At 55.8% G+C, this 57,671-nt stretch carries 47 protein-coding genes, 6 pseudogenes and 1 other annotated feature (1 of these 54 running past the window's edge); of the genes and pseudogenes, 28 read left to right on the top strand and 25 right to left on the bottom strand.

Annotated elements, in window-relative coordinates; all coding sequences use genetic code 11:
* Positions 1-1,191: 1,191 nt before the first annotated feature.
* Positions 1,192-1,577: pseudogene (locus tag R0J92_RS15640) on the bottom strand (hypothetical protein); the annotation flags it as partial.
* A 16-nt stretch (positions 1,578-1,593) separates the two neighbouring features.
* On the opposite strand from R0J92_RS15640, the pseudogene R0J92_RS15645 reads away from it, so the two are divergent.
* A pseudogene (locus tag R0J92_RS15645) lies at positions 1,594-3,003 on the top strand (IS30 family transposase).
* A 7-nt stretch (positions 3,004-3,010) separates the two neighbouring features.
* Here R0J92_RS15645 and R0J92_RS15650 read toward each other — a convergent pair.
* A pseudogene (locus R0J92_RS15650) lies at positions 3,011-3,930 on the bottom strand (DDE-type integrase/transposase/recombinase); the annotation flags it as partial.
* Positions 3,480-3,596, bottom strand: a sequence feature (AL1L pseudoknot). (Overlaps the previous pseudogene by 117 nt.)
* Positions 3,931-3,946: 16 nt before the next feature.
* A complete protein-coding gene (locus tag R0J92_RS15655) occupies positions 3,947-4,150 on the bottom strand; it encodes a hypothetical protein (RefSeq protein WP_411052313.1) in 204 nt (67 codons plus the stop codon).
* A 561-nt stretch (positions 4,151-4,711) separates the two neighbouring features.
* On the opposite strand from R0J92_RS15655, the gene R0J92_RS15660 reads away from it, so the two are divergent.
* The 4 genes and pseudogenes from R0J92_RS15660 (at position 4,712) to R0J92_RS15675 (ending at position 9,211) form a co-directional block, all read left to right on the top strand.
* Entirely contained in the window at positions 4,712-5,230 is a 519-nt protein-coding gene (locus tag R0J92_RS15660; RefSeq protein ID WP_411052314.1) for an SMI1/KNR4 family protein, read from the top strand.
* A gap of 170 nt (positions 5,231-5,400) precedes the next feature.
* Complete coding sequence (locus R0J92_RS15665; protein WP_411052315.1) at positions 5,401-5,751, top strand: hypothetical protein; 351 nt, start codon at positions 5,401-5,403, stop codon at positions 5,749-5,751.
* Between the two features lie 155 nt (positions 5,752-5,906).
* Positions 5,907-6,534, top strand: a pseudogene (locus R0J92_RS15670) (transposase); the annotation flags it as partial.
* Between the two features lie 298 nt (positions 6,535-6,832).
* Positions 6,833-9,211, top strand: coding sequence for a methyl-accepting chemotaxis protein (locus R0J92_RS15675; RefSeq protein ID WP_411052316.1), 2,379 nt, complete (start codon positions 6,833-6,835; stop codon positions 9,209-9,211).
* Positions 9,212-9,948: 737 nt separating this feature from the next.
* Here R0J92_RS15675 and R0J92_RS15680 read toward each other — a convergent pair.
* Positions 9,949-11,024 (bottom strand): IS3 family transposase gene (locus R0J92_RS15680; RefSeq protein WP_411052317.1). Its coding sequence is split into 2 segments (ribosomal slippage): positions 9,949-10,799 and positions 10,799-11,024, totalling 1,077 coding nucleotides; the frame shifts between segments, so codons are not numbered across the junction.
* Between R0J92_RS15680 and R0J92_RS15685 the strand changes: the two genes are divergently transcribed.
* On the top strand, positions 11,008-12,024 hold the full coding sequence (locus R0J92_RS15685) for an IS110 family transposase (RefSeq protein WP_411052318.1): 1,017 nt from the start codon (positions 11,008-11,010) through the stop codon (positions 12,022-12,024). The genes R0J92_RS15680 and R0J92_RS15685 overlap by 17 nt on opposite strands.
* A 237-nt stretch (positions 12,025-12,261) precedes the next feature.
* Here R0J92_RS15685 and R0J92_RS15690 read toward each other — a convergent pair.
* Both R0J92_RS15690 and R0J92_RS15695 read right to left on the bottom strand, forming a co-directional pair.
* Positions 12,262-12,378 (bottom strand): annotated as a pseudogene (locus R0J92_RS15690) (transposase); the annotation flags it as partial.
* A gap of 295 nt (positions 12,379-12,673) precedes the next feature.
* On the bottom strand, positions 12,674-14,671 hold the full coding sequence (locus R0J92_RS15695) for an ATP-binding protein (protein WP_317387128.1): 1,998 nt from the start codon (positions 14,669-14,671) through the stop codon (positions 12,674-12,676).
* 220 nt (positions 14,672-14,891) lie between these two features.
* Here R0J92_RS15695 and R0J92_RS15700 point away from each other — a divergent pair.
* A pseudogene (locus R0J92_RS15700) lies at positions 14,892-15,098 on the top strand (transposase); the annotation flags it as partial.
* Between the two features lie 439 nt (positions 15,099-15,537).
* Positions 15,538-15,897 carry an ASCH domain-containing protein gene (locus R0J92_RS15705; RefSeq protein WP_411052319.1) on the top strand — a complete coding sequence of 120 codons (360 nt, stop codon included), beginning with the start codon at positions 15,538-15,540 and terminating at the stop codon, positions 15,895-15,897.
* A gap of 436 nt (positions 15,898-16,333) precedes the next feature.
* Here the strand turns inward: R0J92_RS15705 and R0J92_RS15710 are convergent, their stop codons facing one another.
* Positions 16,334-17,521, bottom strand: coding sequence for a glycoside hydrolase family 5 protein (locus tag R0J92_RS15710; protein ID WP_411052320.1), 1,188 nt, complete (start codon positions 17,519-17,521; stop codon positions 16,334-16,336).
* A gap of 234 nt (positions 17,522-17,755) precedes the next feature.
* Between R0J92_RS15710 and R0J92_RS15715 the strand changes: the two genes are divergently transcribed.
* Together R0J92_RS15715 and R0J92_RS15720 are read left to right on the top strand one after the other, a co-directional pair.
* Complete coding sequence (locus R0J92_RS15715) at positions 17,756-18,265, top strand: ClbS/DfsB family four-helix bundle protein (RefSeq protein WP_317387148.1); 510 nt, start codon at positions 17,756-17,758, stop codon at positions 18,263-18,265.
* A 27-nt stretch (positions 18,266-18,292) separates the two neighbouring features.
* Positions 18,293-18,685 carry a hypothetical protein gene (locus R0J92_RS15720; protein ID WP_411052321.1) on the top strand — a complete coding sequence of 131 codons (393 nt, stop codon included), beginning with the start codon at positions 18,293-18,295 and terminating at the stop codon, positions 18,683-18,685.
* Between the two features lie 37 nt (positions 18,686-18,722).
* Here the strand turns inward: R0J92_RS15720 and R0J92_RS15725 are convergent, their stop codons facing one another.
* Positions 18,723-19,742 carry a GTP pyrophosphokinase family protein gene (locus tag R0J92_RS15725; protein ID WP_411052322.1) on the bottom strand — a complete coding sequence of 340 codons (1,020 nt, stop codon included), beginning with the start codon at positions 19,740-19,742 and terminating at the stop codon, positions 18,723-18,725.
* A gap of 1,306 nt (positions 19,743-21,048) precedes the next feature.
* On the opposite strand from R0J92_RS15725, the gene R0J92_RS15730 reads away from it, so the two are divergent.
* The 7 genes from R0J92_RS15730 to R0J92_RS15760 all read left to right on the top strand — a co-directional run bounded on the left by R0J92_RS15730 (position 21,049) and on the right by R0J92_RS15760 (position 28,500).
* Positions 21,049-22,083 (top strand): hypothetical protein, encoded by a 1,035-nt coding sequence (locus R0J92_RS15730; protein ID WP_411052323.1) that lies wholly within the window; start codon positions 21,049-21,051, stop codon positions 22,081-22,083.
* Between the two features lie 99 nt (positions 22,084-22,182).
* Positions 22,183-23,085: an Abi family protein gene (locus R0J92_RS15735; RefSeq protein WP_411052324.1), complete on the top strand. Its 903-nt coding sequence runs from the start codon at positions 22,183-22,185 to the stop codon at positions 23,083-23,085.
* A gap of 533 nt (positions 23,086-23,618) precedes the next feature.
* Positions 23,619-23,927 (top strand): hypothetical protein, encoded by a 309-nt coding sequence (locus R0J92_RS15740; protein WP_411052325.1) that lies wholly within the window; start codon positions 23,619-23,621, stop codon positions 23,925-23,927.
* Between the two features lie 887 nt (positions 23,928-24,814).
* Positions 24,815-25,213 (top strand): DUF3768 domain-containing protein, encoded by a 399-nt coding sequence (locus R0J92_RS15745; protein WP_411052326.1) that lies wholly within the window; start codon positions 24,815-24,817, stop codon positions 25,211-25,213.
* Positions 25,214-25,516: 303 nt separating this feature from the next.
* On the top strand, positions 25,517-27,382 hold the full coding sequence (locus R0J92_RS15750; protein WP_411052327.1) for a ParB/RepB/Spo0J family partition protein: 1,866 nt from the start codon (positions 25,517-25,519) through the stop codon (positions 27,380-27,382).
* 150 nt (positions 27,383-27,532) lie between these two features.
* The gene (locus R0J92_RS15755; protein WP_411052328.1) at positions 27,533-27,964 is read left to right on the top strand and encodes a hypothetical protein; all 432 of its coding nucleotides are present in this window, start codon (positions 27,533-27,535) and stop codon (positions 27,962-27,964) included.
* Entirely contained in the window at positions 27,961-28,500 is a 540-nt protein-coding gene (locus R0J92_RS15760; protein WP_106165533.1) for a hypothetical protein, read from the top strand. The genes R0J92_RS15755 and R0J92_RS15760 overlap by 4 nt, the downstream gene beginning before the upstream one ends.
* A gap of 198 nt (positions 28,501-28,698) precedes the next feature.
* On the opposite strand, the gene R0J92_RS15765 is transcribed toward R0J92_RS15760, so the two are convergent.
* Positions 28,699-29,034 carry a hypothetical protein gene (locus R0J92_RS15765; RefSeq protein ID WP_411052329.1) on the bottom strand — a complete coding sequence of 112 codons (336 nt, stop codon included), beginning with the start codon at positions 29,032-29,034 and terminating at the stop codon, positions 28,699-28,701.
* A gap of 474 nt (positions 29,035-29,508) precedes the next feature.
* On the opposite strand from R0J92_RS15765, the gene R0J92_RS15770 reads away from it, so the two are divergent.
* The 4 genes from R0J92_RS15770 (at position 29,509) to R0J92_RS15785 (ending at position 31,572) form a co-directional block, all read left to right on the top strand.
* Positions 29,509-29,772 (top strand): hypothetical protein, encoded by a 264-nt coding sequence (locus tag R0J92_RS15770; protein ID WP_411052330.1) that lies wholly within the window; start codon positions 29,509-29,511, stop codon positions 29,770-29,772.
* An 84-nt stretch (positions 29,773-29,856) separates the two neighbouring features.
* The gene (locus R0J92_RS15775) at positions 29,857-30,108 is read left to right on the top strand and encodes a hypothetical protein (RefSeq protein WP_411052331.1); all 252 of its coding nucleotides are present in this window, start codon (positions 29,857-29,859) and stop codon (positions 30,106-30,108) included.
* A gap of 288 nt (positions 30,109-30,396) precedes the next feature.
* Entirely contained in the window at positions 30,397-30,759 is a 363-nt protein-coding gene (locus R0J92_RS15780; protein ID WP_106165696.1) for a Rid family hydrolase, read from the top strand.
* A 36-nt stretch (positions 30,760-30,795) separates the two neighbouring features.
* Positions 30,796-31,572 (top strand): methyltransferase domain-containing protein, encoded by a 777-nt coding sequence (locus R0J92_RS15785; protein ID WP_411052332.1) that lies wholly within the window; start codon positions 30,796-30,798, stop codon positions 31,570-31,572.
* Between the two features lie 305 nt (positions 31,573-31,877).
* On the opposite strand, the gene R0J92_RS15790 is transcribed toward R0J92_RS15785, so the two are convergent.
* Together R0J92_RS15790 and R0J92_RS15795 are read right to left on the bottom strand one after the other, a co-directional pair.
* Positions 31,878-32,972 carry an IS110 family transposase gene (locus tag R0J92_RS15790; RefSeq protein ID WP_411052333.1) on the bottom strand — a complete coding sequence of 365 codons (1,095 nt, stop codon included), beginning with the start codon at positions 32,970-32,972 and terminating at the stop codon, positions 31,878-31,880.
* Positions 32,973-33,463: 491 nt separating this feature from the next.
* Entirely contained in the window at positions 33,464-34,126 is a 663-nt protein-coding gene (locus R0J92_RS15795; RefSeq protein WP_411052334.1) for an AAA family ATPase, read from the bottom strand.
* A gap of 932 nt (positions 34,127-35,058) precedes the next feature.
* Between R0J92_RS15795 and R0J92_RS15800 the strand changes: the two genes are divergently transcribed.
* The 6 genes from R0J92_RS15800 (at position 35,059) to R0J92_RS15825 (ending at position 37,267) form a co-directional block, all read left to right on the top strand.
* Positions 35,059-35,250 (top strand): hypothetical protein, encoded by a 192-nt coding sequence (locus R0J92_RS15800; RefSeq protein WP_106165047.1) that lies wholly within the window; start codon positions 35,059-35,061, stop codon positions 35,248-35,250.
* 379 nt (positions 35,251-35,629) lie between these two features.
* Positions 35,630-35,857, top strand: coding sequence for a hypothetical protein (locus R0J92_RS15805; RefSeq protein WP_411052335.1), 228 nt, complete (start codon positions 35,630-35,632; stop codon positions 35,855-35,857).
* A complete protein-coding gene (locus R0J92_RS15810) occupies positions 35,854-36,045 on the top strand; it encodes a hypothetical protein (protein ID WP_411052336.1) in 192 nt (63 codons plus the stop codon). The genes R0J92_RS15805 and R0J92_RS15810 overlap by 4 nt, the downstream gene beginning before the upstream one ends.
* Complete coding sequence (locus R0J92_RS15815; protein ID WP_411052337.1) at positions 36,042-36,335, top strand: hypothetical protein; 294 nt, start codon at positions 36,042-36,044, stop codon at positions 36,333-36,335. The genes R0J92_RS15810 and R0J92_RS15815 overlap by 4 nt, the downstream gene beginning before the upstream one ends.
* Before the next feature lie 135 nt (positions 36,336-36,470).
* Positions 36,471-36,800, top strand: coding sequence for an H-NS family nucleoid-associated regulatory protein (locus R0J92_RS15820; RefSeq protein ID WP_411052338.1), 330 nt, complete (start codon positions 36,471-36,473; stop codon positions 36,798-36,800).
* Between the two features lie 80 nt (positions 36,801-36,880).
* A complete protein-coding gene (locus tag R0J92_RS15825) occupies positions 36,881-37,267 on the top strand; it encodes a thermonuclease family protein (RefSeq protein WP_411052339.1) in 387 nt (128 codons plus the stop codon).
* Between the two features lie 586 nt (positions 37,268-37,853).
* On the opposite strand, the gene R0J92_RS15830 is transcribed toward R0J92_RS15825, so the two are convergent.
* The 10 genes from R0J92_RS15830 to R0J92_RS15875 form a co-directional block, all read right to left on the bottom strand.
* A complete protein-coding gene (locus tag R0J92_RS15830) occupies positions 37,854-39,032 on the bottom strand; it encodes a hypothetical protein (RefSeq protein WP_411052340.1) in 1,179 nt (392 codons plus the stop codon).
* Positions 39,029-39,499: a hypothetical protein gene (locus R0J92_RS15835; protein ID WP_411052341.1), complete on the bottom strand. Its 471-nt coding sequence runs from the start codon at positions 39,497-39,499 to the stop codon at positions 39,029-39,031. Before R0J92_RS15835 ends, R0J92_RS15830 begins: the two co-directional genes overlap by 4 nt.
* Entirely contained in the window at positions 39,496-44,283 is a 4,788-nt protein-coding gene (gene mobF / locus R0J92_RS15840; protein WP_411052342.1) for a MobF family relaxase, read from the bottom strand. Before mobF ends, R0J92_RS15835 begins: the two co-directional genes overlap by 4 nt.
* 1 nt (position 44,284) lies before the next feature.
* Complete coding sequence (locus R0J92_RS15845; protein WP_411052343.1) at positions 44,285-46,585, bottom strand: type IV secretion system DNA-binding domain-containing protein; 2,301 nt, start codon at positions 46,583-46,585, stop codon at positions 44,285-44,287.
* Between the two features lie 566 nt (positions 46,586-47,151).
* A complete protein-coding gene (locus R0J92_RS15850) occupies positions 47,152-48,090 on the bottom strand; it encodes a hypothetical protein (protein WP_411052344.1) in 939 nt (312 codons plus the stop codon).
* A complete protein-coding gene (locus tag R0J92_RS15855; RefSeq protein ID WP_411052345.1) occupies positions 48,023-48,541 on the bottom strand; it encodes a hypothetical protein in 519 nt (172 codons plus the stop codon). The genes R0J92_RS15850 and R0J92_RS15855 overlap by 68 nt, the downstream gene beginning before the upstream one ends.
* A gap of 27 nt (positions 48,542-48,568) precedes the next feature.
* Positions 48,569-49,003 carry a hypothetical protein gene (locus R0J92_RS15860; RefSeq protein ID WP_411052346.1) on the bottom strand — a complete coding sequence of 145 codons (435 nt, stop codon included), beginning with the start codon at positions 49,001-49,003 and terminating at the stop codon, positions 48,569-48,571.
* Between the two features lie 30 nt (positions 49,004-49,033).
* The gene (locus R0J92_RS15865; protein ID WP_411052347.1) at positions 49,034-49,519 is read right to left on the bottom strand and encodes a hypothetical protein; all 486 of its coding nucleotides are present in this window, start codon (positions 49,517-49,519) and stop codon (positions 49,034-49,036) included.
* A gap of 156 nt (positions 49,520-49,675) precedes the next feature.
* On the bottom strand, positions 49,676-50,074 hold the full coding sequence (locus tag R0J92_RS15870; RefSeq protein ID WP_411052348.1) for a hypothetical protein: 399 nt from the start codon (positions 50,072-50,074) through the stop codon (positions 49,676-49,678).
* Between the two features lie 35 nt (positions 50,075-50,109).
* Positions 50,110-50,877, bottom strand: coding sequence for a DsbA family protein (locus R0J92_RS15875; RefSeq protein WP_411052349.1), 768 nt, complete (start codon positions 50,875-50,877; stop codon positions 50,110-50,112).
* Between the two features lie 158 nt (positions 50,878-51,035).
* On the opposite strand from R0J92_RS15875, the gene R0J92_RS15880 reads away from it, so the two are divergent.
* Positions 51,036-51,299, top strand: coding sequence for a hypothetical protein (locus R0J92_RS15880; RefSeq protein ID WP_411052350.1), 264 nt, complete (start codon positions 51,036-51,038; stop codon positions 51,297-51,299).
* A gap of 2 nt (positions 51,300-51,301) precedes the next feature.
* On the opposite strand, the gene R0J92_RS15885 is transcribed toward R0J92_RS15880, so the two are convergent.
* The 4 genes in view from R0J92_RS15885 to R0J92_RS15900 are tightly spaced (at most 13 nt apart) and all read right to left on the bottom strand, a layout consistent with a single transcriptional unit that may run on beyond the window.
* Positions 51,302-54,499: a conjugal transfer protein TraG N-terminal domain-containing protein gene (locus tag R0J92_RS15885; RefSeq protein WP_411052351.1), complete on the bottom strand. Its 3,198-nt coding sequence runs from the start codon at positions 54,497-54,499 to the stop codon at positions 51,302-51,304.
* A gap of 4 nt (positions 54,500-54,503) precedes the next feature.
* Positions 54,504-55,895: a conjugal transfer protein TraH gene (locus R0J92_RS15890; RefSeq protein ID WP_411052352.1), complete on the bottom strand. Its 1,392-nt coding sequence runs from the start codon at positions 55,893-55,895 to the stop codon at positions 54,504-54,506.
* A complete protein-coding gene (locus R0J92_RS15895) occupies positions 55,892-57,127 on the bottom strand; it encodes a DUF1173 family protein (RefSeq protein WP_411052353.1) in 1,236 nt (411 codons plus the stop codon). The genes R0J92_RS15890 and R0J92_RS15895 overlap by 4 nt, the downstream gene beginning before the upstream one ends.
* A 13-nt stretch (positions 57,128-57,140) precedes the next feature.
* Positions 57,141-57,671: the 3' portion of a conjugal transfer protein TraF gene (locus R0J92_RS15900; protein WP_106165014.1), read on the bottom strand. It continues 288 nt past the right edge of the window; only the last 531 of its 819 coding nucleotides appear in the window; the start codon falls outside the window, past its right edge; its stop codon occupies positions 57,141-57,143.

The raw sequence follows: 57,671 nt of genomic DNA on the forward strand, positions 1-57,671 counted from the left end.
CCGAGATCGAAGCCGTAACCTGAACTCAGGTGGGAAAGGGCAAACTCATCCCCGAACCTGATTTGCGCAACAACGCCTACAAACTCGAGAAACGGTATCATCAAGCCGGTTAAGACACACAAGGTTTGGGGAATGAAAATGAGTGGTCGGTGGCCCAAAAAGCTCAGCCGTTCGTGCGTATGGGGGCCAGCCACTGCATGACCGGACGGATACGTTGGATGACAATTTGTGGATCATGAAGTCACATTGTCTCTTCTTGCAATCGACGTTTCGCCGCAAAAGGCCAAAAACTTGAGGGCCAGAAATGGCGAAAAAGAGAAGACGGGCGCATCTTCCAGATTCAATTACTGATGACCCAGATTTATTTAGCGAGTTCAAAGTGAATCTATCTGAGGCCGTTGACGGTGTTTTGGGGCAGTCCTCGAGGCGGAGCGCGGTTTGGCGCCGCAGGCGGGTATATTGATCCTGACCTATTGCAGCCTGTCCATCCTGTCTCTCAGCACCTATTCCGCGTTGGCCCATGTTCTGCGCATCTGGTTTATGACCCAGGCGAGATACGACAGGCTTCGGGAGTCGTTCTGTTGGGTTTTGCGGTCAAGCTTCTCACCGACTTGAGCTAGAGTAATGAAATACGGCCTTTTGCTCCTGCTGGGGGGGGAGCTGCCAGCCCCCGATACGAAAAACTGGCCCGAAACTATATCAGTTCGGCAAACCTCGTCGGTGCCATCAAATGGTATAAATGAATGTCAACACAACCAAGTCTGGGTCCTGCCTAAAATGTATTTCTTAACGGTTAATGCAACAGTCGCCTTCAAGGGATGTTGCTGGAGCGATCGTCAGCTAACCTTGTACATCATGGATGACTTCGGGTTGGGCTAAACCTGTTCCGGAAAAACACATTGGAAAGCGCCATGCCTTCAGTTTGTAGAGGATGTCAAGATCATCCTGCGGCAAGGCAAAGACCGCCCCTTTTGTGGTTTTATATGACGGAATAAACCGATCTGATGACAGCAGTACGAACTGTTTGCCATCATGTTGCGATGCGCAGATATGGGTGACCCAATAGACAATTTCTTGATCATTCAGGGTTTCGCGATGGATGGCGTCGATATCGTAGTTATACCCGCCTGCTTTGATACGGAACTGGGCGATTGAACCGCCCCGGGCTCGCTGGAGGCTGATTGCAGTTAGTTACGCGGCTCGTTCCTCATTTTCCAGAGCAGCATAGAAATTGGCCTCTGCTTCTGTCGGCGGAATGTTCCCGATAGGCTCAAGCAGACGGCGGTTGTTAAACTAGGCCACCCATTCGAGTGTTGCGTATTCCACTGCCTCGAAGTTGCGCCAAGGGCCGCGGCGGTGAATGACCTCGGCTTTGAACAAGCCGTTGATCGTATCGACCAGGGCGTTTTGCGCATTCAAATGATCCGCCGGATCATTTGATCCGCTGCGCGGACCTGCTTGAACTCGTAACTGTCTCCGACGCTGCCGACAGAGGGCTCGATACCAGCTTTTCCCAACCGCTCTGTGTATTTGATCGATAGGTATTGGGCGGATTCAACCGGTCGTCGCAACACCCCTTTGATGGAGGTGTAGATGACAATAACAGGCAGACGAAAGTCCGAACGTTCGACTCGGGACAAATTAAACTCTCCAGGAAGGCCGCCAGTCTGGCAACGTGAGAATCTATGCCGGTTCTGGCGGGCCGTTGCAGAGGGGCTATCCAGTGAGGATGGTGCCGTTGAAGCCGGTGTCTCTGTCCCTGTTGGAATCCGATGGTTTCGGAGTTCTGGCGGAATGCCTCCCACACATCTTGCGCCATCGGCGCCCTTACCGAAGAACCGTAGCCTTTCCTTCGCAGAACGTGAGGAAATAGCTTTGGAGTGCGCGAGGGGCACAGGTGTCCGTGCCATCGCCCGGAAGCTGAAGAGATCGCCCAGCACGATCTCCCGAGAGATCAGGCGCAACTCGGCAACCCGTGACGGAGACTTCGACTACCGTGCGATCAACGCACAATGGCATGCTGATCGTGCGGCTAGGCGGCCGAAAGCTAGCAAGCTCACGCTCAATCCCGCCCTGCGCGACTACGTGCAGGATCGGCTGTCCGGCCTCATCGCTACACCAGACGGCATCGCCTTCGATGGGCCTGTTGTGGTATGGAAAGGGCGGCGGGCGGTTCACCGGCAAAGCCGTCGCTGGTCGTCTGCCTGGAGCGCGGAACAGATTGCGCAGCGCCTGAAGGTGGACTTCCCCGAGGATCCGACGATGCGCATCAGTCACGAAGCCATTTACTAGGCTCTCTACATCCAAGGACGCGGCGCGCTGAAGCGAGAGCTCTCCGCGTGTCTGCGGTCCGGCCGCGCTCTCAGATTACCGCGCAAACGCGCACGCAATCGCGGCAAGTCTTTCCTCACTGATGCGTTGATGATCAGCGATCGTCCGGCAGAGATCAGCGACAGGGCGGTTCCAGGTCATTGGGAGGGGGACCTCATTCTCGGACTGGGTAGTTCGGCGATCGGCACGCTGGTTGAACGCACAACCCGCTTCACCATGCTCCTGCACCTGCCACGCATGAAGGGGCACGGGACAGCCAAACCAGTCAAGAACGGACCTGCCTTCGCCGGTCACGGTGCCGAAGCGGTCCGCGATGCCATCGCAGAGACGATCAGTAGCCTGCCTGTCCACCTGCGTCGCTCGCTGACCTGGGACCAACGCACCGAGATGGCCCAACACGCGCAGCTTCGTATCGATACCGGTCTCGAGGTCTACTTCTGCGACCCTCAAAGCCCATGGCAGCGTGGCAGCAATGAGAACACCAACGGTTTGCTCCGCGAGTACTTCCCCAAGGGGACAGACCTCAGCAAACACGGCGTCAACGAGCTAAACGCTGTTGCCCATGCTTTGAATACGCGACCACGCAAAACTCTAGGGTGGAAAACACCAGTTGAAGCTATCGACCAGCTGCTCAAAAACGATAAGATAGAAACTGTTGCGACGACCGGTTGAATCCGCCTTGGCTGCCGCGGTCGGAGTGGTGAACAAGCCCCATCGCCTTTGTCGGCCGCCGCTCGTGAACAGCCTGCTCCAGAGCATCGAGAACGAACCCGGCATGCGCCGAGGTGCTGAAACGCCAACCAACGATCTTGCGGGCATAGGCATCGATAACGAAGGCGACATAGGCGAACCACTTTCCAAGTGGCGACATAGGTGAAATCGCTGACCTAAAGCATGTTGGGCGCGGGCACACGGAACTGCCGGTTCACCTTGTCCAGCGGGCATGGCGCCTTCTTGTCGGGAACCGTGCAGCGGGCGACGTCAAAACGTTCCCGCAGCAATTGCCGCCAGACCTTCCGCACGCCATAGACCCGCCAGTTCTCTTCGAAAACACGCAGGATCTCGGGCCGCAATGCCTGGTCACGCCGGGCACGGTCCGACAATCGGGCCGGATCAGCCCGCTTCGCCAGGTGCTCATAATACGTGGAAGGGGCAATCGGCAGGACAGTGCAGAACGGCTCGACCCCATGCTCACCGCGATGCATGTCGATAAAGGACACCATCACTTCGACCGGCGGTCGAGCTCCGCCATCGCAAAATACGCCGATGCCTTGCGGAGGATCTCGTTCGCCTGACGCAGCTCGCGGTTCTCCCGCTCCAGCGCCTTCGTTTGGGCCTTCAAATGATCCCCCGGATCATTTGAGCGCTGCGCGAACGACCCGCACTGTCGGCGACATCTGTTGGGACGCCCGCCCGCTTGCCGCAGTCGACTTCTGCCTTCTTGACCCACTCATTCAACGTGTGCGCCGAACAGCCGATCTTCGCGGATATCGACGTGATCGCCTGCCAGCGGGAACTATGCTGGCCCTGGTTGTCCAGCACCAGCCGCACCGCACGCTCGCGGACCTCAGGAGAATATTTATTTGTTGTCTTGCTCATTGTGGCTTCATCCTACTCAGGAGTTGAAGCCTCCGGCAAACCCGGGGCGGTTCAGATTGTGTCTTTGGTCCACCTGCGCGGTAATCCACAACAGAACCGGCCCCTGTTCGGTCAGCTTGGATTTCAGGAAGTTCCTGCCGCGCATATCCAGGACAAACGCACCGTTGCGCACCAGCCAATCTGTAGCGGTTTCAAGGCGTTCGATAGTGGATTTTTCCAAGGAGCTGGGATTTTGCGCATGTATCGTACTGGGTTCCAAGAGGAAGAGTGAAAGGGCCATCTGCCAAAGGCGCCGTTGCTGCATCTAGTTTCCCCAATGTGTTGTAGCGATCAAAGCCAGCGTATTTATGACCCAAAAAACGATCCGGACTGAAAAAGTTGAACGCGACCTTATTGGCAGCTGAGTTGTCAAGGGCTTCGGTTGTCTTGCTATTGACCGCTTCAAACTGGCCAGTTTCCAACGCAGCGAAAGGTTGCGTCGAACTACCGATGCGCGGGGACCGCTCTACCAACGCTGAAACCGGTGACTTTGGTCTCGCAGAACAGGCCCGCCGTGACAAGATACGGCGACTTGTCTGATTGATATGACAACGGTGATTTTAGGTGGTGACACCTTGATTTGTCCATTGACCTTGCGGACATGGGCGCCATCTGGTTCTGGTCTTCCCATTGGGATGGCGATTGCCAACAAGCCCGTCAGTCGGCCCGCGTTCGCAACGGTGGCGTTCCGCACTTTGGTGGTGCAAGTATAGCCCGAAGGCCACTAAATTAAGGCGATCACATGGAAATCACGCTCAATATGGCTTTGTCCCGCTTCAAAAAGGACCCCGATTATGCGCCTGCCACCCTGTTTTGGAACAAGGCGCATTTCGAAAAGCTGTTAGAAAAGACGGGTTGTCGTCTGCCCACCCAGTACAAAGAACTGTTGGAAACGGCTGGCGAATTTGAACATGGGTTTGGCTATTACTTTCTGGCGACTTGGCCAGACGGCGCACAGACCAAACATGAACTACAGGTGCCGTTCCAACCGTTGCAATCTGTCATCGACAACTTCGAGATATTTCGAAAAGGCCGTGAATTTCCCGACCGCTTTCCCCATGATATGGTGTTTATCGGCACAGCAGACGCAGGCCACACCAACCTTTTGGCCAATGGCACCGACCCAACGGACAATGCCGTATATCTTTGGGAAACGGCCAGTGACCCTTGGGGGACAGGCAACAACACTCAGGGTCTGGCCCGCTGCGCGGATACGTTGTTCGGGTTTCTCTACAACCTTGATGACTGGGACAACCTGTAGCGGTGTTTCAACTCTCGAAAAATGGCACGCGACGTATCGCGATGCCTGGCCTGACATGCTGGTCGAGTTTACCCTCACTCGCAGAGCTTACTGCGCTTGGCCATGATGATATGAAGTTCTTGGGCAGCACGAGACTTGCCGTCGGTGATGGCGCTGCTTAAAACCCTAATATGTTGAAACTGTCCGCTATTTTTTTTGTTCTTCTTATCGCGCTTGGCGTTGTGGGAGAGACTATTCTTCCATTCTATGGTGGCGACAGAGAGTTGGCAGCGCGAGTCTCAAAAGTTAGTTTTGTTTTGCTGGGTGGAATTGCCTTTGCTTTTGCTCAACCGGCCATCTGGGGCTGGTTTATTCAGGCGGTACAGAACGCCATTCAGCGCAGCGGGACCAAATCCCGTATGGCGCAAACCATTATGCGGCCCGGACTCAAGTCCACCGCGCGGTCCGCTGGGCTGGGTTTTTGCTGTTTCTTTTTGATTATGACTGCGGTTTTGGCATTTCAGCTTTGGCTGCAACGCTGATAAGATAGGCCTTACTGAGAGTGGCTTTGATGATGTGACCGCCCCCCGACGGCATCAATGTGCCAAGGTGGGTCTGCGATGATCCACAAAGGAGGACGGTCATGTCGGAGATTATCACGGTCGGGCTCGATCTGGCGAAGAATGTGTTCCAGGTGCTTTACGAACGGCTGGGAGAGGTTGGTTACTTCTATGCCATCCGGCTCCCCGCCAATAGTATCCTGCGGGAGAAGATCGAGCATCGGCCGCCCCAGCCCGCGGGGCGACCCTCCCAGACAAAGGTCAAACGGCTCTACGAGGACTTTCAGTATCAGGCGGCGTCCTGGTACAAGCAGCGCCTCGCCATCGCCAAGATCGAATGGCATCTGGGCGAGCTGTTCCCGCGTGTCGGCTTCATCGTCACCAACCAGCCGATGGAGCCGGATTGGGTAGTGCGGTTCTACAACCGGCGCGGCACGGCCGAGCAGCACATCAAGGAAAGCAAGCACTCCTTCCACTGGACGCGGCCTATCATGCCGGGAGTTCCGCGACAACAAGGTGCGGCTGCAACTGCACGCGCTGACCTCCAATCTGGCTACCTTCTTGTGCGGCATTGAGCTACCCAAGGCCATGACCGATTGGTCGTTGACCAGACTGCAGCTCAAGCTGATCAAGGTTGGGGCGCGTGTCGTGCGTCACGCCCGCACCATCACTTTCCAGCTGGCCGATTTTGCCGTCACCGGTGCGATGGTGCGAGCCATCTTCGCCGCAATCCACCGACTGCGAGCTCTCCAGTTATGCGCGTGAAGGCGATCTAGGCGCAAGTTGAACGAAGGCGGCAGGCCACTTGGGGAATATCGGGTAAGATCAAATGGCGGGCATTTGTTCGGGGTTGGACTGTTCTCGCTACTATCGAATCATCTATCCCGTTGTGCAAGCGGGAGAGATGAAATGCCGCCACCACTGGCGGGAACGACGGACAAAAAACCGCCGCAAAAGCCAAATTGTGTCCAAAAGACATGCAGCCTCCTACATATTTGCGAAATCTTAAATGGTGCCAGCGCCTTCTATCCTGCAGGTTACGCCACTCCGACAGGATCGCACCATGTTTCGCACCAACACCATAAAGATTTCTCGTAAGCTGCCCCTCTTCTTCGCAGGCTTTTGTGCTGTTACCGGCGCTTTACTGATCGCTGCTTCGCTCTTTGAGTTCAGGGGGTTTGCCAAAGACACCACAGAGCGCCAAATGGCGTCCTTGCTGGCAGACAGAAGCGCGTCAATCCGCCGAATGATGAGCGGGGTAGAGGCAGATCTGGTGTCGCTGGCGCGCTCGCCTGCCACAACCTCAGCCCTTGCTGCCTTTGAAGAGAGCTGGTCCGCGTTGGGACCTGACGCGGGCACCACGCTGCAGCGCGCCTATATCGCGGACAACAGCCACCCGGTGGGTGACAAGCATAAATTACTGCGAGCGGACGGAGACGCGGCCTATCATGACGCCCATGAAACCTTTCATACCGGGCTTCGCACGCTGATCGAGACCAAGGGCTACTATGATGCTTTTCTGATCAGCCCAGCGGGCGACATTGTCTACTCCGTTTTCAAAGAAATGGACTACGCCACAAATCTGATCGATGGCAGCTATGCGAATTCCAACCTGGCGGACGCATTCCGTGCGGCGAATGCAGCAGAGGTCGGCGAGGTGATCTTTGCCGATATGCAACCCTATGCCCCCAGCAATGGAGCGGCAGCCGCCTTCCTGGCCACCCCGGTTTCGGCCCAGGATGGAACACCACTTGGTGTGGTTGCAGTGCAGGTGCCAGTTGATCTTTTGGGTCTGATCACCAACAACGCCGACGGCCTTGGCGAAACCGCGCAGGTCTACCTTCTGGGCGCAGACCGGAAAACGCGGACCACATCTCGGTTTGAAGACGGTTTCCAAGTTCTCGAGGCGCTGCCGGACAATGAACAGGTGGCGCTGGCGCTCGATGGCGAGCGCCATTTTCTGGACGCTGCAACCGGGATCTCGGGTCATCCGGTTTATGCCTATTCGCAGCCTCTCGGTCTGGACGTCGCCAACTGGGCCTTGGTTGTGGAACAAGACGTCACTGACATCATGGCGCCATTGCGCCAGAAAGCCTGGATGCTGGCTCTGATCGGGTTGGCAATATGTGGGGTGATGTCCATTTTCGGCTGGCGTATCGCGCGCTCGATCACCCAACCGCTGCATCATATTTCCACGGGTATGAACACGGTGGCTGCTGGCGATCTCTCAACCGAAGTTGCCGAGGCGCAGCGTGGCGACGAGATTGGCGACATCGGCAAGGCGCTGCTGTCGCTGCAGGATGACTTGCGCGTGGCGCGCACCGCCGAAGAGGGCCGCGCCGAACAGCAGCGCGAGCAGGAGGTCGTCGTGGAAAATCTCAGCACAGGTCTTCTGCGCCTGTCGCAGGGGGATTTCTCGGCCACGATAGATACGCCTTTCTCCGGCGAGCACGAGAAACTGCGTACCGATTTCAACACGACCGTGACCAAGCTCAACGATACACTTGGTCAGGTGGTGACCGCGATCGAGCGCATTCGCAACGGCGCGGCGGAGATCAATCAGTCATCGGATGATCTGTCGCATCGCACCGAAAGTCAGGCTGCCACACTGGAAGAAACAGCCGCTGCGCTGGAAGAGATCACCGCCAGCGTCAAATCAGCAGCCGACGGCGCGCGCAGCGTCGAACAGATCACAGGAGAGGCCAAGCAAGAGGCCGAAGTGAGCGGTCAGGTGGTGCAGAATGCGGTCACCGCCATGACCGAGATCGAGCAGTCCTCCAAGAAGATCGAACAGATCATTTCTGTGATCGACGACATCGCCTTTCAGACCAACCTGCTGGCGCTCAACGCCGGGGTAGAGGCGGCCCGGGCGGGCGAGGCCGGGCGCGGCTTTGCCGTGGTCGCGAGCGAAGTGCGCGGTCTGGCACAGCGGTCTTCCGATGCCGCCATGGAGATCAAGGCGCTGATCGGTGAAAGCTCCAAGCAGGTCGATCAAGGCGTCGATCTGGTCGGTAAGGCCGGCGAGGCGCTGGAGACGATCACAAAGCGGGTGAACCATATCTCGCAGCTGATTTCTGGCATTGCCGAGGGCGCGGCGGAGCAGTCAAACGGTATCGAAGAGATCAACACAGGCATGGTGCAGCTGGATCAGGTGACGCAGCAGAATGCCGCCATGGTCGAAGAAGCCTCCGCGGCCTGCCAGATGCTGGACAGCGACGCATCCGAACTGGGCGGCGTGGTGGCGAACTTCCGGCTTGCGGGCAAACCAGTGGCCTCCACTGCGCGTACGTCCCCCCCGGCCCCAACCGCCCATGCCGACGACAGCTGGGACGTTGACGAGGGCTGGGACACCTCGGACAACAGCAGTGATGCAACGCCCAGCAAACCGACGGCCCACGGCAGCGAGGGCAGTGCGGCGCTCAACTACTACGAAGACTTCTAGGGCTCCGGGCTGGACCAGCCCTCTGCGGTCCACTGCATTCAGGATCTTGGACGTTTGACATCGAGGGTGTCGGGTTCGGTGGCATTTCGGGGTCTGTTCCGGCTAGGGGCAGGATGACATCTCTCATGAGCGTTTTTGATTTTCCCGGCACGATAAGACTACCCCGCTGGCGCGAGATGGTCAAAATCTGTAGCCTGTACAGGCGCTGGAGACGGCAGGCCGAACCGATGGTTGTCATTCTCTCATCCGCGGATTGGATACCGCCTGACCAAATTCGATACGGGTGACCTCTCTCTAAGACCGGATATTTGTCCCAAAGCGTAGACTGAGGATTTCCCTATCCATGGCCGCCATCTCCAGCGTGCTGCACAGGCAGTCTGAGTTGGCGTTCAAGCTGTGAGTGGTGTCTTTCGCGCGATATCCCAAATGAACCCAGCCAGTTCCCGGGCGATTGCGGCCAACACTCTGGGCTGCGATTTGCCTGTCCGGCTCAGGTCGCGATACCGTTTGCAAAGCCGCGTCTGAGCTTTCCAGCCAATATCCTTGATCTCCTGCGGCAGATGCGCTGAGCGCTTCAGATACTGATGTCCTTCTTTGGGAGGATGTCGGTATGACCACCCAGCCGGAACAGACCCCATTTCGGCCGATATCTACGGAGTTCGTGAGGGTGGAGAACTTGAAGAGGAGAAAGTTCCAATCGAAGATCAGTGACCTGCTCCCCGTGGAGTCCGCGTTCTTTAGTTCGCTCTGTTCAGTTTTTGGTCCACTATTGACCGTTGGTGATACTCCCACGGTGTAAGCCCGTCGAGGCTCATGTGTGGGCGGTGGTGATTGTAGTCGTCGCGCCAAGCAGAGATCAGATCCCGGGCGTGGCGCAAGTTGGCGAACAAATGCTCGTTGAGGCACTCGTCGCGCAGACGGCCGTTGAAGCTTTCCACGAAGCCGTTCTGCATGGGTTTGCCTGGTGCGATGTAGTGCCACTCGACCTTCCGGCCCTCCTGCCATCTCAGGATGGCGTTCGATGTCAGCTCCGTTCCGTTGTCGCTGACCACCATGCAGGGATAGCCACGCACCCGGGCGATGTTGTCGAGCTCACGACCAACGCGCTGCCCGGACAGGGAAGTGTCCACGACCGTTGCCAGGCATTCCCGGCTGAAGTCGTCGATGACGCAAAGCACACGGAAGCGGCGACCGTCCGAGAGGCTGTCTGAGACGAAGTCCAAGGACCATCGCTGGTTGGGTCCTTGCGGGATCGCCATGGGCGCCCTCGTTCCAATCGCGCGTTTGCGGCCGCCGCGCTTGCGCACAGTCAGCCCCTCTTCACGATAGATCCGGTAAAGCTTCTTCCAGTTCACCTTCCAGCCCTCGCGGCCAAGAAGCAGGTGCAGTCGACGATAGCCGAAGCGCCGCCGTTCGCTCGACAGTTCCTTCAGCCTCTCTCGCAGCTCGGTGTCCGCAGGTCTGGTTGATCCGCGCCGATAGACGCGCGGATCGATCCCGGCCAGGGCGCAGGCCCGCCGCTGGTTGTAGCTCTTCTCTGTCATGGCCCAGTCCACGGCTTTCCGCCTTGCACCGGGCTTCAGAAGTTTTTTCCCAGCATCTCCTTCAGCGTGGCGACATCGAGCATCTGCTCTGCCAGCATCTTTTTCAGCTTTGCATTCTCAACCTCCAGCGCCTTCAGCCGTTTGGCCTCCGACACTTCCATGCCGCCATACTTCGAGCGCCACTTAATGGGATGGATGTCTCTCCCGCAATCAGCAACGCTGCGGGTGTGACGCAGTAGAATGGAGAGAGATATGACAGTCGCATTCATTGGAATTGATTTGGCCAAGAACGTGTTCCAGTTGCATGGAGTCGACGCTAACGGACAGGCCGTATTGAAACGCCGCCTCCGCCGAGAAGGATTACTCGCCGAGATTGCTGAACTGGAGCCCTGTGTCATTGGTGTCGAAGCCTGCACAGGGGCATTTTATTGGCAGAGGCAGTTCGAGGCGCTTGGCCATACGGTCAAGGTGATCGCGCCGCAGTATGTCAAGCCCTTCGTCAAGCATCAAAAGAACGATCAGAACGATGCCGAGGCCATCTGTACCGCCTTGATGCTTCCGAACATGAAGTTCGTGCCGACCAAATCAGAAGAACAACAGGATATTCAGGCCCTGCATCGGGCGCGCCGCCGCCTCGTCAATCACAGGACCGCACTCGTGAGCCAAATGCGGGGCCTGCTGTTGGACCGCGGCATACCTATCGCTTTATCGATCGGACGGGCACGGCGGGCCATCCCAGAGATACTTGAGAACCAGACGAACGGGCTGAGCGCAATGAGCCGAGAGATCATTGGCGACTTGTTCGACTTCTTGGGACAGATTGATGCTCAGATCACAACCTTCGACCGCCGCATTGATGCAGTGTTCAAGTCCAATGAGGATTGCCGCCGGATCGCACGCATCTGCGGTGTCGGCCCAAAGACAGCGACCGCTGTTGTCGCAGCCGTGGGCGATGGCCGTGAGTTCAAGAACGGCCGACATCTGGCCGCATGGATGGGGCTGGTTCCACGGCAGCACTCAAGCGGCGACAAGAGGCTACTCATGGGGATCAGCAAACGCGGAGACAGACATCTCCGAACCCTTCTGATCCATGGTGCCCGATCAGTAGTCTGTGTAGCGCAGCGAAAGACGGACCCCTTCAGTCAATGGGTCAACAGCCTTCGCGAACGACGCGGTATGAACCGCGCTATCGTCGCCGTGGCCAACAAAAACGCCCGGATCATCTGGGCCATGCTGAACAGAAACGAAGAGTTCCGCGCCCACGCTTAAGCGCGCAACAAGGATTGCAAGAAGATCAATGAAATGAACCGACCGGCAAACTCCGGTGTGTGAGGAACCTGGCTTTTATAATGGCCTGCTGAGGCCGACCATTTGTTGAGGCTCACCACGCGGAATTCCCATTTGGGCGCACCATCGAAGGGTGACGCCGGATAGATGTTTGCAACCTGGGACCTGGCGGTGGAACAGATCAGCGAAAATCTTGCAAAGGGAGAGACATCCATAGATGTAAAACGTGCCATCGCTGATGCCGTGCTTCCGGCACAGCTCCTTGGCACCCATGCCGGCTTGGTGCTCCTTCAGAATGCCAATGATCTGCTCTTCGCTGAAACGGCTTTTCCGCATTGTCTGTCTCCTCGTTTGGAGAACAGGCTAACTTCAAACCGCGGACTTTTCAGGGGAGCAGGTCAAGACAATAGTACTTCTGATGAAGACACCCAGAATGAACTATCCCGACAGCTTGCTGAGTATGCGCTGAACGACCAACAAGCTGCGGAATTCAATGCGTTGGCGAAGAACTTTGCTCGATATGCATCAAATGAGTATCGGGTGCGTTGCAATCGGATTTTTGAGTTGGTGAAGAAAAGATCATAAATACAAGCAATACGCTCATGATTTGACTTTTGCTGCCGCCGCAATTCTATGATGCCAACCGGTTTTCATCAGAATTTTCCTTAGGAATGCTTACTGTAAACCGGCTTCCAAGACCCATCGATGAGGAGAGGCCAACGTGGCCGCCCCAATTTTCAACAGTTTTCTTGATGAAGGCCAAACCTAAGCCACTTCCCGCATTTTTCGTCGAGAGCCTTTGGAATGGTTCAAAAATAACCGATTGATATTCTTCAGGAATGCCAACCCCGTCATCAGTGACGTGGATGTATACTGATCCGCTGTCTTCTGCCGCGGTGATCTCGATAGTTCCATTTGTGTTACCGTGATGCTTGATCGCATTCCCGACCAGATTCCTCATCACTGCTTCGAACGCGATGGGATCAACGTTTATGGCGGGCATCGCGGTGGGCTTGGCGATCACAAATGCTTCAGGCGGACGGAGAACCTCCAGCACTCGCTCCAGCCTCTCAACTGGGTCAATCAATTGACGTTGCCCATCTTGCGCTCCGGTGGAAGCATACAAGAGCAGATCATCCACGAGATCCTTCATTAACACTGCTTCTTCCCGGATTAGATCTAGGTATTCACCGACCTGGTCGGGAACACGAATGCCAGCTTCAGAAAGGTCCTCTTGTACGAAATCAACAAGTGGATAGATCCGTGAAAGCGGGCTTCTGAGGTCATGTGCCGCGATTGATGCAAAGGTTTCCAGCTGCTCGTTGGAGTACTGAAGTACTTGTGCTTGTTCACGAATTGTGTCTTGCAAGGTTGCCTGCGCAGTCACGTCAACACGGATCGATGCGAAATATTCATCGCCTAAAGGGAAGTCGCGCGCTTCATATACCAATCCGTTGTTTGCCTTAACCGTTCGCCAGTTGTCATTTCCTTGCTCAACTGCGCTTATTATCTCCTCGACGAATTCCGCAATAGATTTACCGTGGGACGCGAGTGTCGCCAGTTCGGTTTGGTACGAGTGCGAGATCAACTCGCTCATCGTTGCGCCTGAATCCGCCTCATGCACGAGACTAGGGAACGCTCGTGCAAATCCAGCGTTTCGGTGAATCGCGCGCATATCTTTGTCATAGATGACGATTGCGCCATTTATTTCATCCAAGGCGCGAATAAGGAGGTCATTTGCTTTGTTGGCTTTCAAGATGCGCGCCGCCTCTCGCCGATATTGATAGATCCTCCAAGACATAAATCCTATGATTGAACCGCAGAACACCGCCGCTACAAGTGCAAACCAAAAGCCCGCTTTTTCGTACAGGTAGGTTTCTCGACCGAACCATTTCTCGCGCAGCGATGCGACCCTCTTGGGAGGAAGAGCATTCAGCAAAGCTTCGTCAAGCACCGAAACCAGATCGGGGCGCGCATTCGAAACAAGAAGACCGTAGGGCATGGACACCAAGCTGGGGGACAGCGGGACTGCAAGATCCGAAGCCTTCGCGCGGCGTAACCTTGCAGTGAAAGCTGCCTTAGCGGACACTACCGCATCGATTTCACCTACCAATAGTGGAACGATCAGATCGTCAGTCTCTTGGTACTCTACAATCTCTACGAATGGGATCATTTTGGCTGCTGTGATACCCGCACTGCCCTTGACCACTCCAACTCGCCTGCCAGCCAAGTCGAAGTTTTCAGAAGCGTCACTACCTCTAAGGATGAAAGCGGCTAGTTCAAAATTGCCAATATGGCGGGTGGCAAGAGCGCGCTCCAGTCGGTCGGGTGTTGTCGCCAAGAAGGTTGTTAGATCTGCTTCACCTGCTTCAAGCATTTCCAGAGTTCTGGCGGGGTTAACTGAATAAACGAACTCAGTTTCATGTCCTGCGGCCTTCAGAACATGGCGCACCACATCGACCGCGAAGCCCTCAGCTTCTCCCGCCGCATTCGTGAAGCTATATGGGTGAAAGTCACCGTAGGTGACTTTAAGGTTTTCTGCCTTGGACGCGGGTGTCGTGACCAAAGCAGCCAGCACTACATTTGCTAAGGTGAGCAACATACTTCGAACGGAAAGATTCTGACGCATTCATCACCTAAAACCTTAGTGTATTCAAACGGGTACAGATGGGTTGTAAACTTGGGGTTAACGGCGTTCAAGGAGTGCACTGCTTTGGCAGGACTTTTCGCACGTTGGCATGAGTGGTTGCCACGTATGTGATCGTCTGGCGAAGATGCTCTGGTAATCCCTCAATCTTAAGGGGGTGCGGAGGTAGAATTTTCTCGGCAGGATGAACGAGGGAATTCCGATGAAGAAGACCCGTATCACAGGAGCCCAGATGATAGGCGCGCTGCGCCAGATGGAGGGCGGTCTGCCTGCAGCCGAGCTGTGCCGAGAGCACGGCATGAGCAGCGCCACGCTGTACAAATCGTGGGCCAAGTATGGCGGGATGGATGCCAGCTTCATCACCGATATGAAGACTATGGCCGAGGAGATGCGGGCCTTGGCGCAATTGCAGCGAAAGAGCGCTCAGTCCGCGTCCCCACCGTTCGAAAGTGGTTGGCAGCTGCATGTGCGGCGAAGGTCAGCTCTTAGTCGTGCGATTGCGGCATGCACCGCTCGCCATGTCGCCAGATCTGCCAAGTTTGCAAAGGGCGCTATCTGCGCTTCGCTGCCCCAGGTGCTGACCGCAGCATCAGCCAGGGCCGCCACCGCTTGCTGAACGGCGGCTTTCGGGAAATCTGTCGCGACTGCAGCAATGCCCCCGCTGCCCCTTGCATAAATGTCGCGTTTGGGCTGGCCTGATGTCATCTGGCACCGGGCACGAGGTGCGGTATCCCTGCAACTCGGCGCCGCGCCGCCGCAAGTCGGCAGTCGAGACCTTTGCGGTCATTGCTCGACATTTGCATTGCAGGTAAAAGCTCCGGCATTGAGATCAGTTGAAGGCTAAACGTATGAAAGCCCTATCCATTGTTGCCCCCAGTGGAGCCAGAATTGCGCGTGGCGAAAAAACACTAGAGGTTCGGCGATGGTTTCCAGATCTTCAGCCTGACGAAGATCTCCTGATCGTTGAAAATTCTCGTTTTCTGCACATGGACGGCGAAGTGGATCAAGATGGGAAAGCGGTTGCCATCGTGAGGGTTGCTTCTGTGAGGCCCTTCTGCAGCACAGACATCGCAGCGGCTTGCGCCAGCTACTACGAAGACGGCTGGCTGGCATGGGGACTCACGAACATACGCCCGGTATCATACTTGCTACCCGTGCTCGCGGCGAGGGGAATCTATGAAGTGCCCATCGATCTGCAAATGCTGTGAACGCCCACTTCGCCCCGCTGCGTAGAACTTCAGACGGCTAAAGACTTCTGTCACGCGGCGAAAGATGGCTTCGTCCGCTTCCCTTCCGTTCGACCGTGGTTGGTGGCTGCATCTGCAGAGAAGGTCTGTTCCCTCCATTGCTCGTGCAGCATGAGACCGTTGCCCAGGTGGCAGATCCTGAGACTTTGCAAATGTCGCTACCTGCGCTTTGCTGCCCTTGGAGCTGACCGCAGCATCAGCTAGGGCCGCCACCGTCTGCTGAACGGCGGCTTTCGGGAAAGCTCTCGCGCTCGCAGCAGCGCCTTCATTGCACCCTGTATGAATGTCGTGATGGGCTGACTGGAGGCATCTAGTAGCCGGCGCAAGCATCTGCCATGCCAAGATCTGGGTGCCGCATCGCCGCAAGGCGGCTCTGAGCCCAGAGCAGAAGTTCACTTCATGACCGCATGCGATCCCGCAACAGGTCCATAAGCTCCCCGTCGCGTGGAAGGTTTGCGCCCTTTCCTTCTTCGGTCAGCCAGTAGAACTGGCCCGGTGCCACGCTGGTGGGAAGTTCGTAGTCCATGCCTTCCCATTCATCCTCGCGGAAAGAGTAAAAGGCCCAATGACCTCCGCGTTCCTCGACAGCGTCCATCACATCGGTAAGGTACTTGCTACAATCGGCCCAAAGTCGCATGCAGCCGAACTCGGCGGCGACAACACGTGTAGGCGGTCGCCCCTGTTTTTCTGCCCAGTTGAAGGCAGCGCCGATATGGGAGGCAACAGTCTGCCGGTTCCAGCTCTCCTCGCCACCGGCATATTCTGTAACTACCCCCGGATAGCGGAGAGGCACATCGCGTTTCATGTTTGGTGCGCTGGTAGCGGCATAAGGTTCGTACATGTGGAAGGCATAGAGCACCCGGTCGTCCGACAGCGCCCTTGGCCACGCCGCCAGCGAGCGCGGATTGGCGAACCAGCCGCCATCCACCATGACTGGCGTCAGCAAATCTACTTCGCGAATTTCGGCAATGACCTTGTCATAGAAGGCTGTCAGGTCGCGAGTGCCCCCGGCCTGTGCATTCTGCCAATCGTGCAACGTCTGGTCGGAACCGTTCTCCACACCGCCTGCCATCTTTTCCGGGGCGGGTTCGTTCAGGATATTGTAGGCCGCGACTGCCGGGTGATCTTTCAACGCTGCCGCGAGGTCGGCCCAGAACTGCGCCGCCTGGTCCTGATAGGCCGTATCCTCCCACAGCCGGTCGTCGAACTCGCCGCCATTCTGCTGCGACCAGCGACCACCCGGCAGGGTGAGCGGGGCAATGACCACCTTCAGGCCGACCGCATGGGCGGCGTCAAGTTCAGCGCGTAGCACTGCGAGATCTTCGGGGATGAGGCCGTCATAATCGTCCGCATCGCCGATCAGAAAATCGCGTTCCTGGCCTTCCCACTTGCTGAAGGTCAGCCGCACCCAGGCTGCGCCGGTATCCGCCAATGCCTGAAAGTATGCTTCGTCTTTGGGCGCCGCATTGAAGACATTGCCGCCCTTTGCAGGGCTGTCCCAGAAGGACATCAGGTCGGCGGCGGTGGCGGGGTGCACGAACGCGGTAAAGACGGCGGCAGAGCGGAGAAATGTCTTGAGGGACATGAAGGCCTCATCGATGATAATTTGTCGGGGCAGTATTCTCGTGCACCGAGAATGGCAATCTGGTCGCAACGGCAAGCGATCTGGCAAGCGGAGTTCCGCTTCGTCCGCTCAGCTGACCTTGACCTCCGGTCTCAGTGCCAGTTTGGTGTGCTGGCGAGGCGAACGGCGGGTGAGAGCCCATACCTACCAACGATGCGGCTTTTTCTTCCAAGCTATTCTTAGTAGCCTCACCGCATGGCCATACCAACGACAAAAGACGAGCTGATCTCTGCAATCAACGAGCGTTACGTCAAACTTGAAGCCGCATTGGATGCTGTTCCCACGGACATAGCTGACGAAAAAAGCATGGATGGACATGCGAAGGGTACGGGCATGAGCGTCAATAATCTCGTGTCATATCTCATCGGCTGGAATGAACTTGTTCTGAAGTGGTTAGATCAAGACGCCCAAGGAAAAGACATTGAATTTCCTGATGTTGGCTACAAATGGAACGAGCTTGGTGCGCTCGCTCAGAAATTCTATCGAGACTATTCAGCGAGCAGTTTTGCTGAAAATCGCAAAAGGCTCACTGTCGCCAAGGACCAGCTGGTATCAGAAATCTCTAAGCGAACCGATGATGAGTTGTATGGGTCAGCCTGGCACGGGAAGTGGACCAAGGGTCGAATGATTCAGTTCAATTCTTCATCGCCATATGAGAATGCCAGAAGCCGCATACGCAAATGGCTAAAGTCAAAAGCGGGCTAATAGAACGGCAGCTCCGTCCCGCGAACTGTGAATCCGCGTCCCTCTTGTTTTTGGCAGTCGCAGCGAATCGCAGGTTCGACGGGCCGCATCGCAGCATTGCTAGGTATCGGCCAACGGCAGGAATGGGCCGATCAGGTTCCGAAGGGCGAAGACGGTTTGCAACTTTGCAGCGGCGGCTTCCTGCGCTTCGCTGCCTCTGGAGCTGATCGCAGCATCAGCCAGGGCCGCCACCGCCTGCTGAACGGCGGCTTTCGGGAAAGCGCTCGCGCTCGCAGCAGCGCCTTCGCTGCACCCTGCATGAATGTCGTGATTGGGCTGCTGGCGTCATCTGGCAGCTTGAATGTGGTGCGGATCCGCTGCACCCTTGCAGCCGCACCGCCGCAAGTCGGCTTGGAGCCCATTTTTGCCAATTTGTCATAGCGCAGCTAACGTCCAATTTGCGCCGATCGTCCAAAAATTAAGAAGCTTGCTTGCTTATCTTTGTTTCGACTTTGTATTTCTCGTGCAGTTGCTCGAGGCGCGCAACTGTCGAAGCACTAAACATGTGTCGTCGCCGAAAGTCCTCGTCCAACAACCCCAAGCTCTTGGTTAAAAAATCGGTGCTGTACCTAAAAATCTCCGGCCTATCCGACGCAAATTCCTGAACAGCCTTTTCCGCGCGTTCAACGACGGCGTTGATGTCTTTGATGGTTTTGTACCGAGAGCTATCCAAGTCGTTGATAAGAACATCCTGCCAAGCTTCAGAAACGGGCACCCCTGGAAACCGCTCTTCAGAATATAACTTCAGTGTATGGTGATCGACAGGTTGACCCAAAACACCGTCATCGCGTTGAACAGCATCCTGCAAATCTTCAAGGTATTCGAGCTGTTCCGATTTTACATTGTCGAAAACTGACTGTGCAATCTCCATCAATGAAGATACGTTGTTTAGGCTGCGCCTGAGTGGACGGGGGACGGACGCCTCATTTTTATAGACAAGTTTGTGACTGATCTTGGACCAAGCATCTTGCAGTACGGTTCTTATTTGTATCTCGCAGCTTAGATCACCAAGCTGGCTATATCTTGGACCTTGGAAACCTTTGCCCAGAGTGACACTCAGGTGCCTTCCCTGATAACCCATCAGGCTGTCCCCAAGCATCTCAGATTTGTCCTCTGATTCAATGATCGACATATTGCTTGCCACAATTCCTGCAACTCTTTCCAAATCCTGCTCAAACAAACAAACTACCCGAACACCTGCTAGATCGACAGTGTCGCTCATGGGACTAGAGTAGAGCTTGCGGTCGATTTTATCGGCGAAGCTGTCCAGCGTCTTAACTCGACCAACAATTTCTGAATACTCAACCCCATCAGCGTCGAGGTATTGCTCAAGAGCAAAAATTATCTCGTCTACTAGTTTCTGGTAGAGAGGTCGAGCGGCTTCAAAATCCCTCAAGGAATTTTCCTTCGCAATCTCAATGTCCTTAATTTTCGACATTACAGGCTTCTCCAAAATTTTTTTCAACACACTAAGGGGCGCAACAAGCTTTGGGAAGCGCGCAAAGTAACTGATACTACAAGATGTCGAGTTATGAGCGATTTAATAACCCTAGGCCTTGTAAATCAGCGCAGTCAGCCGTTTTCCAAAGCGGCCGTTGAGCTTGTGGCGGCTTTGTCCCGCTTCACCGACCTTCGTCCTCCGAAAATGCTGCGCCATAGACGAACGGCCGGTTTGGTGAAGCTGCGGCGCGGAAGCGGCGTGGTAGGTAGAAGGCGGCTCTGGGCCGCTAGTTTCTGGCGCAGGTAAACGAGCTTATCGATATACGCAGTCTTCTGGGTCAGAAATGCTTGACGTTTGGGTCAGAATTGGAAGACGCAGCCCTACCGTTCCCTCAGGTTTTGGCCGTTGATTGAGTCAAAGGTGTTCGACGTCCCACACTTGTTGAACGTCAGACGAAATTGACCTAGGCGTCATAAACTGACCCAATCCACTGTTTTTGCCGTGTGGCTTGTTTCGTTGATCTGACCTTCCTTTTGGAAAATCAGCCACGTGGCGAACGCAGGAGGGGGCGAGGCAATGCTATTCGACCGGGTTGGTGCGGCCCGCAGGCGCAGCCGAGGACACGGCCCGGTCTAATAGAATTGCCCGAGGGGGAGGGTAGCACCCTCTCCCTGACGGCCAGGGGCGTTTGGCTCGTCCAAATCCCGCTGGCCCACAAAACAGAAGCGGCGGGGCCACCAGCCCCGCCTCCGTGTTGCGGTCATACAATATTGAAAACTGAGTTCACAGGTTTGGGACTGAACCGCTAGTGCTGATACCCGCATCAATGACCGTATCCAGCCCGAATACGACATGCATGCAAGGTGCAGCGATACCTTTGCTGCAAGCGCGAACGATCTCCTGAGAGCGGACCTTCAAACAGCTCCGATGACCAGGGCGATGCCGCGCTCAGCTCAGATGTCAGCAAAGCGCAGATAGCGACCTTTGCAAAGTCTGGCTTTCGCCCATGGAACACAGCCTAAATACGCTGCGTTGCCATGTGAGGACCGGTCATTGGTGGGCGCCGCGGCGGAATCTCGGGTAGAAAGGCTGCTATGGTGCAGGTTTCTCCGACGTCATGCGGCTGCTCGGCACAAGGGCCAAGTGTTTAAGCATCGCGCGAGGTGGGGTGCCTCACTCACGCAGCCTTTTTCTGTCAGTCGCATCCTGCGCGCTTAGGCGTTAGACTAGCTTGAAGCGGACGCTTTACTTAACCCTTTGTTTGTTCTCTATTCCACCACAACTCCTAGTAAGGTTCGTAGTGATGAAAAAATTTCCTTGGAAGTCCAGCTTTCGTAAACTGCCGTCGAATTTTCAATCCAACCTAGACAACATTGAGTCTGACTTCGTGAAAGTCGCTGCGACAAAGATCATTTCAAGAAAAGAAATCGGTGATGGGCTCTATGCGCACGTTGGTCTCCGTTGCGAGAATGACGCGCTTGTCATTGATGAACCTTCTATTCCGCTTGTGGGAACTGGGAAATGGTCAGATCGAAACGCCCTCGGTTGGGACAATAAGCGTGAGGATTGGCCTAAAGTTCACAAGACCTGGACGTTTGAAGCCCCAAACTTTGGCGATGGCGCTCGAAATGGTTGGTCTATGCGGTCACGTACTAGGGAAGTATATCAGCATCAGATATTCGAACCTCAAGGGATGACGATTGTACCTGAAATTCTTGATGATCGTGGTGACGACAAGGTCGTCGTAAAGTTTGAGATCAGTCCTATCCTGTCACGGGTGATGCCTGAATTTGACCTTATGCTCCTCTGGTCCATCAATGTTCTGCAAGAGAACACTGGCGTAGCAAATGTTTTTGCCAGCAGCGCAACTCACTCCGACTTTCTCGAGACAATCACTCTTGAGTGGAAAATTTTTCCGAGTGGGACTGTGGAAGAGGTCATTGCCCAGCTGAAGGGACATGACCTCGCACAGAATCAAGTTGACTTTGAACGTCATGTACAAGATCGCATTCTGTTTTTTGAAAACTTCAAGCCCGAAGCCTATGTTCGTGGCCAGGGTGGGTTTGGCTCCTATTTTGGTGCCAAATTTTCTGATAATTTTGTAGTGTTTGAAAACCTGAAATATGGCAACGCCATCTACCTCCTGTATGAAAACTGGGAAGAGGTTTCAAAAAGGTCGCGACTAGACCTTTTACGCGATAGTGATGCGCATTTTGATCGCGTGACGCATTCCGAAGGCTGGCAACTAAGGCTCAAGGCTTTGCTGCAGGACAAGCTTCATGAGTTTGGACTTGGCCCGCGACGGCGTATGCGAAAATCGACGCGCCGAGGCCGCTAATTCGCAACGGGTGAAGAGATTGGTCAACTTTAAGATTGATCTAGTGATGCAAGAGCAGCCCCACGAATGAACTTTCCCAAAAATTATGTGAGGAGTTAGATGAAAGATTGGAAATCCATCGATGATCAGCTTGCTCTGCTCAGATCTCGAGGCATGGCCATAAGCGAACCAGTTCGGGCCAAAAAGGCGCTTGAGCGGTTCGGTTATTATCGGTTGAGCGGGTATTGGTATCCGTTCAAGCAAGTGAATGACGATGAAACAATCTCGGACCAGTTTATCGCTGATACGCACATGTCAGAGGCTGTGGATCTCTACGTCTTTGACAAAAAGCTGCGCCTTCAGGCGCTGGACGCCCTGGAACGAATAGAGATCGCCTTGCAGGTGGATATGGCCTACCTCTTCGGCCGCCGCGATCCTTGCGCTCACCTCAAGCCTGATCTGCTGCAACAAAAGTTCGTGAAAAACGGGCGCTACGCAAGATGGGAAGAGCGCTATCGCGACTTTGAAAAGCGGTCTGGCAAATCCGCATTCGTGAAACACAACAAACAAGCCTATGGTGAACTGCCGATTTGGGTAGCCGTGCAAATCCTGGATTTTGGCGCGCTGTCACATCTCTTTGAGATGCTGCCGATGGACATCCAGACCAAGATCGCGGGTAAGTACGGAATTTCCAACGGTAAGTTTTTGATCCAGTGGATGCGATCCTTTTCCCAGGTACGCAACGCTGCTGCTCACCATGAACGACTTTGGAACAGCCATATCAAAGATCATGCTAGCGTTCCGGCTCAGCTCTTGGAGATTTCACAGACAGATCAGTATCAGATTTTCCGCTACTTCTGCTTGATGCGTTTTTTCCTGAAACAGCTCTGTCCGCAGTCGAAATGGCATCTCCGTTTGCGCGAACATCTGCAAAACTTTCCACTGCCCGCAAACGGAGCTGTAACGCTGAAAGACATGGGCGTGATCGCGGGCTGGGAGGACTGGAATCTGTGGAGGGAATGAGGACTGACGCATGTCCAAGGGCGAACCCAAGTGCAGAGGCGCCAGTCATATCTGTTTCATGATGTAGAGTAGCGAACTTAAGAAAACAATAAGAAAAGGTAACATCAGGTAACATCAGGTAACACCCGACTGGTGCGCCTAGACACAAAAGCATTATATTTCATCAGCTTGTGACCTCACGCTCAACGCGGAGGCTTTAGAGCACCCTGATCTCCCCGCAGCGATCCTATTCATTGCGACCGGGTTTGACCTTGGTGCAGGTCGCAGCACAAGCGGAAGTCGACAAGGCTTTGCGAATGTCGGCATTCGGTAAATGGGCCACGGGCTTTTGCGACTGCAGCAGACCTATCGCTGCGCCTTGTGCGAATGTCGTGATTTGGGCTGGCTGGCGTCATCTGGCGGCGGAGACCAGGTGCGGTATCCCAGCAACCCGGTGCCGCGCCGCCGCTGGTCGGCAGTGAGCCCTTTCTGCTCGTCACAAGGCCAGCATCGGGTTAGGCTCTTGCGAAATTTGGAAGAAAGAAATCGACCCGATGCCCGACATTTATGAACTCGTTCTTTGCGACATTTCTGGTGAGCATAAACCCGTCGCAGTATTTCAATCTGAGCGGCCCTTCATGCCGCTGCACGTTGGTGAGCGCTTTGACGATCATGGCTGGGACCGCCTTGATGGCGTTGGAAAAATAGGCTCCTCAGAAGCGCCGATCCGCTATCTTGTGTTCGCAACCAAGCATGTCGTCTTCGAGATGGACGGTAAGTTGACCTATCAGTTCTGTGTTGATCTACAGCCTTATAGCGGCCCTCGATCACCGGCTTGGGGGCACCATAACCCAGTCGCGTAGCGACGTGCTCCATCGAAAGGCACATTTGTCCGCTTCCCTTCCGTTCGACAGTGGTTGGTGGCTGCATCTGCAGCGAAGGTCTGTTCCCTCCATTGCTCGTGCAGCATGGGACCGTTGCCCAGGTGGCAGATCCTGAGGCTTTGCAAAGTCTGCTCTCTGCGCTTTGCTGACCTCTGAGCTGAGCGCGGCATCGCCCTGGTCATCGGAGCTGTTTGAAGGTCCGCTCTCAGGAGATCGTTCGCGCTTGCAGCAAAGGTATCGCTACACCTTGTATGCATGTCGTATTCGGGCTGGATACGGTCATCGATGCGGGTATCAGCACTAGCGGTTCAGTCCCAAACCTGTGAACTCAGTTTTCAATATTGTATGACCGCAACACGGAGGCGGGGCTGGTGGCCCCGCCGCTTCTGTTTTGTGGGCCAGCGGGATTTGGACGAGCCAAACGCCCCTGGCCGTCAGGGAGAGGGCGCTGCCCTCCCCCTCGGGCAATCCGATTAGACCGGGCCGTGTCCTCGGCTGCGCCTGCGGGCCGCACCAACCCGGTCGAATAGCATTGCCTCGCCCCCTCCCGCGTTCGCCACGTGGCAGATTGGCAGGAACAGGCGGCTTCGCCGACTGAACCTGCAAATCAGCCCTGATTTTCCAAAAGGAAGGTCAGATCAACGAAACAAGCCACACGGCAAAAACAGTGGATTGGGTCAGTTTATGACGCCTAGGTCAATTTCGTCTGACGTTCAACATCCGCTGCAGGGCCGTGGGTCGGGCTTCGCCCTCTCCACTCTGTTCCGCCGAAAACATGGTTTTCGTCAAATCAGATTGGCGAGGCCAAGCCCAACTGCGGAAGGAAGGCACCAAGCCCCCACCGCGTCACCACAAAGGAGGCCAAAATGGCTGAAATTCAAAATATCGAAAACACAGAGGCGGCAATCGAAGCAGCACGCAACGCACTGATCGCAGAGCAAAACGACCTGTTCCGCACCAGCTGGGCGATGGACCCATCAGTTCCGGGGCAGATCGTCATGACCCAGGGTGCCGCGGCGCTGTCTCCCGAAGCCCTGAACGCTATCGGTGTTTCAGTGATCGCATTTGACGAGTTCACCGAAGAAAACGACCCATACGGAACCCGAGATTTTGGGGTCATCAAGGTATTGAACGATGGTGAAGAGGTGCCCCTGTACTGGAAAATCGACCTCTACGATACGAGCTACGGCTACGGGTCCGATGACTGCGCTGACCCCACCAAGACGCGCCGCGTTCTGACCCTCCTTCTCCCCTCAGAATACTGAGTTCGGTTGCGGGGTATCCTCCCTGCCCCGCGCCGATGCTGGCCTGTCGAGCAGGCCCAAAGGGAGGGGCGGTCAACGCCTCTCCCGACAACTCCAGCACACCGAAAGGGGGTGAGAAAATGAGTGATGAAACGAAAATGCGCCGCATTGCAGAGGCATGGGCGCTTGTCAGGAAGGGCGATCAATTTGGGATCGGCCGCCGCTTCCTGATGCAGCAAGGGGCAATCTAAGCCCAACGCCTCAGCCCATCAGGGCTGGGGCACCAATAACACGATACTTCACCACGTTACAAGGATAAGACCCATGACCAAACAGACCGAAATCATCGCAGCAGAGGCTCGTTTCCCGCTCACATCCCTGATCCTGTCGCCAATGAATCCGCGTCAGAACGTACCAGAGGCCGACATTATCGAACTGGCGGAAAGCATCTGGACCGCTGGCTTGATCCAGAACCTTTCCGGCCTGTCTGATGGGAACGGCGGTGCTGAAATTGTTGCAGGTGGTCGCCGCCTCCGCGCCCTGCAGTATCTTTCCGAGCAGCATCCCGATATGTCGGCAACCAAGCCCGAGCTGGCGAACCCGCTTGTGAATATCGCTCCTGATCGCGCCACCGCCGAGATTTGGGCACACACAGAAAACATCGCCCGCAAGGATCTGGAACCCGTCGATGAGATCCGCGCCTATGGCAAAATGGAGACCGGAGGGGCATCGGTTTCCACCATCGCCCGCGCCTTTGCCGTGACTGAGAAACATGTTTATCGCCGCCTTGCCCTGTCTGGACTGCCCGAGGCGGTACTGGATGCCCTCGGTGCTGGTGAAATCAGCCTGAGCTCCGCCGCATGTTTCACCATCAGCGATGACGAGGACCGAAGCCTTGAAGTGCTGGGACAGGTTCGCGGGCGTAGTCACTATTCCGACCACCAAATCAAAAACCTGCTGAAACCCGATAGCGTCAAAGGCACCGACCGCCGTGTTAAGTTCGTCGGAGTGGACGCTTACAAAGAAGCCGGTGGGCGTTTGAGCGGTGATCTATTCAGCGAGGTGACGCTGTTTGATGATCCTGCGCTTCTGGAAACGCTGTTTATCGCAAATCTGGAAGAGACCGCAGAGGAACTGCGCGCAACGGAGGGATGGAAGTGGGTCGAAATCTCAACCGACAACTACATTGGGTATTGGGATCTGGATCAACGGAAGATTTCCAATTTGCGCCCGGTGGCCGGTGAGCTGACGGACGAGCAGGCAGAGCGCTGCGAAGAACTTGAGTACAAGCTGGAATTCAACGCCGATGAAATCACTGATGAGGAACAATCCGAACTGGAGGGATTTGAAGCTATTCTGAAAACTGATTTCACTGCCGACCAGAAAGAGCATGCTGGTTTGATCGTGTTTCTGAATCATGACGGGGAAGTCGATAGCTTCAAGGGACTGGTATTGCCCGAAGACAAGGCGGCAGCGGTGGAAGCAGGCGTGTTGAGCAAAGATGCTGTTGGCAAAGCAGATGCGCCCAAATCGCCCATTTCTCAGAAACTCGCGGATGATCTGTCTCGTGTCGTCACCGGAGCGCGACAGCACGCAGCATTGCGCGATCCTGATCTGATCCTTGCGCTGCTGGCATTCCAACTGTCAGGTGGGTCATATTTCGCTGATCCGATCGGGCTGTCGAAGCAGGACGTGCCGAATTTCCCGTCAACCGAAGGTGCTGGCTACGTTCTGGATGAGCGACTGACAACGGCCTCTTACCTGTCGGAGGATCGGGTCACGAACCGGGATGATGAAGTGGAGAAATTCCAGACTTTCCGCAAAAAGGGAAAGGAGTTCATCGAGGCTGAGTTGGTCCGTCATTTGGCGGCGCTCATGAAGGGCGGAAACATGGAAATGCGGGCACTGGTTGACCGGGAGGTGAAAACCGACATCCGCGAAAACTGGACACCGAACGCGGAAAACTTCTTCAAGCGCGTTGGTGGTCCCTACCTCAATGCCCTCTGGTGCGATCTGCTTGACCTGAAACAGGACGACGATAAGGCCAAGGCCTTCGCCAAACTGACCAAAGGTAAAAAGGCCGAGGCACTGGAAAAGTTGTTCGCGGACACAGAAGCGCGAAAGGCGCAGGGTGTGACCAAGAAGCAAGCGGCGAAAATCGCCAAATGGCTCCCCGAAGGTATGAAGTGATGCAGAGGCGGGGCGCTTAAGCGCCCTGCCCTACCGATGGAGAGTTTCATGCGTTTCAAGCGATCAGCCCGTCATCCATTCACAGACACACCCCGGAAACGTGCGGCCTTGCGTCGGAAGCAAAGGCTAGAACGTGAGGCGTTTCCTCTATTGGCCGACCAGATTGCCGAGGAGCAGCCAGATGAAGACGAGGTAATGCAAGGCCGGGCCGTGTCGTGGGCGATGCAAGAGAAGATGGATCGAGCCAGGCGCGCACAGAGTTGGCGGAATGCGAGGTCCAGGCTTGCGGCACTGTCAGGCAATGAACGCAAATTTCTAACGCATGCGTGGAATTGCGCCCCCTACCCTGCTGATCCGGTCTATCTGCTCGATTTCCTGCATGGCTATTCCGTAGGCCGCTTTTCTCTCGATGATTTGCTGTTTCAGCTGGTGCTTACAGACCCACATGGCTGCAGAAAGCAGGGATCGGTCCAAGAGGTCGTCCATGACCAAGAGCACGAGACCAAAAACAAACCCGTTGGCACTGGCGAGAACCCTCGCGCCATGATTGAATCGAAACATAAACCGGAGGCCATGCCATGACGAAAAAGAGCGAAAACATTGCCCGCGTATGGCGTTCGGCACAGCTGTTCATCGGGTTCCACCGTGATCAAAATGGGCGAAAGCGTGAGGTCGCAAAAGTCTGGTCCCCAAAGAACGCTAACGCCAGCATCCATGCAGATCCGTCAGAGCAGGAGGCGTTCTTGGTTGTCAAAGCAGCTGATGAGAGCGCACCGCGTGACGTTCAGATCAAACTACGACAGGAGCAAATTGTATTGCGCCGAGATCCTGGCATCGGCTGGGATGGCATCATCGCCGAAGAAGACGGCTTAACGGTATCCGTCAACGGTATGAGAATTCAGATCAAGGCAGACGGGTCAGTTACCCATGCCACCGATCACGGCATAACCTATCTGGAGGCAGATGGCAGCGTGCTGAAGAAGACAAGCAGTGTTGAAGCGATGATGTCCGGCGATGGCGTCGAAATGAGCCGACGCACAGAAACGACGATTGCTGCAATCCGACATGATGGTGTAATTGCCAAGGCGAGAGATCCAGAGCGGATCCCACCTGAGTAGAGTTTTCCTTTGTGGTGAAGGAACTAACTGGCCCCGCTTCGGTGGGGCCTTTCTTATGTGGACAACTGTCAAGTGCAGCTGGCAATGCTGCGAGTGCTCAACCCAGCTCCCAATGGCGGCTTGGAGCCCTTTGTTAACGATGCTGCTTAGCGAACTAAAGTCCGCTTCAAGCAATTGCTGATTTGCTGATACGGCCTGCTATGGGAGCAGTTCCTTCTCGGTTGGCAACCAAACATTTGAAAGGTTATCGACACCATAATGGCTTGCACGTGTTTCCAAGCTGTCAGAGCCGGTCAGCACCTGAAAACCCTTTTCGAGATGAATTGCTACAACTGGGTAGCTCCGGTTCCCGCCATTCACTTTTATCGCAAAACAGTCATCATCGAACCAATGTGCAAAGGGGTGCTCCCAGCAATATGCTAGGCGCTCTTTCATAAGGCCCTGCACTTGCGCTGCATTTTCACGCGAACTGCCCCAAGCAACGTGACCCATTTCATTCACCATGGTGACCTCGTAAATATTGAAGGCTACCACGAACTTAGTTCTTGAGGGATTGAAACAAGTCTGATCTCGTGCCCACGTATTTCTCGAGTGTGGGCATATTTCTTGGATTTCTAGCCCTTCAGGCAGCGCATCTATGTATGATGGTTCCATCGTTGCAAATCCTGAATATGAAATCAAAAACCCATTGTCAGCCAACACTACTCAATGTCGAACCGGTGATCCACTCTAGACCAGTCACTAGGGCAGCCGCAGCGAAAGCCGCTTCGTCCGCTCAGCTGACCTTGACCTCCGGTCTCAGTGCCAATTTGGTGTGCTGGCGAGGCGAAAGGCGGGTGAGAGCCCATTTTGCATTATTTCTGCGCAGCAGCTAATGATGGTTATGCAGGCCGAAATTTCCTACGGCCAATCACCGAGCAGGACATGAGGCATGTTTTGAAGTATAATCACATAGGCATTCCAACGACCGCCAGCTTTGACGGAGAAATACGACTGCCTACGCTCTCAATGACGGTCAGCGACCACAAGAACAACCCATTTGGAGTCCAGTGGCAGCGCTATGACGCCGATGCGCCATACCCTGAACTTGTGAAAACGGTCCCGCACATCGCCTTTGAAGTAGACGATTTGCAAGCTGCGCTTGATGGGCAAAAGGTGATTATCAAGCCAAATTCACCCATTCCCGGCCTAACGGTTGCATTCATAGAGGTGAATGGGGCACCCATCGAACTGATGGAGGTAGACAGAAGCATCTGTGAGGAAGATATCTGACCCAGCGAGGTATCTCGCATAGGGTTCTTGCACTTCGGCCGCCCATGGCTCAAAGAAACAACAAGAATACACCGGATTTGCTAAATGTCGTTAACTACAAAGCTGGTCGCGGTCGCTATTTTCTGGGCCGGGTCGATCTATGCCACCTACGAACTCACCCGTACCAAATGGCACGACCTTGGCCGCGCCAACGGTGAGGTTTCAGGGCAGGCCATGGTCTTACAATCGCTTTGCAAAATAGCCCAACCCGGTGAGGCTACTACAGATGTGCTTTGGTCCTACGATATAAAGGCCACCCGAGTGGAGCTGACTCGCGATAGCCTGTTTTGTCGCTAATCAACCAGCCTAATAGCGCCGCACTCGCAACATGATATGAAGCGGCCATTGGCCATTAACATTCAAAAGGTTGCATTGTCCGCTCAGCTAACCTTGACCTCCGGTCTCAGTGCCAATTTGGTGTGCTGGCGAGGCGAAGGTCGGCTGTGAGCCCTCTTTTACCGATGCTGTGCGATGCAGGAATGTCCGCAATTCCGAAAACTTTGTCACGATTGATCGGATGCGTGTATGCTTTCCAGTAGGGAGGAAGCTCACCAAATGCGCCAGCTCATATCAAACGGAAATCCCATGGAGGAAGTCGTTGGCTTCAGTCGCGCGGTTCGTGTTGGTCCTTTCATTGCGGTAGGGGGAACCGCGCCTGTAGATGCTCAGGGCAAAACAGTTGGGGTCGGAGATGTATTCGCCCAGACCACCCAGTGCTTTGAAATCATCAAGGCCGCTCTCGAACAGGCGGGGTCTGGTCTTCATGACATTGTGAGAACGCGGGTCATTCTGACGGATATCGATGACTGGAAGGAGGCAATTGAGGCGCGAAAGAAATACTGCGTCGATGCCCGTCCAGTCGATACGATCATGGCGGTCACGAGGTTTGTTAACCCGGAATGGTTGGTCGAGATCGAAGTTGATGCAGTTGTTCCCGAAGATAGATAGAGCAAAAGCCCATGTGTATTTGTCGCCGGGTGCCCAATGCTGAGGTTTGACGAGGAAACGACGCGGCTTCTGGATATCGTCTATCAAGGTGCAGATATCACGCGCAGACGACAAGCGTCATTCGACGCTCTTCGTCCCGCAGCGGGCGAAACAATTGTCGACATTGGCTGCGGGAATGGCTTGCTGACATTAGAACTTGCCAGAGCGGTTGGATCAGGGGGCAAGGTAATCGGAGTTGATCCCAGTCGCGACATGCTTGGCCCGGCCAAAGAGCGGTGTAGGACGTTTGACTGTGTTGAAATCCTGACGGGCACCGCCAATAGTTTGCCAATTGAGACCGGAACGATGGACAAGGCTGTCTCGGTTCAGGTCTTCGAGTATCTTGACGACATCCCCGGAGCAATCGCTGAAGCTAGCCGAGTGCTGAAACCCGGCGGCAGACTTGTGATCGGCGACATTCATCTCGACAGTCTGGTGTGGTTCAGCGACGAGAAGGATCGTATGGACCGCATGATCGCGTCTTGGGATCAGCATTTCACACAACGCGACGTTCCGGCAATTTTGCCGTCTATCGCGCGAGACGCAGGCTTTATCGTCGAGGGTGTCGCTCCACTAACGACATGTGATCACGAGCTGAAGCCGGACGGGCTTGCGACGATGATGATGCAATTGATGGCCCGATATGCTGTCGACAATAGCCACGTTCCCGCCGAGGAAGCCGCGGCGTGGCTGGCGGAGCAAAAGACATTGGCTGCCCAAGGCCGCTTTTTCTATGCGCTGACACATTTCGTCGTAAGCGCACGAAAGAAGTAGCCATCAACCCGCACCGTACATCATGAGTTTTTTGCAGCGTCGAAATCATTTGTTTTGGCCAGCCGCCCAAAAGCTGTCACTGGCGCACTTGCAGCGAATGCACGCTTTGTCCGCACTGCCGACCTTGCCTATAGCCACAAAAACCCATCCTGCGTGCGTGTCACGCCACAGAATTGAGGCCATGCCAGAGCTATTACCGGCTTGCGTAAGCCTTTTCTTATTCGTGCCTGTCAAGATGCAGGATCACCAAGTACCGCTTTCGGTACGCGCCGGTAGATGAGGGTGCCGCCCTTTTCTACTGTCGGTTATCCCGACCAGGCCCCGCGCGCGGCACCCTCCATTGACACGGGCGGTATCTCTACCGCCATGCGCCAAAGCTTGATCGCGAGCTTGCGGGCGACGGCCACGATGGCCTTCTGCCCGATCCCATGCTTCGCAAAATGTCGATTGTAGAGTTCCTTCGCTTCGGGGTCTCGCCACGTCCATTGCCATGCGGCTTCGATGAGGATGCCGCGTAAGCGTTTCTGACCCACGGGTCTGATCCTGGCCCGGGCTTGACTGCCACCACTCTGGCTGACCACAGGTGCGAGACCGAGATAGGAGGTCACTTCCTCGGGGCGGTTGAACCGTTCGGGAGAGAACAGCTCGGCCAAGAAGTTCGATGCGGCGGTCTCGCCGACCCCGACGACAGATGTCAGGTGCGCGAACCGCTCTGCGTGCATCCGTTTCGTTGCCGTCCTGATCTCGGCGCGCAGCATCTTGTCTTCGGAAAGCAAGAAAAGGTACTCACGCACCATCGAGGCCAGCGACATGCGATGTTCCGGCGGCATATCCAATGCCGACAGGTCTGCCGAAGCGGCCAGAGACCACTTCTGGATACTCTGCGGTTCGCCGATGCCGGACGCGAGCAGGAAGCCCTTGATCTTCTGCTTGATCTTGCCCCGGCTCTCCGCGACACGCTTCCGCCGCCGCACGAGCGCCCGGTAGCCTTCCTGTTCGACGGTTGGAATGGCGACGGAATGCAGCAATCCCCGCGCGAAGTAGGTCGCCAGCTTCACCGCATCCAGCCGATCGTTCTTCGCCGCCGCTGCGTAGCCGCGCGGGATGCGCGAGGCGGCGATCACCGATACCTTAAATCCTGCGGCCATCAATGTGCGGGCCAAGGCGAAGCCGGTTGGCCCGGTCTCATAGACGATATGCTCGATGGAGCAGCCCAGGCCCGAAAGCTGCGCGGCGAGCGCCGCCTCTCCGGCTGGACAGGTATAGCTCTCGACCTGACCGTCTTGCGACGAGAACAGGGCGACGGAATAGGTCTTTTTGTGAACGTCGAAACCGACGACGACAGGTTGATCCTCGACGGCTTCCGCGAAGCGGGCGAGGCGCGTTGCTTTCTTGACCATGCTGGAATCTCCTCTGTTCGAAGAACTCCGGCATTGCAGCAGCCACGTGCAACGCCGTCCAGCATGGTATTTTCTTTGCCCCCTGCCCTGCCCTCTGGTGTCACTGGACGACAGGACCTGAAGGCCCTGGCGACCAGGACTGGCGCTATTCGCGCCAAAGCCGCTGCGCGACACATAACACATAACACGTACGAGTTATGTGTTATTACCTGCGGCGACCGTCAATTTCATCTAACGGAGGGACCTCGATCCCACCAGCTCGTAAGCAATCATATAGAAGCTCTTTTTGCGTTATACCTCTAGAAGCAGCTTCCTTGACGAACGCTTCCTTGATCGGGAGTGGAACGTTCGAGAAAGCAAATTGAACACGTTGAGCGTATTTCAAAGATCCAGACTTAGCTCGATGCGGACTTGGAAGCGAAGACGACAGCTGCCTGAGTTTATGGTCCTCTGGCTGAGGTTGCGTTACATCATCAACGTCAAGATTGACTTTAAGCTTTGCCATTATGCCCTCCGTAATAGTCCAACAAACCTTTGATCTGAAGCTCCGCAAGAACGCTCTGTGCTGATCGCTTCGCCGAGCCTTCTGGCCCACGGCCTGTACTCATCATTTCCTTGAACCCGGTGCGATGTGCACACATCGCGTTCAGGCGAGGTACTTCCTGCTCTTCAAGGGATGCCAAAATCGCTTCGGTTATGTTGGTATTGGGATCAACATCCATCATCACAACATACGCGCTAATGTCTTTGTCCATCGAATCTGCGACACCGTGAACATGGCGATATGTTTTGATCGCGCCTTTTGCATCAGACTCATTCGCCTTTGATGGAATGAGCACGAGACCAGCCGCGTTGATCGCATAGACAGCCATAGCCGACTTAAAACCAGCCGTGTCAACTAGGATGACATCGTATGCTGGAGAGGCCTTCTTTAGAGCTCTGATCGTAGGGATGAGTTTCTCGTCGTTGTCCTCAAAAATCCAATCAAGGTCTATTTCTTCCTTCTTGGCCCAGTCTTCGAGGTTGTGCTGAGGATCAGTATCAATAACCGCCACCCTGGCACCATCAGCTACCATCAACGATGCAAGGGTGATTAATAGGGTGGTTTTGCCTGCTCCACCTTTTTCTTGAACTACGCTTATCACTTGGGTCACTGCTCTCTCCCGTATCAATCTTACTTCAAATAACCTGTTATGGGTTATGGGTAAAGAGTTATGTGTTATGGGGGTTGCTAAGTGCTGGGATGTGCAAGGTAGTGGCGCTAACTATTTGATATATCAGTAGTCGTTTACCTATGGCTCAACAGTTAACAGTGAACTGTTAGCTGTTATGTAGTATCCGAATAAGGTCGGGTATTTGTGTGTTGTAGATCATAGTTACGGGTTATGGGTTATGGGTTACAGGTTAAGAGTTAAGGGTTATGTGGTGGAGGTGTGTGGTAGGGGAGGTATGTGTTACGTGGTAATGGCTATTGAGAGCGCATCCCATGTAAACATGGGACCACTCACTACTCAGCACCGCAAGCGGTGCTTCCCCGAACCGAACATGCGGCACTCCCTGGGCCAATAGCCTAGCATCTGTCCCATCCGGGCCAGCTGATAGGCTTTGGACCATGGTCGTTTCCGAATGTCCGGATCGGCCCTGCGGGTGACGATCACTTGCGCGGCGCTTCAGATCTATTCTTGGCTCTGTCCATGGGCGGGGGAACACAAATGGCGGGATCGCAGCCGGTAACATCCTTCCTTGGGAAAGTGTCCAGATTTCTCCATGAGTATTGGAGCTGGCTAGGATCGGGGTAAGGTTGCCCGTGATCTGTCGGTAGCTTGGAGACTTGGCGGCCGCGGTCCTAGAATGTCTTGCCAGCTCCTCATCACTGCGCACTTTCAGGCTGTAGCCATGTCGATCCTCGCAAGGCCGTGTTTCTCTCTGATGAACATAAGCGGGCAGTCGGGGATGGTCGCTTTGCTTCAACTGGAAATTTCCCCTGTGCCTGCGGCCCATTCCTCGCGAAGCAAATTTCCAGCTGACATCCCCTTTGAGCCCGCTTCCACAATGTTCATCGAAACACTCAAGGCGAGGATCAATCATGGCTACTCAAACTTTGAAACTGAACGTCAAATCCGGCGAAAAAGATGGCAAGACGTTCTGGGACCGCTGCGGTGCCCTATTCGTCCGGACCGATGAACAGGGCAACATCACCTCGATCAGCGTCAAGCACAGCATGTTCCCCAACGTCGATATGGTCGCTTTCCCAAACAAGGATGACGTCACCGAATGAGCTACGGCACGGGCGGCTTTGGTCGTCCGTTCGTCTGATCCGGGCCGTTGCGAAGATCTAAGAAGATCCGAACCTGCGGCGCGGATCACATCATCCAGTAGGGCAGGGGGCATCTTTGTGGGACGCGCCATAGGCACGTCCATATGAAGGCGGGGTTCCCCGCCTCTTTCCAAGTGGTGGGTCCTCCCCGTGCTCGCTTCCTTCACAGCCCTGAAGGGGCTGTTTCGTGCAGCTGCGCGCGGGTCCGGTCCCGCTCCGCGCACTTGGAAATTCACCACTCCAGTTCGGCACTTGCCAAGGTTTCAGGATCAGGCGCCTGCGGCGCATGACCAGAAACCTGCCGCAATTTTACGGTGCCACACGATAACGGAGAGACAGAATGACAACCTACCGCCTTGGATCGTCTTCGATGGTTCACACACCCGGCATTATTGCTTGGGCCATCAATGGCTATGCATTCGAAGACGACCAACCCCAGCTGCTGAAAACACTCTGCAATACTTGGTCCGGTATTCCAGAAGAGGCATTCAAGCAGCTCTTGGCCAAGGAAGTGCCATACACAATCGAAGATGCGACTGTGGTGTTCAGCGCCGAGGTAGACCAATGACGACGCCACATTGGGAAACACACCTCTATACCTTCGCGGTCGCTCTCACGGCTGGTGATGCGATCAAACCGGAAAATCTGGCAGGGATGCGCAAAAAGGCAATCGGCCATGGGCACACCGAAGGGGAGTGCCAGATCGTCGAGAAGGATCCAGTTCGATACGTGCGGACCGGAAAGCTGGAGGCATGAGCCAGCTTGAACTCATACCGATGACGCAAAGTGAAAAAGGGAAACCCGGCGCACAATGGTGGGTCGGGGCATATCAATGCCGAAACTTCGAAGGATATTTCCAGCAGAGAGAACAGGGCAGGGGGCCTTGGCAGTTTGTGATTTACGGTTTCGGGTTTGATGACGTTTCAGCCAGTATTTATCGGGTTCGTCAGGATGGAAACCTTGAGAAAGAGGTGGTTCCCATCAATGGCAAAGATATCCTCACAGTGAGCGGGCGAGAATACGGTCGCGCGAACTGGTGTCACTAAGATAACATTGATCTGATCCGCTAGGGAAAAGATGTTTCAGGAGTCGGAAGTATCACTTTGGCAATTTTTTACTGTTCGTTGCTGCCGAAGGGAATATATGCTTTCTCATGGCAACCAAATATCTAGAGGCGCATCATGAACATTAATCTTAGCCAACTCAGCCGCACTGAACTCGAAGTCTTGGCGAAAGATATAGAGGTCCGCATCGTTGAGCTTGAAAAAGAATACAAGGAGCGAGCCTATTTTGAAATGCTCGCCATCGCTGCAAAATACGAAGTAAGCTTTCAGGAGGTCGTCGATAAATTTGCAAAGCCGAAGAAAAAATCGAATTCAAAAAGGGCTCCAAGATATGCGAACCCTGAAGATCCTTCACAAACGTGGACAGGGCGCGGTCGTAAACCTTTCTGGCTGATCGAGGCTGTTCAATCCGGGGTTTCAATGGAAGAGCTTGAACTCAAATCTTGATTTCTCCACAGCTACAAGAGACCAGTATATCTATCAAAGGTGAGGTTATAGGCCTCACCTTTCTTTTTTAGGAGAACCTGATGAAGGTACTTTCAACGCTATTGATCATACTCACAGCATCAGTCTCTCAGGCGGCCCCGGTGAGCAGCGGAGACATCTACATGATCGACGGAGATACGGCTGATATCGGAGGGCAACGGTTTCGACTGGTTGGCTACGATACGCCCGAGACCTACAAGCCAAAATGTGGCTACGAGAAAGCGCTAGGAACAGAGGCGACAAAGCGTGCCCGTCAGCTGGTCGATGGCGCGGGCAGGGTAGAGGTGGTCGTCCTCCCAGGGCGCGACAAGTACGGTCGAGGGCTAGCCCGTTTCTATGTCGCTGGCGTCGATCTGGGCGAGATCCTGATTTCAGAAGGTTTAGCCAGGTCCTACAATGGTGGCCGTCGGTCGAGCTGGTGCAAGTGATAGGGGCAGTGCCGACCGAAGTTCACCAGTCGCGTGAACGGTTCGCGAACGAAGGGTCCGATTGAGGCCGTGGTCGTGGGAGCTTGGGCTTGGAAGGTGACTCCGGACACGAGCTGCATCATAGCCCAATCTGCCGACGACGTGTCTGGGTCCAATGACATCCTACCAGCTTGAGGGTGATGTGATCTGAGCGGCGTTGAGTTCTGCAGGTCCGCTCTTGGTTCCATCTTAAAACAATCAATACCAAAAACGTGCCATCATCAGAATGGCTTCAGACTGATCCGAGTCGAGCCGATCTGTGGAGGTGCGTTTGACCGTTCCATCGCTCTTTATTCTGACGCTAGGTTGGGCCGCGATCTTCGGGATTTGGTCAGGTGTTTTAGCGGCCCTCTATTACCTCTTTTTCTTGAGCGTCCTGTCAGGGAAATTCTCGGCGTACTGTGATCGTGTCGCGATCTGGGAGCTGAAACGCTGATTATTTCAGAGGGTCGCGAGACGGGGAGATGGTAACCCCGTACTCGTCCTAGGCGTGCGGACTGTGCGGCGCTAGGTGTTGACGTGGTTCGCCAACACTCCCGGCCGAGGATCATTCTCCAAGTGTGTTCCAAGTGCCTGTAACCGGAGCTGAAGACACATCGGATGTGGCCTTGGCTACACGGCTCTCACCACCCCCAAAAATCAACTGCATCTTCTGATCGTAGAACGCCCGTGTGATGGTCGCACGGTTCCCAGCGTACCCATGATAAGCAGACTTGCCAGATGCGAGCGGAAGCCCGGCCCAGATGCGCGCCAGGTTGTTCTGATAGGTCGCCAACGAGATCTTCCCCGATCCAAACTTGTGATGGCCGGCGTCAGCAAGGAGAAGCGCGGCCATTCGGTTCTGGGTGGCGCGGTTGAAGAGAACACCGTCAGGCAGTCCGAGACGTTTTTGCAAATTAAGTAATGTCGAAGGAATGATCTGAAAGTTTCCGATGGCGTGAGGCTGGCCAGGGGTGTCGTCGATCCACTGATAGATTTCTGCCAAGGTCATCTGAGACGGTTGCTTGGCGGGCCGGATTTTGGCGCCATGGTGGATGGAGTCATAGCGACCCTTTGGAGCCTCGGCGAAGGCAATCAGTGCAAAGAGCTGATCGACACTGGATCCTGATGGGAGCTGGAAGGTGCTCGGGGCAGGTGGTCGCTTGCCGGGGCGAGAGCGTTCAAATTCATCGAGAGCGACCCACTGATTTGCCTTGGCCGTTGATCTCCATGGGCTGTGATCGGAGGCGGGATTTTCCACGAGAGATTTCCGGATTTGAGCGGCTTCTTCGAGGTCAAAACTACCTGAGCTCGACCAGTCATCAGCAAGGATCGCCGTAGGGGGCAGGAGAGCCACCAGGAGCGCAAGGTAGGCCGTCCGTAGCCCAGAGGTGCGGAGGGTAAGGGAAGCGCTCAGCGCCTTCTCGTTGGCGGGCATGAGGCCACGATCTCCTTTGAATATCGGGCCGTCAAAGCTGTGTTCGGCCCTTTGGTCCTCATAAAAGGTCCACACATAACGCAGCGATGCTGCAATCAGCGCAATGCGCTGATTTGATTGACAAAACTGGCGTTTTGCCAATCGGGCGCTGTCGGCAACCTGTGGCGCCCTATTTTTAAGGGTCGAAATGGCCGTGGCACGGCCCATGGCACGGGTTGTGCCACGGCCATGCCACGGGTTGCCACGCGAATGGCACGCAATGGCAGAGCCATTCAGGACGCTTTCGGGGTGATTGGAAGAGTTGATCACCGTTCTAGCTCCTCTTCTGTTTCCTGCTCCTGTTCCAGGGCACCTCGCTCCATGTCGCGCTGGATTGCCGTTTGAACAGAGACATCGTTTGCGCGCAGTTTCTCCATATTTGAATCGGAGATCACACGCGCTTTTTCATGCAACTCTTGCACCGCGGAATTTGCCAAAGTGATGAGCGCCTGCTGATCTTCATCAGTCTTGCTCATCAGTGATGCGATCAGTACGCGGGTCATTTTCATCTCAAGTGTCGCCACATAGGAAAGCTGCTGAAGAGCTTCGGACTGGGCTTTCACAGCGGCCTCCAGAGAGGCTAGTCGACCCTCAGGAGAAGTAGCGTCAGGTCTTTGATCGCGCTCTTCCATCAAAGTGGTGATGGCGTCGTCAAGCACCTTCGGTAGTTCCTTTGTCTCGCTGCCAATTAACTGTCGGGCCACAGGGCCAAGTACAAGGCGGGGTGACTTGCTCATCGCTCAATTTCCTTCTGTCGCTGCAGGACCAGTTCAGCCTGCTTTTCAAATTCTTTAAGTTTCTCTTCAAAGAGGCCGGGCAGGGTAGGGGCGTCAGGCTCCCTGTCCTTAGTCGTCTTTTCCTTCTCGGGTTCAGCTTTTTCCTGCTGTTGATCCTTGGCTTTCTCTTCCTCTGGCTGCTGCTCGCGAACGCCAATCAGACGGCCGTCCATCCAGGTGTCGAGCGCTGTCGGCCGGATGCCGGTTTGCTTTTCGATGGTCTTTGACAGGCGCTCGGGATCGTCGGTTAGAAGGACCGCCTCGTCCCTTGCGCGGCTGATTTCCACATAGAAACTCTTCTGTGTGGCGAGACGTTCGGTTGAGTTCATGGCCACGATCACACGATCAACAGATTCACCCTGAACGGCATGCGCAGTGGCCGCGTAGTCATGCTCCATTCCACGGGCTGCAATGCTGTTCTGGGGCACGGTGATGGTACTGCCATCCAGCGCTTTGGCTTCAATCATGCCACCTGTGATCGATTTGATTTCAGCGCGAACACCGTTGGTGACACCCGCCTCTGGGTCGGTGATCCGGAACCGCACCTGGTCGCCGGCCGCCATTTCCCGGTTCTCTCGATCATAGGCAACAAGGGCTTTTCCGAGCTCTCGGCGATTGAACTTTGCATCGAGTGGGAGGATGGATTTCTCGCCGGTTTCTTCATGCTGGACGATCAGCCTGTTGCGCTGATGATCGGATTGCTGAACCACATAGAGGTTGTTTTTTTGCAGCCCGAATTCCTTGCTGGTGGCCACTGACAGAACCAGATCGCCGGGGGTGTAGCTGCGCGCATCGGCAAGTTGGGTTTCGGTCAGTTGGCGATTTTGGAGGCCCTTCAGCTCGACTTCTTCTCCTTTCAATCGTCCCTCCTGCCAAAGCCCATCACGAACAACGCTATTGATCTCTGAACGGGAGACATTGGTGAGGGTGAGGATCCGGGTGCCTTCACGTTCACTCGGGGACAGCAACAGGTATCGTTCTGCGGCGTCGATGCTGGGGTTTTCCACCTGCAGAACATTGCCCTCCATGCGGCTGAAGGCAGGTTGGATTTCCTGACGGATGGAGTGATGGACGGCCGCTTTCAGATCATCGTTCCGTTGCCGGCGGATCTCGTCCATGACCGCTGTCCGCATCCCGGCGTTCTGTAGCTGCACATAGGGTTGACCTGCGGCCACGGAATCCAACTGCTGCGTATCGCCGACCAGGACCACACGAGGTGCACCAGTGCGCTCGGCGTAATCCATGAAGCTGCGCAAGTCCTGAGCTGAGGCCATCGAGGCCTCATCGACCACCAGAATGGTCTTGCTGTTGTCCACATCCTGCGGGTGGTGACGTTCAGCTGTCGTGATCTTTGCGAGGGTTTCCGCGCTGCCAAGTACACTGGCGAGTTCGTGCACAGCTTGGTGACTTGGCGCCATACCTTTCACATCATAGCCATTCTGTTCCGCGTAATGAGCCATTCGTTCCAGCATGTAAGTTTTACCAGTACCCGCATAACCCTGAACCCCGACGTATCGACCACCGCCAGTCAATGACGTGTGGATTGCCTCTTTCTGTCCGTCAGTCATTGATTTTGTGTCATGAAGCTTTTTGGCGATGACGCTTTCACCTGATCGGCCAGCCGACGCTTGCAGTTCCAATCCGCCACTTTTCTCGGAGGCCTGCCATGTCGCAATAATGGAACGCTCCAATTCAACAGATGCTTTGTCTGTGAGCATTTCACCCTCATTACCACTTTCAAATAACCGACCGTCTTTAATGCGCGTGTTAATTTCTTTATCGACCTGTTCAAAACTAGAGCCGTAGGCAAATTGTAAAGCAGTCGTTGTCAAATGCCCACGGCTATATGCGGAATCGCGTTCACTTATATGCTCGACGGCTCTATCCACCGCTTGCACAGAGTCGAGAATTTCCTCGCGTGGTTTTTGTGATTCAATTTGTGTTGACAATGCAGTTGTCTGGATGCCGGTATTCTCTGCAATGTTTCGTGCCAGGGCCGCCCGGTTGTCTGTGTATAAAACCGCCTCATCCCGTGCGCGGCTGATTTCCACATAGAACCCCTTTTGAGTAGCCAGCCTGTCGCCGCCATTCATCGACACAATGACCCGATCAACAGTTTCACCCTGAACCGAATGGGCGGTTGCTGCATAATCATGTTCAAGACCGCGCGCGCCGAGGCTTTGTGCATTGAGTTGGATTTGCTTGCCGTTGGATGTTTCCAATCCAATCGCGCCATCCTCGACGGATGTAATTTTTGCTCGCTCACCATTGGAAAGGTCATTGGCTTTGTCGGTGATCCGGATGCGTACCGCATCGCCGGCCGACAGCTCTCGATCCTCCGGCCGATAGGCCATGAATGAGGCACCGAGTTCCTTGTTTCCCGTCATACCATTCAGTGGGAGATCGAGGCGTACCCCGTCGGATTCACGCGCGACCGTCAGGCTGTTGGTTTTTGTGTCGGTCTCCTGAACGACGTAGAGGGCGTTTTTCGATAGCCCATGATCCTTGCTGCTGACAAGGGACTGCAAGACATCGCCGGCGGCGTAGCTCTGCGCATCACTCCTTTCGACAGCCGTCATCGGGCGCGGGGCAAGACCAGAAACGGTCACACCCTCAGATGCGAGGCTGCCTTCCTGTTTCAACCCGTCTCGAACCACTGCGTTGATTTCGGCGCGGGACGCGTTTGTGAGCGTCAGGATACGGGTCTCTGATCGCTCATCGGCCGGGAGGGATAGATATTTGTCTGCTGCCGCCTGCTGTGGGTTTTCCGCCTTGTGGATGTTGTTCTCCAGCTTGGCGAAGGCACCAGCAATGTCGCCACGCACGGTGTCATACACTGCCTCGCGCAGGGTGCCATCGCGTTGCCGCCTGATTTCATCCATGACGGCCGTCCGCATGCCCGTCTCCTGAAGCTGGGCAAAGGGCTGGCCAGCGCTCACGGCATCAAGCTGCTTGGTATCACCGACCAGGACGACGCGCGCAGCGTTGGTGCGCTCCGCATAGTCCATGAAGCTGCGCATATCGCGTGCGGAGACCATCGAGCTTTCATCCACCAGAAGGATCGACCGGCTGTTGTCCACTTTCTGGGGGTGGTTGCGTTCGCTGTTCACGACGCGCGCCAGTGTTGAGGATCCGGGGAGGGCGGTATCCAGTTCTTTGACCGCCTGAAGGCTCGGGGCAAAGCCCTTGACCTCATAGCCAGCCTGACCGGCCAACGCGCTGAGTTTTTCGACCATGTAGGTCTTGCCAGATCCCGCGTAGCCCTGAACGCCGACATACCGGCCTTGACCGGAAAGTGAGGTTTCGAGCGCAGCCAGCTGACCTGCTGTCAGCGTGCTTTCCTTCGCTAAGGTGGCGGAAAGATCTTGAATGCCCGATTTGGCGTGTCTTGAGTTTAGATCGAGACCGGGGGTCTGTTCAGAGTCTTTCCACGTCTGCAGGACCGCTTTTTCGACCGCAACCGATGCGCGATCGGTGAGGTGTTCGCCGTTCTTTCCGTTGGCATAGAGATCGCCGGCCTCGATGCGCCGGTCAATTTCCTTGTCCAGTTTTTCAAGGTTGGTGCCGCTGGAGAAGCGAAGCGCCGCTGTCGTGAGAGTAGAGCGTTCATAGACAGAGTGTCGCTCGCTTACATGCTCGATGGCCTTGCTGACGGCCCGCCCCTCAATCGTATCAGGCGTCGTTTGTGCTTTCGGTTGCTGTTGCTGCGGGGATGCAACCAGGTTCTTCATCCACGAGACGATGCCGGCGACGAGTGAGGCCTCTTTTGGGTCCGATTGAGGGGTTTGCTCTGCCTCTTGAACCGAGCGCGGTATTGGGGTTGGGGCCGTTGGCGCGATAGGGGCGTTCTCAATAGTTCCGCGTTCCAACTGATCCCGGCTGAGACCTGCGGCAAGCGCATCAGATCGCCAGTCAGCGCGCAGGGCCTCCCGGTCCAGGTTCTTATGCTTGGCTGCACGGGTCGCCAGTGTGGCCTTGCTCGCCGTATCAGCAGAATATTCTACACCCTTGTTGTCAAGTGCATTTAGGATCTCCTGTCGGCGCTTTGAAAATGTTTCCGTGACCTCACGTGGGATGCCGGAAATATTCACCTCTCCATACCTACCGCGTTCAGTGGCGATCCCGTGCTCTTTCATCCGGTTCTCAAAATCGGAACGGTAGATCTCTGTGATGAGCTTTCGATTGTTGAAGACAGCCTCATTGCGAATGGCTGTGAAGCCGTCATTTTCGTTCTTCGCCATATTGGCGATGACGGCATGGCTGTGCAGGTTTGGATCAAGCGCACGGGAGGTATCGTGTCGGTAGATGCCGGCGATGATACCTTCAGCATTCTTGGTGGTTATTTCCCCGTCTTGCTGGAACCGGGTCTTGATGAACCGCTCTTCCACCACCGTCATGGCAGAGCGCACGGCAGCGTCATGGGCCTCAATGATCCGATTGTCGCCAATGACCAGTGCTGCTACCGAGGCCGATTTTGATGCAGAGAATGTCAGATCAAGGCCGGGCCGGTGCTGGCGTTCACCATCCACATAGCGCCCCATCAGCTTACCATCCGGAGCTTCACCATCGAGGAACTGAGCAAACTGTTTGTCATCGACAAAGCCGGTCAGGCCGTTTTCCTCAGCGGCCTTTCCGAACCAGGTTGCAGCCTTCTGGCCCTCTTCTGATCCGGCTTTATAATAGCCTTCTTCCTTGTAGTAGCCGCTGGCAGCAGCCCCGGCCGAGACGTTGGAAATCGACATCATGTCAGCGATCTCCCCGAATGGCGTTCTCCAAAGCAATCAGAGCGCTGGCGGCTGACGGTTCTGAAGGGGGGCTTTGTGAGGAAATGGGTTTCTGGGGCGTCGATGCTGGACGCTGGGGCGTTTTCCGGTCTGGCTGTGTTTGGCCAAAAGCCGGATGGGCACGAAGAGAGAGGGGCAGGGGCCTTTGATCCGGGGCGGAAATGGCCGCTCCGGTCCCTGCTTCAACGGGTTCTTCAGCTGCAGCAGGTGCCTTTTCTTTGGGCTGGCTTGTCTGTGGCCCAGGTGCGGCGCCGGGGTAGGGGACATAGACGGTTTCCCGCGCCTGACCGGTGCCGTTGCCAGCGAAGCCAGCATAGGGATCGGGATGGGCGATCTCTTTCACATCGAGGCCACGCACGCGCGCCGTGGCAAAATGCTGCCAGTACCAGTCCCGCTCAGACGTGTTGGCTGGATCCTCGATCTGTGCTGACCCTTCGGGACGCACGCGGTCCAGCCAGCGGAAAAATTCAGCCTTCTGATCTTGCGGTTTGTCAGATGCAAAGCCTGCGACGACCTTGGCGCCCTCTTTAATTTCCACGTTGACGGCCGAGACCTGCATGCCGCCCTGATCAAACCCATTGCCCTTGTAGGCGATGAACTTTTCCGCCGTTGCCTTGGTTGGAACAGGTTCAAACCGGACCTTGGCTGTTGGGGCGTCATATGCGGGTCGGAAATAGGCCACGAACTGGGGCAGGGATTGGATCTCTGCAGGGGTCACAATCGCGCGCTGTGTGCGCCGGCCGACAATCCCCACGCCATCGCGCGTGTCATTTGCGCCGAGCGTGATGTTTTCCTGCTGCTCGATCACATCCTCTTCGCCCAAAGAGCGGGAGGATCGTTGCGCCGTGTTGTAATCAGGCGTGTTGAAGACAACGCGGTTGTTCAATACCCCGGAGATGGTCTCCGCAGCCTTGTCGCCATAGATGTCCTCCAGCTGGGAGAACACCTGATAGCCCACGACAAACGCGCCGCCGAACTGACGGATTTCCGCAAGGCTTTTGGGCAGGAACGGCAACTTGTTGAGGGTCGGAACCTCATCGAGGAAGAACCAGATTTTCGGATCGCGGCTTTCCTCAGTTGTCATCAGCGCGTTTGCTGCCACCTCAAAGACTGTCGAGACGATATTGCGCACCGCCGCCGACTGCTCCGCGTTGCCGGTCAGGAACACAAAGCCGGGCCGGTCATTCACAACCCAATCTCGGATCGAGAAGGGTTCAGCATCGTCCCGCAGGTATTCCAGAAAGCGCAACTCGGTGATCATGTTGGCCCGGATCGAGCCTGAGGTTTTTGCCACATGCTCGCCGAAGAAGTGCGCGCCAGGTGTTGGCGCCACGATCTCGGCCAGTTCCTCGGACGGAATGTTCATGATCGCCTTGCGCAATTCGTCGTTGGTGGTTTTTCCGGATTTGGCCAGCTCGCGGGCGGTGTACTGGAACACCAGCCGCGCGGCCTGCGTCCAGAAGCTATCCAGAGAACCGGGATGGTCTGGGATCATCACCTCAGCAATCTGGGCAAAGCCTTCGGCAGAGGTCACCTCATTGAAGGGAGACCAGCCAACAGAGCGCTCATCGAAGGGGTTCAGGATGATGTCTTTTTCCGGGTCGTAGTGATCCCGCAGCAAGCCCCCCATCCGGTCATAGATGATGGCGCGACCACCCGCCTCGCGGATCGTGTTCAGCAGCTCATGCATCGCATTGGTCTTACCAACACCAACTGTCCCGGTGATGCCGATCTGGGCTTCTACTGAGTTGGGCGGGAACTCGATGCCGGCAAGCGTGTAGCGCGGGCCTTTCTTCGAGTTTTTGCCGAAACGCTTTTCGTATTCGCGCCATTTCCGCTTTGACCAGGCCTTCAGCTCATTGGCCGTCACCAGACGCGCGCCCCGGATATATTCCTCTTCCTTCAGGGAGCTGCCAACCAACCCGAAGATCGAGAACACCACCACGAAGGCGAGGGCGGCCGGGATCAGCGAGATATACATGAAGCGCCAGGCGTTCGCCGAATAGCGATTGTAGATCTCTCGGAGCTCACGATCTGCGTAGATCTGTCCGGCTGTGCGCTCGACGCGCTTGCCGCTCAGATCCACGTAGTCCAGCTTGCGGTCTTCAGTGCCACGTTGCTCGACGTTGAATTCCGCAATCCAATAAGTCCCGGTCAGGCGGGCCTTATCCATTTCGTAATTATTGGCGACCAGAATTATATAGCAGAGTGAGAAGGCCGCAGCGGCCATTGAGATGCTGTACTTGAGCACCTGTGTTGCCATTCGCGTCCAGTGTTGTGTCGTCTGGCCGCCTCTGACAAGTTGCGTGTGTCCTCTGTTGCGCATGGGCGATGTCCCTCGTTCCACTGCAGCGCGAGCTATCCCTCATAGTTCGGGACACCCGCGGCACTTGGCTGATGTTGTTTTCGAATGGCAAAAGCTCGGGTGTCGCGGCCCGAGGTAGCTTCGGGCCGCGCTGTTGTTCGCAATGAATAAAGTCAGTGTGCTGGGGTCAGCTGGACGGGTAAGGGTTCGCTGAACTGAACCTGACGCCGCCTTCTTCGAAGTAGCCAAGGTGGCCAAGTAACCAAGCGCGATGACACTCAGAACGCGCTGTCACCCTGCGCAGGAGACGAGGCATGATCCATCCGCCATATCCAACCAGATAAAACCAATGGTAGAGGGTATTCATGCCGTCCTCCTTTCTGTTCTTTTGAGTGTTTCGTCGTGCGTGATAATACTTCTTATGTTAAATAAGTCAGTATTCCTGACCCATTTCTGACCCGTCGCGGCCCTATGGCGGCACTAACTGAACCGGCAGTTTCATTGGGCGACATCTCGCAGTAGCTTCATGTCTCGACCTCCGGACTGCGGGCTTCTGGATGATTGTGGAGATAGTCAGCGAGGACCATACGGGCTTCTTCAACAAGCTCCGCGCCATATCCGGCCGGGTGCAGTTTATGGGCGACCCGCCTTAGGAACTCCTCGGTGTTCAAATCAAGCGTTGTCTCAAAGACTGGCTCATCGACCTTCGCGACCGGGTCCGTGTTCAAAACATGCAAACTAATGGTTTCCCGAATGCGGCCATCTTGCGTTGATCGAACCTTGTGTTGACCAAGGCCGAACTCAAGGTAGACACGATGACTGCCACGAGCTTCCAGTCGTCCGTATTCTCCGAGAGCCGCGTGTGGAACGTGTTTCTGAACCGCTGTCCACACTGCAGATTCAGGTCGGATCTTTTGCTTGTAGAGATTGAAATTGCAGGTCAGCCGAGCAAAAGTCCAAGGCAAGTTGCCTTTTGTGACTGTTGGCCAACGGTACCAGCGATCTTCGAAAAACAAGCGGAGCATTTTTCGTAACATCGTTTTGGATGGTGAAATCCCGGTTGTCTCTGCAAACATGCCCGCGGCCAAGTTGAAGTTCTCAACTAGAAACTCCCGGAGTTCGACTGCTTCAGGCGTCAAGGCCGTGATATCTGCTTCAAGATCACTTTTGAGTCGGGAATCTAGCAAGGGGCATCCCAAGATTTCTTCCAGGCAGTACTCAAAACCGTCAACGCGCTTTAACCGGTGTCGGCCGTGCGGAGTAACCTGCGGTTCTGGATTATGAATATTCACCAGAACCATGGCGTTGTTGCACTCCGGGCAGAGGCCGAACCGTTGAACTTTCTTCTTTGAAGAGTCGTATTGGGCCCAAGGGTGCTTTCCTCTTGTTAGTCGTTCAAACATGTTGAGGTCCACCTGCACCGGGGCGGTAGTGGTATCGCCCAGTCTCACAAATTCGCTCATAATGCCGCTCCAATGAAATGTGCCAGTCAAAGGATAGCCTTGGCAGCTGCCCTTGGCGGATCAATACCATCATAGCGGCAACAATTGACCAGCGCTCAATCAGAAAGCGAGCGCTTTCGTTTGTGAATACAGCGTGACATTCCGCTGCGCAGCAATCGCAGATCCCACCTGGAACAGGTTCAAGGCCGCTGTAATGCACCAGTCCCGATCCTTGAGGCGCTGAATGCTGAGACAGGGCAGTTGCAAAGCCTTGTTTCCACTCTTGGTCAATCTCCGGGATCAGCCCATCTCGGTCCAAGGCGAGGAAAGCAACTACAGCATCGCTCACTTCCACCTGGCATTGGCATCCGCCGTCCCCAGCAAAGGTCAGGACGGTTCCGAGAGCCCAGTCTGTTTCGGGCGGAACGTATCCGCCGATATTGAAGAGGTCTTCCTCGCAGGTATCCATCATTTCAACTCCACTCAGCCGGAAATCAAACTATGCATGCGGCTGACCGATGCAGTATTGGCGATAGCCGTCGAAGGTCTCATCCTTGATCAGCGCGGCTTGCCAGCCTTTGGCGGCGTCATAGACACGCATGGTCATCAGGACGTTGCGCGGCGGCTCATAGGTTCCGTACTGGTTCTTCGCCGTGTATCGAGCGCAGACGAAGTAGTCCTTTTCCGGAAATGGCCAGAGGATTGCCGCGTAGCGCACCGGGCCGACACTGACACCTTTGGCAGTGTCACCTTCAGGGACATTGGCGATCAGCCATTGTTGCAGCGCCGATTGGCTCTGCGCCTTCGACGGCCCGCCGCCCGGGTTGGGCTTTTCAAAGGTGATTGCGTGTTTGTCGGCGACTGTCCCGTCATTGAGACAGCCGGCAAGCGTGGTTGCAGCCAGGAGCGCTGCGGCAATGGGTTTGATATTCATCTTGGACCTCTTGTTGGAAATCGACATCTGTCAGCAGCCTTTGGCGAGTTTCACGCGCTCAAGGACCGAGCTGCGTTCGGCCATGGCCATTGCTTCATTGTATGTCTGGGCGCTGGGACCGGATCCGCGCGTGGTGCTGGCGGCTGCGCCGGCCACGGTGGTGGCGGTGCCGATGTTGGAAATGGCCTGAGCGGATCCCGCATTGGCGATGGCGCCAGCGCCGACGACGGACAGGCCCGCATCAAGCAAACCGCCAGTGAGGTTGGCGTTACGCTCGCGGGCACGTTCGGATTTGTTGACCTCTTCCATGCGCGCATAGATCCGGCTCAGCTCGCTTTGCACCTGACTGCAGGACAGAGCGAGATCCTTTTCCGTTGGCTGTGCCTGTGCGGAGCGCTGGACACCTGCGATGGATTGCATGCCCATCACATTGGCAGACGTCTGCGACACGCCGCCCATGCAGCCGGAGAGCGTAAAAGCAGAGAGAAGTGTGAGTGAAATAACTGTTGTTTTCATGTCGTATTCCAAAATGTTCGGGGGGCTGCCTTTACAGCGCTACCCTTTGGGGTGAATTTGATTGGAAGCGGCGGGCTTGATTTGCCCAGGTTGGGAGCCTCATCACGACGACACCGTTTTCAGCCAAAGGCCCGCCGCGATTATCCCTGACAGTGCCTATCCGTTGGTTTCCACGCTTGTGGCCGGTCTTATCCAGTCGATGCGATCCTTGCTGCCAGCTCCAGCGCTTCCGGAGGTGTTGATCATCCGTTCCTTCGAGATCACTTCGAAGATCGCCAAGGCGATGCCGGCCGCCAAGGAGACAAGGACAACAGGGAGCAGGTTGATAGGCTCCATCGAGGTCGCGAGAGTGTCGTACCAAGTGGCTCCTCTCGCGCTATCCGCTCCTACGGCAATTTCCATATCTGAAAGGAAAACGGTCTGAATGCGCAGGCAGAGCACATTCGCGGCGACTACGAAGGGAAAAAGTGTCGTGCTACGATTGAGGCCGGTGAGTGTGGTCGCGAGCGTTGCTCCAAGCAGGGTCTTTGAGATTTCCAAGATCTGACGGGTCATATTGTTTCTCCTGTATGCGTTGCGAAGTGCTTTGCTTAACCGTTGGTCTCGCCGCTTGTGGTCAGCCCTTTCAGGCGCTCGATGGACGCGGCGCCGCGAATGATGCCGCTTGGCCCGACGAAGTAGGGGGTTCCGGTCACGCCGAGCGCATCGGCGAGATCTTGTGCCTTCTTCAGCTCGTCCGCGCCCTGCCCTGCCTTGATGGCTTTCACGACGGCTTCAGCGTCGTGACCCTGGTCGGTCAGCACACGAAGCACGGTGCCAACATTGGCGGTTTGTGTTCCGCCCATGATCGCATCGGCAAAGTTGAGATAGGCCTCTTCACCTTCCAGCGCCTTCAGGGCCAATGCGGCTTGCGCGGTGTAGCGAGAGCCGTCGCTGAGGATCGGCATTTCCATCAAGACCAGCTGCAGGTCCGGCATCTGTTCACGAAGGGCCTGAACGGTGGCGTGCGATTTCCGGCAGTAGCCACAGTTGTAGTCCTGAAACTCGACCAGGATCGGCTTGTTCGGATCGAGGCCGGCGAACAGCTCATCAGCTACTGAGGCGATAAGATCCTGGTCTTTCACAGCCTTTGAAGCCACTTCCTTTTGCTCAAGGAGAGCGAAGATCTCCAACATGATTTCCGGATTGCGGAGCAGTGCCTGACGAACACGCTCATCAAATTCAGCGTCGGTTCCTTCTGTGCGCTCGACCGCGCGCGCAGTGAAACCTTCACCTGCCTGCCGTTTCGACATGTCACGCGAGCCTTGTTCGGCGGCTGCAGGGGTCCATAGCAGGGCAAAACCCACTGCAGACGCCATCAAGGTCTTACCAAATGTTCTGTTGCTCGAAATCATACTGTTGCCTTTCTGTTCTTCGAATTGTCGGGGGTTCATTGGATGGAAACGCGAAAGCTGCTACACTGCTTCGCCTTAGAGGAGAGACCGCTATGCAACACCGGATGACCAAAAGCTCGAAAGTGATCGCCTACATCGTGGGCTTTGTGGTGCTGTCTTTGAGCCCGTTCGAGGACCTGACCATGGTCTATGGACTCGGCGGTACAGCATGGCTTTTGATTTGGTTTTTTGGATCGTTCTTGCGGGACGCAGAGTGGGTCGTGGACCACAATACAGGGCAATCCCTGACTACAGACGAAGCTACTAAGCCAGAACCGTTTGGTCGGGATTATGGAACCCTTAGCGCCAATGATGCGACCGTGATCTACAATGCTGGTCATAACTGACATCATTCCCCATCCCGCTTGAGGCCGGTGAATATGTGTCTCCCGATGGTTACGTTGTCGTGCCCGCGCTCCTGAGAAGCCTTGTTTAGCCAAGTCGGGAGTTCATTGGTCTGGTGTCCGTCAGCCACAAGTTTGGCCATGCCTTGTGGAGAATAGTAATGTGTCGCACCGTCTGTTGGGTCGGGCATATAACCAGCGGCTACAGCATCGACGATCCGTCCGATATCTTCATATTGCGGACTTCCTTCTTCCAGGTTTTCAGGGATGCTGTTGCCGCCTGCCCCACTGTTCCATGCCGAGAACTGTTTAAGCTGCATACTGACCTCAGCGGGATTATCGCCCCAGCGTGGATCATCGACGCGGTTCATGATCACATGGGCAACGCCAGCTTGACCGATGTCATCTTCGCGACCGGCCTCCCCTGCAATCGTCCGGATCATAACGTCGCGATCATAATGTGAGAGCTGAGGCCTGCCAGTAATTGCCGATGCAACAGCCGATCCGGCATCCGAGATACCGTTTGCCACATCGCCAACGGTGCTGGCGACCTTAGAAACAGCACCTGGAACCACTCCATAGTTTTGCCCATCGACGACTTCGCGTTCGTTTGCGACTGCACTTTCTGTCGCGCGCTCCGTCATGCCGCCGCGCTGAGCCTCCATTGCAGTAGACACGTTGCTTGTCGCTGCTTGGACCCGATTGTACTCGCGCTGATGTTCAACCCCACTTGAGGGCAGCCTGTTTGTGGTAATCTCTTCCTCTGGGCGGCGGAGTGTATGCGCTTGTGCAAGCCCGGGATTTGGTTTGTCGAGGCCAAGTTCTTGCAGCAGGTTGGGTAGAACCTGTTCCACCGCTGCTTCCTGAGCTTTGACGCCAGCAGTTGATTTTGGGTTCAGCAAGCTGGAAATCTGTTCATCGCTGATACCAGCTTCGCGCCATTCCCCGATCACAGCGTCTGTCAGCTGACTGTCATAGCTGACGCCGTGGGAGTAGAGGTTGCTTTCTGCCGAGGCGAGTGTTTGCGCCTCTTCGCGTGCCTCCGCATAGGTTTCGCCTTTGCGCTTAACATCCTCGATGCTCCAGCGGTCGCCGCCACTTTCCGTATTGGTCAGATTGCTGGTCTCACTGGCGCGAATTGCATTCACTGCATCGCCGTATTTTGCGACTGTTTGAGTTAGACCGGATTCTTGGGCTGCTGTTGCGATTTTATTATAGGTATCAGTGTCTAAACCCGTGCCAGCAATCGTACCGTCAAGGCCAGCGGAAAGGCCTGTACCACCTCCGCCACTACCGGCTTTAACTCCGCCAGTGAGGGCGACCTTATATGCGGCCTCAAGAGAGATCCCATGAGTATTCGCAAAGCTCTCAACCGCGGAATGGGCTTCCCGCGCTTCTTGTTGACGACGATGGCCTTGTGATGTCGTCTGGTCATTGCCAACCGATGTACCTGAAGACAAAGACCGCCCGAAGTCAGCGTAGTTAGCGGCTGTCTGATTGACCGCCGTGCTCCATTCGTCGCGCAGCGAGGTCGCGTTGCGCACCGCATCTTCCTTGCGATCCGAGATTTCTTCCCGAATGGTTTGCCCAACTCTGGCCGACATGCCGCTGGTGGACTGCGCCGAGCCGGTTCCAAATACCGCCGAACCATCGGAGTTGACCGTCCGCATGGCCCCGTTGCCCATACGGACAGTGCTGGCTCCCGCGTCGTGGACAGACGAGGTGTTCCATTTGTTTGCAGCAAAGTTGTTCATGCTGGCGTTTGCCAGAGAGATATTGCCCGTGGCCGCTTCGCGCCCGGATTCAATCCCGGCACCCTGGCTCACGTTGAGCATCGAGGTGGCAAGACCTGCCATGCGACTGGCGCCAGAGAGGATAACTATTGAGAGGAAGGGCACGGACATCATCAGGTATCCGGCCATTGTCCCGACATCCTGCTCCACGGCGCGGATGCCGAGGTAATTAGCGAAGGTCATCTGATAATCGATGGTGCCGGTCCGGAAGGAGCCCATGGCTTCACGATAATAGCCCGCGCTGGCTTTCATCACGATGGAATGCAGGATCGCGGATAGCGGATCCCATGATGCTAACCAGATAAAACCGCCGAAGTAGCCTTTCAGAACGCTCCACACCATTGGCGTCATCATCATGATCATCGCCAGCGGGAAGGCGGCAAGGTAGATCGCCGTAAACACGATTTTCAGGAGCGGCACCCACTTGAGGGCCGAAATCCCAACTGCGCTGTAGCTGGCTGAGGTCTGTGCCTCCGTCCGTGCGGCTTGATAGGCCGTCATGGCAGCATTGTTGCCCGAGCTGGCAATGAGGCGCTGGACGGCACCGTCCATGGAGTTCGTCAGCATGGTCTGGCGGATCGTCTCCGTCGATCCGGCCGAGGTCATACCAATGTAGTTTTGAAAGTCAGAGAGGGTGGCCCGCATTTTCTGAGCGGCAAGTGTGACGTCCCCTCCGCGACGAAGGCCGAACTGCGCCGCGGCTTTCTGGCGAAGCACATTGACCACTTCATTGTTGAGACGCTCCTGAATGCGTGGCCAGCCATCTTTACAAGTGGTGGTTTCATCGAGCACCGGATCAAAGTAGGCCAAAGAGTTCGGGACATTGGCGCCGATGAACGCATAGAGGTCGCCCGCATGCCCCAAATTTCCAGTATCCACCAAGCCAATGTTGGAACCATCGACCATGCAGTTTTCCATGAAGTTCACGAGGCTGTCGTGAACAATGGGGGTCACCGCGCGCCAGCGTGCCGCCTGGCTCATGATCGTGGAGCCAAACATCATGCCGGATTTCTGGTAGGTGAGGTCATCCGGGGCGGCGAGCAGCGTTTCCATCTGATCGGTGATCGCGGCCCCGGTCCTCGATGTCAGAGAGCCGACCCAGGCAACGGACCACGGCACGCCATCGACCACGCCATAGATCCCCAGTGGCACGGTGGAATCCATGATTACCACCCGCGCCTTGGGACCAATGCCGATGCCCACAACCAGCATGGCTCCGATAAAATAGGTAAAGACCTGCCGGACGGCTCCAAAGATGACCAGTTGAATGCTGGCAGCAAAGATCCCGGCGGCGATGCCCCCATAGAGTAAAGCCCCGAAGCTGCCCGAGCCGGTGAAGGCTGCGAGGTAGTTGAAGATGTCGTAAAGGTAGAAGCCACCACCAACCGTATGGAATTCGAGTTCGGGCATGGGGTTATTGTCCTCCCGACACGTTGATCATGTTGCCAAAGATGGTGTTGGACGAAGCAGCCAGTTCGCCCTTGGCGAGGTGTAGCCGCTCCAGGTTGCGCAGGGCTTCCGCATATTTGCGCTGCGCGGAGGCGCGAAGATCCTGCAGCACACCCTTGGTGTGGCTGACCTTTTCCTGAAACTCTCGGTTCAGATCGCCGGCAATATCGACATTGGCGGCGCTGTTCAGGATCTCGCTCACGCCTTCATCAATGTAGGCAATCGACAGATCCACAGCGACCAGCTCCGCCATCGAGTTGATGTCGTCCTGAACGAATTTGTACTTGTAGCTCTTGGCCGTGACCAAGTGCTCATAGATCGGGACTGATGTGAGGTTGATCAGCGCAATGGCTTCATCCGGTGGCTCAGTGTCGTTGCTGATCGCGTCCGACAGATCCTCGATAGCCTTGGCGGTGACCGCAAAGAGAGCGTCATTTGCATTGAGTGTCAGATCGCGCATGACCGGGTTCAGACATTCATTCACATCGTCGCAGCGCAGGCTTTTGTAGGCGCCGCCTTCCACCAGCGCCTTGGCCGCATCAGGTGACAGGGCGCGCGCAGGAATGGTGCGGTGCGTCGGACTGGTATCGTCATCCTCCGCCGCAACGGTGATGATCGTGCCGGTGAGCGTCATGAAGAATTCGGCAATGCGCGGGTTCGAGGACAGGAAGTTGTTCTTCTTCACTGCGCGCCATGCATAGTTGACGTCCGTGGGCACCTGATCGGCGAGCGCGCCATCCGCCCGGTCCATGGTGGAGCTGTGATTGCCACCAGTGCCACAGCCGTGGCGGGAGGCCACCCGGTCGGCGAAACGGCCCGTGTAGCCGCCGATGGTCTGACACACGTGCTGGGATGCGCCGTCCATCTTGGGCCAAAGCGACGAGGTGAGCAGCTGACCGGCTTCGCAGGAATTGATATTACCGGCGTTCACTTGCTGCATCAGGTCGCGCAGCTTGGCGACGATTTCCTGAACAGACGGAGACAGGCTTTCCAGCGCCAGCTCAAATGCAAACCCTGCAGCGTTCTGCATGATCGCTTCCATCAGCGCGATCAGCTCTTCCTCGGAGATAAAGGAAAACGCGCCACCAAAGATGTCGATGCCACCACAACCCGCGCGGATCGAGGGCAGCTGGATCGTGGCCAGCTGACTGTTGCGCGGTCGGGTGCGCAGATACAGAGAGCCGAGCGTGGCATAGCCCGCCTGCTGACCTCGGTAGGCCGTGGGTTTGGTGACGTTCACGCCACCGCCGGTGCGCTCCCAGAAATTCTTCAGGTCAGACCCTACATCGGCCTGCGACGGACCAGCTGCAAAGAGGCTGGCGGCGACAAACGCACAGTTTACGAACAGCTTTTTCATGCGTCTTTCCTTTCAATGAGGGGGGCCTCAGCCACTTGCGCGCCTTTTGCGGGCAGCTCTGGCATCAGATCGTCTTCAATCCAGAGCCACGCCGGATAGGTGCCATCAGCAGCGACCTCGCGCAGGGCAGCAATCTCATCGGCATTGGCTGAAGGTGAGGCGGCAAACAGTGACATCGGGCTGGCGAGATCCGTCAGCACTGCCGAAGCAATCGGCGTGGCATCGGCCAGCATGAATCGCTGAGATTTCAGAAACGCGCGGTCGGTCTCTGTCAGTGCGGTGATCAGCTCGTAGTCGCGCAGGTTTTCAAACGGGATCCAGGTCTTTGTCACCAGCATCATGCCGATCTCGCGCAGAACCGGATAACCGGCCTTGGCGACATTGAACGTGGCGATCACCATCACATGCACATCGCCCAGCGTTTCCGCGAGCATCAACTGATGGGCAAAGACGGTCTCGAACTTCTTCACCAGATCCGCTTCCGCAAAGAAGGCGCAATCGGGGGCGTGTTTGAACAGGAAGCGGGCGCCCATCCGTGTCGCTTCATGGGTTTTGTATTCCGCCACGACCAGACCAAGCGGCGCGGTGCCCCGCTCCGGAGCTTGCAGGGTGCGCAGGAGTTTTGCCCGGCGGGCTGCATTCTGCGCCTTCAGCTCCGGCTTCCAGACTTCCGGCACATACAAGATATCGCGCAGATCGCGAGACTTGGCGGTTTTTCCGACGGCTGCGGTGCCAATGGCACGCTGCACCGGACCCCACCAGCGTTTGCCCTTCATGGCCGGCGTCCATTTCACCAGGTCGGCTTCATGCCACAGATACTGCAACAGGCTCGATAGCCCGAGCTTGCGGGGTGTGATCTTGGCCTCGGTCGGCGCTTTGCCAGACGGCGGCGGCGGTGCCGGCCGCTTGCTGCCCATCGACAGGGAAAAATCGACCCTCAGAGAGGTGATGCCCGTTTCAAGATCCTCCTTGATCGCGTTGCCCTGCACCTGTGCAAGGCCGGAAAGATCTTCAGGAGGGAGGAAGGAGTCACAACCCGGTGCATGTTCAGGCCCGCTGCCCGGCATCCGTTTCAGGATGAAGCGGCCATTGACGCAGGCGACATACATGGCGGGCGCGGGTGAGCTGCAATTGCAGATGACACGGCTGCGCTCCTGATGCGCCTTGCCAAGACGGATCTGGCCCTCTTCCGTGGCCGGATCTACTGCGGTGTTGTTGATGGAAAATGACATTGTACCTGCTCCTTCACTCAAACCGTTCGCCCATGGGCACTTCCCGAACCACGTAGATGCGCTCAAGGATCTGATCTTCCGTCAGCAATCCGCCCCCGATCAGCTGCGTCTCGCCGCTGGTGGGATCGACAATGGCAATGAAGGGGCGCGGCTTGTCAGCGAGGTCCAGCGCTTCAAGCTGGCCTTCATTGGGCACGGCATCAGGGAAGTATTGAATCGGGCTTCCATCGGTGGACACCGCGAGGATTTCCACGCCGTATGCGTTCCGCATAGCGTCGAGGATCTGCGCCTGTGCCAGGCAAAGGCGGCAATCAACCGGATCGTCATAGACAAAGATCAGACCGGCATCCTGCGCGGCGCGCTGCAAAGCGGCCTGCTCTGCTGCATTGCGCTGATCCTGATAGATATTGGTGCCCATCTGGGTCAGCGGGCGGCTGACATTTGCATCGAGGTGCGGGGTGCCAAAGAGAACGCGCTGCCAGACCGCTGCAAAGCGTGCCGCCTGCTGCGCCATCTGCTTGTTGACCTCCATATAGGCCTGCAC

It is taken from the genome of Tritonibacter sp. SIMBA_163 (assembly GCF_046535935.1).
Classification (GTDB): Bacteria; Pseudomonadota; Alphaproteobacteria; order Rhodobacterales; family Rhodobacteraceae; genus Epibacterium; species Epibacterium scottomollicae.

What these genes read in the sequence shown, in the direction of transcription:
- R0J92_RS15660 (WP_411052314.1), top strand. Translation starts at nt 4,712, where the DNA reads ATGGAAATCACGCTCAATATGGCTTTGTCCCGCTTCAAAAAGGACCCC.
- R0J92_RS15665 (WP_411052315.1), top strand. Translation starts at nt 5,401, where the DNA reads ATGTTGAAACTGTCCGCTATTTTTTTTGTTCTTCTTATCGCGCTTGGC.
- R0J92_RS15675 (WP_411052316.1), top strand. Translation starts at nt 6,833, where the DNA reads ATGTTTCGCACCAACACCATAAAGATTTCTCGTAAGCTGCCCCTCTTC.
- R0J92_RS15685 (WP_411052318.1), top strand. Translation starts at nt 11,008, where the DNA reads ATGACAGTCGCATTCATTGGAATTGATTTGGCCAAGAACGTGTTCCAG.
- R0J92_RS15695 (WP_317387128.1), bottom strand. Translation starts at nt 14,671, where the DNA reads ATGCGTCAGAATCTTTCCGTTCGAAGTATGTTGCTCACCTTAGCAAAT.
- R0J92_RS15705 (WP_411052319.1), top strand. Translation starts at nt 15,538, where the DNA reads ATGAAAGCCCTATCCATTGTTGCCCCCAGTGGAGCCAGAATTGCGCGT.
- R0J92_RS15710 (WP_411052320.1), bottom strand. Translation starts at nt 17,521, where the DNA reads ATGTCCCTCAAGACATTTCTCCGCTCTGCCGCCGTCTTTACCGCGTTC.
- R0J92_RS15715 (WP_317387148.1), top strand. Translation starts at nt 17,756, where the DNA reads ATGGCCATACCAACGACAAAAGACGAGCTGATCTCTGCAATCAACGAG.
- R0J92_RS15725 (WP_411052322.1), bottom strand. Translation starts at nt 19,742, where the DNA reads ATGTCGAAAATTAAGGACATTGAGATTGCGAAGGAAAATTCCTTGAGG.
- R0J92_RS15730 (WP_411052323.1), top strand. Translation starts at nt 21,049, where the DNA reads ATGAAAAAATTTCCTTGGAAGTCCAGCTTTCGTAAACTGCCGTCGAAT.
- R0J92_RS15735 (WP_411052324.1), top strand. Translation starts at nt 22,183, where the DNA reads ATGAAAGATTGGAAATCCATCGATGATCAGCTTGCTCTGCTCAGATCT.
- R0J92_RS15740 (WP_411052325.1), top strand. Translation starts at nt 23,619, where the DNA reads ATGCCCGACATTTATGAACTCGTTCTTTGCGACATTTCTGGTGAGCAT.
- R0J92_RS15745 (WP_411052326.1), top strand. Translation starts at nt 24,815, where the DNA reads ATGGCTGAAATTCAAAATATCGAAAACACAGAGGCGGCAATCGAAGCA.
- R0J92_RS15750 (WP_411052327.1), top strand. Translation starts at nt 25,517, where the DNA reads ATGACCAAACAGACCGAAATCATCGCAGCAGAGGCTCGTTTCCCGCTC.
- R0J92_RS15760 (WP_106165533.1), top strand. Translation starts at nt 27,961, where the DNA reads ATGACGAAAAAGAGCGAAAACATTGCCCGCGTATGGCGTTCGGCACAG.
- R0J92_RS15770 (WP_411052330.1), top strand. Translation starts at nt 29,509, where the DNA reads ATGACGGTCAGCGACCACAAGAACAACCCATTTGGAGTCCAGTGGCAG.
- R0J92_RS15775 (WP_411052331.1), top strand. Translation starts at nt 29,857, where the DNA reads ATGTCGTTAACTACAAAGCTGGTCGCGGTCGCTATTTTCTGGGCCGGG.
- R0J92_RS15780 (WP_106165696.1), top strand. Translation starts at nt 30,397, where the DNA reads ATGGAGGAAGTCGTTGGCTTCAGTCGCGCGGTTCGTGTTGGTCCTTTC.
- R0J92_RS15785 (WP_411052332.1), top strand. Translation starts at nt 30,796, where the DNA reads ATGCTGAGGTTTGACGAGGAAACGACGCGGCTTCTGGATATCGTCTAT.
- R0J92_RS15790 (WP_411052333.1), bottom strand. Translation starts at nt 32,972, where the DNA reads ATGGTCAAGAAAGCAACGCGCCTCGCCCGCTTCGCGGAAGCCGTCGAG.
- R0J92_RS15800 (WP_106165047.1), top strand. Translation starts at nt 35,059, where the DNA reads ATGGCTACTCAAACTTTGAAACTGAACGTCAAATCCGGCGAAAAAGAT.
- R0J92_RS15805 (WP_411052335.1), top strand. Translation starts at nt 35,630, where the DNA reads ATGACAACCTACCGCCTTGGATCGTCTTCGATGGTTCACACACCCGGC.
- R0J92_RS15810 (WP_411052336.1), top strand. Translation starts at nt 35,854, where the DNA reads ATGACGACGCCACATTGGGAAACACACCTCTATACCTTCGCGGTCGCT.
- R0J92_RS15815 (WP_411052337.1), top strand. Translation starts at nt 36,042, where the DNA reads ATGAGCCAGCTTGAACTCATACCGATGACGCAAAGTGAAAAAGGGAAA.
- R0J92_RS15820 (WP_411052338.1), top strand. Translation starts at nt 36,471, where the DNA reads ATGAACATTAATCTTAGCCAACTCAGCCGCACTGAACTCGAAGTCTTG.
- R0J92_RS15825 (WP_411052339.1), top strand. Translation starts at nt 36,881, where the DNA reads ATGAAGGTACTTTCAACGCTATTGATCATACTCACAGCATCAGTCTCT.
- R0J92_RS15835 (WP_411052341.1), bottom strand. Translation starts at nt 39,499, where the DNA reads ATGAGCAAGTCACCCCGCCTTGTACTTGGCCCTGTGGCCCGACAGTTA.
- mobF (WP_411052342.1), bottom strand. Translation starts at nt 44,283, where the DNA reads ATGATGTCGATTTCCAACGTCTCGGCCGGGGCTGCTGCCAGCGGCTAC.
- R0J92_RS15845 (WP_411052343.1), bottom strand. Translation starts at nt 46,585, where the DNA reads ATGGCAACACAGGTGCTCAAGTACAGCATCTCAATGGCCGCTGCGGCC.
- R0J92_RS15850 (WP_411052344.1), bottom strand. Translation starts at nt 48,090, where the DNA reads ATGAGCGAATTTGTGAGACTGGGCGATACCACTACCGCCCCGGTGCAG.
- R0J92_RS15855 (WP_411052345.1), bottom strand. Translation starts at nt 48,541, where the DNA reads ATGATGGATACCTGCGAGGAAGACCTCTTCAATATCGGCGGATACGTT.
- R0J92_RS15860 (WP_411052346.1), bottom strand. Translation starts at nt 49,003, where the DNA reads ATGAATATCAAACCCATTGCCGCAGCGCTCCTGGCTGCAACCACGCTT.
- R0J92_RS15865 (WP_411052347.1), bottom strand. Translation starts at nt 49,519, where the DNA reads ATGAAAACAACAGTTATTTCACTCACACTTCTCTCTGCTTTTACGCTC.
- R0J92_RS15870 (WP_411052348.1), bottom strand. Translation starts at nt 50,074, where the DNA reads ATGACCCGTCAGATCTTGGAAATCTCAAAGACCCTGCTTGGAGCAACG.
- R0J92_RS15875 (WP_411052349.1), bottom strand. Translation starts at nt 50,877, where the DNA reads ATGGCGTCTGCAGTGGGTTTTGCCCTGCTATGGACCCCTGCAGCCGCC.
- R0J92_RS15885 (WP_411052351.1), bottom strand. Translation starts at nt 54,499, where the DNA reads ATGCCCGAACTCGAATTCCATACGGTTGGTGGTGGCTTCTACCTTTAC.
- R0J92_RS15890 (WP_411052352.1), bottom strand. Translation starts at nt 55,895, where the DNA reads ATGAAAAAGCTGTTCGTAAACTGTGCGTTTGTCGCCGCCAGCCTCTTT.
- R0J92_RS15895 (WP_411052353.1), bottom strand. Translation starts at nt 57,127, where the DNA reads ATGTCATTTTCCATCAACAACACCGCAGTAGATCCGGCCACGGAAGAG.